Origin of the sequence: Burkholderia sp. AU18528, from assembly GCF_002223215.2 — a bacterium.
Classification (GTDB): Bacteria; Pseudomonadota; Gammaproteobacteria; order Burkholderiales; family Burkholderiaceae; genus Burkholderia; species Burkholderia semiarida.
Genome location: NZ_NKFC02000009.1, coordinates 230687 through 287014, shown reverse-complemented (window position 1 = coordinate 287014; position 56328 = coordinate 230687). Strand labels below are relative to the sequence as shown.

The 56328-nt window shown below is 69.2% G+C and carries 55 protein-coding genes (2 of these 55 only partly in view); 15 read left to right on the top strand and 40 right to left on the bottom strand.

All coding sequences use genetic code 11. From position 1 onward, the window contains the following. Positions 1 to 1280, top strand: partial view of an Nramp family divalent metal transporter gene (locus CFB52_RS31960; RefSeq protein ID WP_060310436.1) — the 3' portion only. 13 nt of this gene lie to the left of the window's left edge; only the last 1280 of its 1293 coding nucleotides appear in the window; its start codon lies off the left edge, out of view; the stop codon is at positions 1278 to 1280. Between the two features lie 86 nt (positions 1281 to 1366). Here the strand turns inward: CFB52_RS31960 and CFB52_RS31955 are convergent, their stop codons facing one another. The 7 genes from CFB52_RS31955 to CFB52_RS31925 all read right to left on the bottom strand — a co-directional run bounded on the left by CFB52_RS31955 (position 1367) and on the right by CFB52_RS31925 (position 6092). Then, entirely contained in the window at positions 1367 to 1978 is a 612-nt protein-coding gene (locus tag CFB52_RS31955; RefSeq protein WP_059575023.1) for a DUF892 family protein, read from the bottom strand. A gap of 59 nt (positions 1979 to 2037) precedes the next feature. Beyond that, positions 2038 to 2652, bottom strand: coding sequence for a DUF4142 domain-containing protein (locus tag CFB52_RS31950; protein WP_060310438.1), 615 nt, complete (start codon positions 2650 to 2652; stop codon positions 2038 to 2040). A gap of 34 nt (positions 2653 to 2686) precedes the next feature. Beyond that, positions 2687 to 3544, bottom strand: a complete 858-nt coding sequence (locus CFB52_RS31945; protein ID WP_099318427.1) for an SDR family oxidoreductase — start codon at positions 3542 to 3544, stop codon at positions 2687 to 2689. Between the two features lie 128 nt (positions 3545 to 3672). Further along, positions 3673 to 4239 carry a hypothetical protein gene (locus CFB52_RS31940; protein ID WP_099318426.1) on the bottom strand — a complete coding sequence of 189 codons (567 nt, stop codon included), beginning with the start codon at positions 4237 to 4239 and terminating at the stop codon, positions 3673 to 3675. 61 nt (positions 4240 to 4300) lie between these two features. Continuing rightward, the gene (locus CFB52_RS31935; protein ID WP_034209262.1) at positions 4301 to 4600 is read right to left on the bottom strand and encodes a DUF2795 domain-containing protein; all 300 of its coding nucleotides are present in this window, start codon (positions 4598 to 4600) and stop codon (positions 4301 to 4303) included. A 28-nt stretch (positions 4601 to 4628) separates the two neighbouring features. Continuing rightward, positions 4629 to 5657, bottom strand: a complete 1029-nt coding sequence (locus tag CFB52_RS31930) for an SDR family oxidoreductase (protein ID WP_060310440.1) — start codon at positions 5655 to 5657, stop codon at positions 4629 to 4631. Positions 5658 to 5687: 30 nt separating this feature from the next. Next, entirely contained in the window at positions 5688 to 6092 is a 405-nt protein-coding gene (locus CFB52_RS31925; RefSeq protein WP_059575206.1) for a BON domain-containing protein, read from the bottom strand. 244 nt (positions 6093 to 6336) lie between these two features. Between CFB52_RS31925 and CFB52_RS31915 the strand changes: the two genes are divergently transcribed. Next, positions 6337 to 7656 (top strand): glycosyltransferase family 1 protein, encoded by a 1320-nt coding sequence (locus tag CFB52_RS31915; protein WP_060310441.1) that lies wholly within the window; start codon positions 6337 to 6339, stop codon positions 7654 to 7656. Further along, positions 7656 to 8702: a UDP-glucuronic acid decarboxylase family protein gene (locus CFB52_RS31910; protein ID WP_059575017.1), complete on the top strand. Its 1047-nt coding sequence runs from the start codon at positions 7656 to 7658 to the stop codon at positions 8700 to 8702. The genes CFB52_RS31915 and CFB52_RS31910 overlap by 1 nt, the downstream gene beginning before the upstream one ends. Positions 8703 to 8733: 31 nt before the next feature. Here CFB52_RS31910 and CFB52_RS31905 read toward each other — a convergent pair whose 3' ends face one another. Further along, positions 8734 to 11040, bottom strand: a complete 2307-nt coding sequence (locus tag CFB52_RS31905) for an ATP-binding protein (protein WP_099318425.1) — start codon at positions 11038 to 11040, stop codon at positions 8734 to 8736. A gap of 131 nt (positions 11041 to 11171) precedes the next feature. On the opposite strand from CFB52_RS31905, the gene CFB52_RS31900 reads away from it, so the two are divergent. Further along, positions 11172 to 11873, top strand: coding sequence for a PIG-L family deacetylase (locus CFB52_RS31900; RefSeq protein WP_099318424.1), 702 nt, complete (start codon positions 11172 to 11174; stop codon positions 11871 to 11873). Then, positions 11852 to 12775, top strand: coding sequence for a glycosyltransferase family 2 protein (locus CFB52_RS31895; protein WP_099318423.1), 924 nt, complete (start codon positions 11852 to 11854; stop codon positions 12773 to 12775). Before CFB52_RS31900 ends, CFB52_RS31895 begins: the two co-directional genes overlap by 22 nt. Before the next feature lie 29 nt (positions 12776 to 12804). Here CFB52_RS31895 and CFB52_RS31890 read toward each other — a convergent pair whose 3' ends face one another. Next, positions 12805 to 14172, bottom strand: a complete 1368-nt coding sequence (locus CFB52_RS31890; protein ID WP_059575013.1) for a sigma-54 dependent transcriptional regulator — start codon at positions 14170 to 14172, stop codon at positions 12805 to 12807. A gap of 344 nt (positions 14173 to 14516) precedes the next feature. On the opposite strand from CFB52_RS31890, the gene CFB52_RS31885 reads away from it, so the two are divergent. Beyond that, complete coding sequence (locus tag CFB52_RS31885) at positions 14517 to 15566, top strand: sigma-54-dependent Fis family transcriptional regulator (protein WP_099318422.1); 1050 nt, start codon at positions 14517 to 14519, stop codon at positions 15564 to 15566. A 37-nt stretch (positions 15567 to 15603) separates the two neighbouring features. Here CFB52_RS31885 and CFB52_RS31880 read toward each other — a convergent pair whose 3' ends face one another. The 11 genes from CFB52_RS31880 to CFB52_RS31830 form a co-directional block, all read right to left on the bottom strand. Then, a complete protein-coding gene (locus CFB52_RS31880; RefSeq protein WP_059575008.1) occupies positions 15604 to 16554 on the bottom strand; it encodes a glycosyltransferase family 4 protein in 951 nt (316 codons plus the stop codon). Then, a complete protein-coding gene (locus CFB52_RS31875) occupies positions 16544 to 17632 on the bottom strand; it encodes a glycosyltransferase family 9 protein (protein ID WP_099318421.1) in 1089 nt (362 codons plus the stop codon). Before CFB52_RS31875 ends, CFB52_RS31880 begins: the two co-directional genes overlap by 11 nt. Positions 17633 to 17689: 57 nt before the next feature. After that, positions 17690 to 18691, bottom strand: a complete 1002-nt coding sequence (locus tag CFB52_RS31870) for a glycosyltransferase family 2 protein (protein ID WP_099318420.1) — start codon at positions 18689 to 18691, stop codon at positions 17690 to 17692. Beyond that, positions 18688 to 20433, bottom strand: coding sequence for a carbamoyltransferase C-terminal domain-containing protein (locus tag CFB52_RS31865; protein WP_099318419.1), 1746 nt, complete (start codon positions 20431 to 20433; stop codon positions 18688 to 18690). Before CFB52_RS31865 ends, CFB52_RS31870 begins: the two co-directional genes overlap by 4 nt. 3 nt (positions 20434 to 20436) lie before the next feature. Further along, entirely contained in the window at positions 20437 to 21639 is a 1203-nt protein-coding gene (locus tag CFB52_RS31860; RefSeq protein WP_060011143.1) for a glycosyltransferase family 9 protein, read from the bottom strand. Next, entirely contained in the window at positions 21636 to 22247 is a 612-nt protein-coding gene (locus tag CFB52_RS31855) for an HAD-IIIA family hydrolase (RefSeq protein ID WP_059575000.1), read from the bottom strand. The genes CFB52_RS31860 and CFB52_RS31855 overlap by 4 nt, the downstream gene beginning before the upstream one ends. Next, positions 22238 to 22987, bottom strand: coding sequence for an SDR family oxidoreductase (locus CFB52_RS31850; RefSeq protein WP_059575202.1), 750 nt, complete (start codon positions 22985 to 22987; stop codon positions 22238 to 22240). The genes CFB52_RS31855 and CFB52_RS31850 overlap by 10 nt, the downstream gene beginning before the upstream one ends. A 225-nt stretch (positions 22988 to 23212) precedes the next feature. After that, entirely contained in the window at positions 23213 to 23743 is a 531-nt protein-coding gene (locus CFB52_RS31845) for a hypothetical protein (RefSeq protein ID WP_060967411.1), read from the bottom strand. Continuing rightward, a complete protein-coding gene (locus tag CFB52_RS31840; protein ID WP_257220847.1) occupies positions 23682 to 26486 on the bottom strand; it encodes an ABC transporter transmembrane domain-containing protein in 2805 nt (934 codons plus the stop codon). Before CFB52_RS31840 ends, CFB52_RS31845 begins: the two co-directional genes overlap by 62 nt. 47 nt (positions 26487 to 26533) lie before the next feature. Beyond that, positions 26534 to 27334 (bottom strand): BON domain-containing protein, encoded by an 801-nt coding sequence (locus CFB52_RS31835; RefSeq protein ID WP_099318418.1) that lies wholly within the window; start codon positions 27332 to 27334, stop codon positions 26534 to 26536. Positions 27335 to 27518: 184 nt separating this feature from the next. Beyond that, complete coding sequence (locus CFB52_RS31830) at positions 27519 to 27872, bottom strand: chemotaxis protein (protein ID WP_099318597.1); 354 nt, start codon at positions 27870 to 27872, stop codon at positions 27519 to 27521. A gap of 278 nt (positions 27873 to 28150) precedes the next feature. Here CFB52_RS31830 and CFB52_RS31825 point away from each other — a divergent pair, with 278 nt between their 5' ends. Further along, on the top strand, positions 28151 to 29743 hold the full coding sequence (locus CFB52_RS31825; protein WP_099318417.1) for an ATP-binding protein: 1593 nt from the start codon (positions 28151 to 28153) through the stop codon (positions 29741 to 29743). A 13-nt stretch (positions 29744 to 29756) separates the two neighbouring features. On the opposite strand, the gene CFB52_RS31820 is transcribed toward CFB52_RS31825, so the two are convergent. The 4 genes from CFB52_RS31820 to CFB52_RS31805 form a co-directional block, all read right to left on the bottom strand. Further along, a complete protein-coding gene (locus tag CFB52_RS31820) occupies positions 29757 to 30080 on the bottom strand; it encodes a four-helix bundle copper-binding protein (protein ID WP_179231823.1) in 324 nt (107 codons plus the stop codon). Positions 30081 to 30124: 44 nt separating this feature from the next. Beyond that, on the bottom strand, positions 30125 to 31330 hold the full coding sequence (locus tag CFB52_RS31815) for a zinc-dependent alcohol dehydrogenase (protein ID WP_059574991.1): 1206 nt from the start codon (positions 31328 to 31330) through the stop codon (positions 30125 to 30127). Positions 31331 to 31473: 143 nt separating this feature from the next. Beyond that, the gene (locus tag CFB52_RS31810) at positions 31474 to 31944 is read right to left on the bottom strand and encodes a hypothetical protein (protein ID WP_099318596.1); all 471 of its coding nucleotides are present in this window, start codon (positions 31942 to 31944) and stop codon (positions 31474 to 31476) included. 30 nt (positions 31945 to 31974) lie between these two features. Continuing rightward, the gene (locus CFB52_RS31805; RefSeq protein WP_089466118.1) at positions 31975 to 32613 is read right to left on the bottom strand and encodes a MarC family protein; all 639 of its coding nucleotides are present in this window, start codon (positions 32611 to 32613) and stop codon (positions 31975 to 31977) included. Positions 32614 to 32735: 122 nt separating this feature from the next. On the opposite strand from CFB52_RS31805, the gene CFB52_RS31800 reads away from it, so the two are divergent. Beyond that, the gene (locus CFB52_RS31800; RefSeq protein ID WP_006481288.1) at positions 32736 to 32954 is read left to right on the top strand and encodes a DUF6566 family protein; all 219 of its coding nucleotides are present in this window, start codon (positions 32736 to 32738) and stop codon (positions 32952 to 32954) included. A gap of 49 nt (positions 32955 to 33003) precedes the next feature. Here CFB52_RS31800 and CFB52_RS31795 read toward each other — a convergent pair whose 3' ends face one another. From CFB52_RS31795 to CFB52_RS34890, 7 genes are all read right to left on the bottom strand, one after another. Then, positions 33004 to 33381, bottom strand: coding sequence for a DUF5594 family protein (locus CFB52_RS31795; RefSeq protein ID WP_099318416.1), 378 nt, complete (start codon positions 33379 to 33381; stop codon positions 33004 to 33006). 42 nt (positions 33382 to 33423) lie between these two features. Then, on the bottom strand, positions 33424 to 34953 hold the full coding sequence (locus tag CFB52_RS31790) for an FAD-dependent oxidoreductase (RefSeq protein WP_099318415.1): 1530 nt from the start codon (positions 34951 to 34953) through the stop codon (positions 33424 to 33426). A 208-nt stretch (positions 34954 to 35161) separates the two neighbouring features. Continuing rightward, a complete protein-coding gene (locus tag CFB52_RS31785) occupies positions 35162 to 36586 on the bottom strand; it encodes a PLP-dependent aminotransferase family protein (protein WP_099318414.1) in 1425 nt (474 codons plus the stop codon). Positions 36587 to 36885: 299 nt separating this feature from the next. After that, complete coding sequence (locus CFB52_RS31780; protein WP_006481293.1) at positions 36886 to 37134, bottom strand: hypothetical protein; 249 nt, start codon at positions 37132 to 37134, stop codon at positions 36886 to 36888. A 34-nt stretch (positions 37135 to 37168) separates the two neighbouring features. After that, positions 37169 to 37624: a DUF1269 domain-containing protein gene (locus tag CFB52_RS31775; protein ID WP_060009250.1), complete on the bottom strand. Its 456-nt coding sequence runs from the start codon at positions 37622 to 37624 to the stop codon at positions 37169 to 37171. Positions 37625 to 37720: 96 nt separating this feature from the next. Continuing rightward, positions 37721 to 38173 carry a phosphate-starvation-inducible protein PsiE gene (locus CFB52_RS31770; RefSeq protein WP_059575194.1) on the bottom strand — a complete coding sequence of 151 codons (453 nt, stop codon included), beginning with the start codon at positions 38171 to 38173 and terminating at the stop codon, positions 37721 to 37723. Positions 38174 to 38178: 5 nt separating this feature from the next. Beyond that, entirely contained in the window at positions 38179 to 38316 is a 138-nt protein-coding gene (locus CFB52_RS34890) for a hypothetical protein (RefSeq protein ID WP_180278295.1), read from the bottom strand. Between the two features lie 407 nt (positions 38317 to 38723). Here CFB52_RS34890 and CFB52_RS31760 point away from each other — a divergent pair, with 407 nt between their 5' ends. The 5 genes from CFB52_RS31760 to CFB52_RS31740 all read left to right on the top strand — a co-directional run bounded on the left by CFB52_RS31760 (position 38724) and on the right by CFB52_RS31740 (position 46844). Beyond that, positions 38724 to 39803, top strand: a complete 1080-nt coding sequence (locus tag CFB52_RS31760) for a Dyp-type peroxidase (protein WP_099318413.1) — start codon at positions 38724 to 38726, stop codon at positions 39801 to 39803. Then, a complete protein-coding gene (locus CFB52_RS31755; protein ID WP_099318412.1) occupies positions 39796 to 40611 on the top strand; it encodes a family 1 encapsulin nanocompartment shell protein in 816 nt (271 codons plus the stop codon). The genes CFB52_RS31760 and CFB52_RS31755 overlap by 8 nt, the downstream gene beginning before the upstream one ends. Before the next feature lie 104 nt (positions 40612 to 40715). Then, positions 40716 to 40985, top strand: a complete 270-nt coding sequence (locus tag CFB52_RS31750) for a hypothetical protein (protein ID WP_089466238.1) — start codon at positions 40716 to 40718, stop codon at positions 40983 to 40985. 615 nt (positions 40986 to 41600) lie between these two features. After that, a complete protein-coding gene (locus tag CFB52_RS31745; RefSeq protein WP_099318411.1) occupies positions 41601 to 44441 on the top strand; it encodes an ATP-dependent Clp protease ATP-binding subunit in 2841 nt (946 codons plus the stop codon). 123 nt (positions 44442 to 44564) lie between these two features. Next, entirely contained in the window at positions 44565 to 46844 is a 2280-nt protein-coding gene (locus CFB52_RS31740; protein WP_099318410.1) for an FdhF/YdeP family oxidoreductase, read from the top strand. Positions 46845 to 46978: 134 nt separating this feature from the next. On the opposite strand, the gene CFB52_RS31735 is transcribed toward CFB52_RS31740, so the two are convergent. Further along, positions 46979 to 48400 (bottom strand): cytosine permease, encoded by a 1422-nt coding sequence (locus CFB52_RS31735; RefSeq protein ID WP_059642907.1) that lies wholly within the window; start codon positions 48398 to 48400, stop codon positions 46979 to 46981. A 341-nt stretch (positions 48401 to 48741) separates the two neighbouring features. Here CFB52_RS31735 and CFB52_RS31730 point away from each other — a divergent pair, with 341 nt between their 5' ends. Beyond that, entirely contained in the window at positions 48742 to 49665 is a 924-nt protein-coding gene (locus CFB52_RS31730; protein WP_059574969.1) for a LysR substrate-binding domain-containing protein, read from the top strand. A gap of 79 nt (positions 49666 to 49744) precedes the next feature. On the opposite strand, the gene argE is transcribed toward CFB52_RS31730, so the two are convergent. The 8 genes from argE to CFB52_RS31690 all read right to left on the bottom strand — a co-directional run bounded on the left by argE (position 49745) and on the right by CFB52_RS31690 (position 55922). Beyond that, a complete protein-coding gene (gene argE, locus CFB52_RS31725) occupies positions 49745 to 50908 on the bottom strand; it encodes an acetylornithine deacetylase (RefSeq protein WP_099318409.1) in 1164 nt (387 codons plus the stop codon). After that, positions 50901 to 51578 (bottom strand): DUF1028 domain-containing protein, encoded by a 678-nt coding sequence (locus CFB52_RS31720; protein WP_059642824.1) that lies wholly within the window; start codon positions 51576 to 51578, stop codon positions 50901 to 50903. The genes argE and CFB52_RS31720 overlap by 8 nt, the downstream gene beginning before the upstream one ends. Continuing rightward, the gene (locus CFB52_RS31715; RefSeq protein WP_059574963.1) at positions 51575 to 52024 is read right to left on the bottom strand and encodes a RidA family protein; all 450 of its coding nucleotides are present in this window, start codon (positions 52022 to 52024) and stop codon (positions 51575 to 51577) included. Before CFB52_RS31715 ends, CFB52_RS31720 begins: the two co-directional genes overlap by 4 nt. 75 nt (positions 52025 to 52099) lie before the next feature. Continuing rightward, complete coding sequence (locus tag CFB52_RS31710; protein WP_060310464.1) at positions 52100 to 53422, bottom strand: NAD(P)/FAD-dependent oxidoreductase; 1323 nt, start codon at positions 53420 to 53422, stop codon at positions 52100 to 52102. A gap of 241 nt (positions 53423 to 53663) precedes the next feature. Then, positions 53664 to 54110 carry a hypothetical protein gene (locus tag CFB52_RS31705; protein WP_060967396.1) on the bottom strand — a complete coding sequence of 149 codons (447 nt, stop codon included), beginning with the start codon at positions 54108 to 54110 and terminating at the stop codon, positions 53664 to 53666. Between the two features lie 205 nt (positions 54111 to 54315). Further along, the gene (locus CFB52_RS31700; RefSeq protein ID WP_257220845.1) at positions 54316 to 54921 is read right to left on the bottom strand and encodes a hypothetical protein; all 606 of its coding nucleotides are present in this window, start codon (positions 54919 to 54921) and stop codon (positions 54316 to 54318) included. A 35-nt stretch (positions 54922 to 54956) separates the two neighbouring features. After that, positions 54957 to 55250 carry a RebB family R body protein gene (locus tag CFB52_RS31695; protein ID WP_059574955.1) on the bottom strand — a complete coding sequence of 98 codons (294 nt, stop codon included), beginning with the start codon at positions 55248 to 55250 and terminating at the stop codon, positions 54957 to 54959. 114 nt (positions 55251 to 55364) lie between these two features. After that, positions 55365 to 55922, bottom strand: coding sequence for an RNA polymerase sigma factor (locus CFB52_RS31690; protein ID WP_059574953.1), 558 nt, complete (start codon positions 55920 to 55922; stop codon positions 55365 to 55367). Positions 55923 to 56166: 244 nt separating this feature from the next. Here CFB52_RS31690 and CFB52_RS31685 point away from each other — a divergent pair, with 244 nt between their 5' ends. After that, positions 56167 to 56328, top strand: the 5' end (the start) of a protein-coding gene (locus CFB52_RS31685) for a Crp/Fnr family transcriptional regulator (protein WP_257220844.1). The gene runs 681 nt beyond the window's last position; 162 of the gene's 843 nt are visible here — the first part of the coding sequence; the start codon lies at positions 56167 to 56169; its stop codon lies off the right edge, out of view.

Here is a 56328-nt window from a genome sequence, read left to right as displayed (position 1 = left end):
ACGAAGACGCGCGGCCGGCGGCCGAAGCGCCGCCGCCCGCCGCGAAGCCGTGGTATAGGCGGCTCGGCCCCGGCCTGCTCGCGGGCGCATCGGACGCCGATCCGAGCAACGTCGCCGTCTACGCGCAGGCCGGCAGCCAGTTCGGTTTCAACATGCTGTGGATGATCGTTGTCACGCTGCCGATGATGGTCGCGGTGCAGCTCGCGTCGGCATTCATCGGCCGGCGCAATCGCGAAGGGCTCGTGGCCGGCATCCGCGAGCACTTTTCCGATCGCGTCGCGAAGACGCTGATCGTGATGGTCGTGATCGTCAACGTCGTGAACGTCGGCGCCGATCTCGCGGCGATGGGCGATGCGACGGCGCTCGTCGTCGGCGGCCGCAGCTATTGGTATGCGCCGCTCTACGGGATCGCGTCGCTCGCGTTGCAGGTGCTGCTGTCGTACGAACGCTACGCGCGCTGGCTGAAATGGATGACGCTCGGCCTGATCGCGTACGTACTCGAACTCGGCTTCGTGCACATCGACTGGGCCGGCCTGCTGCATGCGATCGTGCTGCCGCAGATCGCGTTCACGCATGCGTATGCGACCACCGCGGTCGCCGTGCTCGGCACGACGCTGAGCCCGTACCTGTTCGTGTGGCAAGCCGCGCTCGAAGTCGAGGAAACCACGGCCGAGCAACAGGACGGCGAGCGCAGCACGCGCCGCGAGACCGAGCGGCGCATTACGTTCGATACGTGGACCGGCATGATCGTCACCAACGCGGTGTCGTTCTGCATCATGGTGATCGGCTCGGCCGTCTTCTTCGCGCGCGGCCGGCACGACATCGGCAGCACCGCGCAGGCCGCGGAGGCATTGCGGCCGATCGCCGGCGAAGCCGCGTTTCTCGTATTCGCGTTCGGCATCGTCGGCTGCGGGCTGCTCGCGATTCCCGCGTTCGCGGGCAGCGCCGCCTACGGGTGCGCGGAAGCGTGGCGGTTCCGCGAAGGGCTGAACGAGCCCGTGAAGCGCGCGCCCGCGTTCTACACGGTGCTGGCGCTGTGCGTGATCGTCGGCATCGCGATCTGCTTCGGCCCGATCGACCCGATCCGCGCGTTGTACTGGAGCGCGGTGCTCAACGGCATCGCGGCGGTGCCGATGCTCGTGCTGGTGATGCTGCTGTCGCGCAAGCGCGATGCGGCTGGCCAGCCCGGCAGCGGGCCGGTGTCGAAACTGTTCGGCTGGCTGGCGGTCGTGCTGATGGCGGCGGCGGTGGCCACGATGATCGTCGATCTGCTGACGTGATCGACGGAACGGAGATGAACGAGGTTGCGTGCGCAACCTTCTCGACCAGCAAGCGGGCGGCCGCGCCGCCCGCTTGGCCCGCGATATTACATCATCTTGCCGCGCGAGCGCTCGGCACGCGCCGCATCGGCGGCGGACTCCACTTTCTTCACTTCCTCCGGCGGCGGGAGCACCGCCTTGAAGCCCATCGACTCGATCCACATCTCGCGCGCCCAGCCACGCGTGTGATACAGGTGATGATCCTCGTCGGCCTCGACTTCATCGTGCGCGGCCTTCAACACCTTCGCAGCGTTACTGTCGGGCAGTTGATCTGCCGCGTAGCCGATCAGCTCCCAGTTCAGGTGGTCCTTGGTTTCGGCCAGCACCACGCATTCGGCCGCGACGACCTGCGCGACCGCCGGGTCGGCCTGCTTCTTCGCCTGCTCGATCACCTGCACCAGCGACTTGCCGGTCGCCGCCACCGCGGCGCGCCCCGGCGACTGCGTATCCGGGTCGAGGCCGAGCGTTTCGAATACCTTGCGCAGCACCTCCTGGTGATGCAGCGTCTCCCGATGGTACTTCTCCCATTCCTTGTGCAGGTCCTCGTCGGTCGCGCACTGGAGCGCGGCCTCGTAGATCTGCGCGCCGCCAAGCTCGGTCTCGTATGCCTGGCAGAGCAGTTCGAGGATACCTTCGTGCTTCGATTGCCGTTGGGCCATGACTGCTTCTCCGAAAAAGCGGGCCGCACGTGCGGCCCAGGGGTGGAACCGGGCGCGCGTTATTGCGCGCCCACCTTGCGTGCGACCGTTTCCGCCATGCTCAGGTGATGCTTGAGCGTCGGCAGCGTGGATTTCGCGAACGCGCGCAGTTGCGCGTCCTTGCCGTCGCGCGCTTCGTCTTCGAACAACGCGACCGCCTTCTTGTGCGCATCGGGGCCGGCCGCCGCGAGATAGGCGGTGTCGAAGTCGTGCCCGCGCTTGCCGCGCAGCGCCTCCACGTCGGGGTCCGAGATCGTGTCGACCTGCGGCTTCATGCCCTTGCGCGCAGCGATCTCACTGAGCTTCGCGTTCGCCTTGCCGTGGTCCGCGACCATCCGTTTCGCGAATGCCCGCACGTCGGCCGACTGCGCCTGCTTCAGCGCGAGCTGGCTGGCCTGCACTTCCGCCTTGCCGGCCATCGCGGCCTTGTCGACGAATTCCGCGTCGGCGCCCTTCGGCGCTTTCGCGATGCCGGGGTCGCCCGCGGCGCCCGCGCCCGACGACGGATTGATCACGCCGCCCGGCACATGCGAATTCGACGCGGGCGGCTCGCTCGGCATCTGCGCGCGGGCGAGCGCCGACACCGCGAGCACGCCGGCGGCGAGCGCCGCGATCGTCCAGTTGGGTTGTCTCATCTGCTTTCTCCTGGTACTTGCGTGGAAACGGCCATCAGCCGCCGACGATCGAGCCGCCGTTCGGGTGCAGCGTCTGCCCGGTCATGTAGCTCGCGCCTTCCGACGCGAGCAGCACGTAGCAGCCGATCAGTTCGTCCGGCTGGCCCGGCCGCTTGAGCGGCACGTTCGAGCCGAATTTCTCGACCTGCTCGGGCGTGAACGTCGACGGAATCAGCGGCGTCCAGATCGGCCCCGGCGCGACCGCGTTCACGCGGATGTCGCGCTCGGCCAGCTCGATCGACAGCGAGCGCGTGAACGCGACGATCGCGCCCTTGGTCGCCGAGTAGTCGGGCAGCTTCGGACTGCCGTGATACGCGGTGACCGACGCCGTGTTGACGATGCGGCCGCCCTGCTTCATGTGCGGCAGCGCGGCCTGCGTGCAGAAGAACATGCCGTACACGTTCGTGCGGAACGTGCGTTCGAGCTGTTCCTCCGACACGTCCTCGATGCCGGGCTGCGGATGCTGCTCGCCTGCGTTGTTGACGAGCACGTCGAGCCGGCCGAGCCGCTCGACCGTGCGCGCCACCGCGTCGCGCGCCTGCCGGCGATCGCCGACGTCGCATGCGATCGCCTCGCAACGCCGTCCGGCCTGCTCGATCAGCGTCTTCGTGTGCGCGGCATCGTCGGATTCCTTCAGGTAGACGATCGCGACGTCCGCGCCCTCCTTCGCGAAACCGATCGCCACGGCGCGGCCGATCCCGCTGTCGCCGCCCGTCACCAGCGCGACCTTGCCCGCGAGCTTGCCGCTGCCGACGTAGTCGGCCGCCTCGTCGCGCGGCTTCGGGTGCATGTCGCGCTCGGTGCCCGGCTGATGCGACTGTTTCTGCGGCGGTGGAGTCTGTGCGGTGGTCATGTGTTCCTCCTTGAACGAATGCCGTCGATGCTGCGCAAGCGGCGTGCCACGCGCGGCGCACGCCGGCCCCCGCGCGCCGGCCGGGTTTCGACGGTGTGCTTTGCAAGCGCTTGGAAAAAAGGGCGTATTCAGCGCGGCACGTCGGATGGCGCTTCGTCGGGCCGGCGCACCGGATCGAAATCGCGCCATTCGCCGTTCTGCCAGTCGCCCTCGACGCGCTCGATCGACTTCGCGCCGGTCGCGCGCAGCACGTCTTCGGCGGCCGTCGCAGTGTCGGGCGTCACGCGCGCGGCGAGGATCACGCCGGTTTGGCTCTGCGCGAGCGTGCCTTTGCCTTCGGCCTGCTCGCCGCGCATCCGGCCGAGCGCGCCGCCGAACGCACCGAGATAGGCGCCGGCCAGCGCGCCGGCGGCCGGCACGAACCAGTAGCGCAGGCCGACCGCATACACGATCAATCCGGCGACGACGCCGATCAGCAGCCCGCGAATCGCGCCGATCATCGCGCCGCGCCCGCCCGGTTTTGCCGCCGTGTCGGCATACACGTCGCCGCCGATCGGGAAGCGCGCGTGCTGGCCGCCGGGGTTCAGGAAGAAGATCGACACGTCGTCGGGCCCGAACGCGCGCTCGTAGAGGTGACGCGCCCCACCTTCCGCTTCATCGAACGTCGTGAAACGGCCTGCGACGATCATCGCCATGGTCGTGCTCCTCGTGATGGGTGCGCCGCGCGCTCGCGCACGCGGCGCGACGGGGCGGCGCTTACATCAGCCGCCCGAGTTCCTTCGATACCGATGCGGGCGTGTCGTACTCGCGCTCCGGGATCTTGCGCAGCATGTCGAGCACCTCGCGGTCCGCATGCGCGCGTTCCGCGCACTGCACGACGTCCGACTTGCTCGCCGGGTAGTCCATGCCCTTGAGCGCCTTCTGCACGTCGACGGGGCTCGGCGGCTTGCCGTGGCCCGTCTGATGGCCGCCCTTGTCGTGGTCCTGCTGCGTGCGCTCGCCTTCGTGCGCACGCGAGTGGCTGTATTCGTGGCCCGTATGTTGTCGGGATGTCATGAAAGCCTCCTTGGAAAATGAACGAAAATCACGCGGACGGACGGCGTGTGCGCGCGAACGCGGCAAACATCAGCGCCGCCGCGCCGAGCGCGACCGCGCCGGCAACCTTCGGCCGCTGCACCACCGTGTTGTACGCACAGCTGCGCAGCACGGGGCCTTCCATGCCTTCGCGCTCGTGCAGCGCATGGCGCGAGTCGTACAGCGCGTTGTCGTCGCGCGGCCGCGCGGGCCGCACCGTGCGCTGGCCGCGCGAGAACAGCGTGGCCGCGACGCGATCGAACAGGCGCGGCGCGTGGTACGCGCTCGCCGACGTGAACTTCGCGGCGCCGCCGACGAACAGCGTGCGGCGCGGATGCGCGGCCGCGAACAGGATCGCGTCGGCCACCAGGTCGGGGTCGTAGATCGGCGGCGGCAGCTTCGCCTCGACGTTCATGTAGTTCTTCGCGTGCATCACGAACATCGTGTCGATCGCGGCCGGCTTGATCAGCGTGACGGAAACCGGCAGGTGGTCGGCCTCCATCTCGAGTCGCAGCGAATCGGTGAAGCCCTTCACCGCGTGCTTCGATGCGACGTACGCGCTTTGCAGCGGCACCGGCGCGTCGGATGCCTCGCTGCCCATGTTGATGATCGCGCCGCCGTGGAAATCGCTCTTGCGCCGGAAATGGTCAGCCGCGACGAGCGAGCCGTGCACGACGCCCCAGTAGTTGGTGTCGAACAGCCGGCGCTGATCCTCGAGCGGCACCTGGGCCGCCGTCCCGAAGATCGACACACCGGCATTGTTGACCCAGGTGTCGAAGCCGCCGTACGTATCGGCCGCCGTCGCGGCCGCGCGCTGCAGATCCTCGATGTTGCCGACGTCGCCGGCGACCGGCACCGCGAGGCCGCCGTGCTGGCGGATTTCCTCGCACAGCGTGTTCAGCGCGTCCTCGTTGCGTGCGAACAGCACGAGCTTCGCGCCCCGCCGCGCCGCCTTGCGCGCGGTGACGAGACCGATGCCGCTCGTCGCGCCGGTAATCACGATCGTCTGTTCGCCGACCGGTTTGAGCATGCAGTTCATCGCTGGACTCCTGTGACGGTCGACGCGCGGTTATTTGGGCCGGATGGTCAACTGGTCGCGCACGTCCTGCACGCCGTCGACCTGCTTCACGACGCCGACGGCCTGCGTGCGCTGCTGTTCGTCGGGCACGCTGCCGGTGAGCGTCACGGTGCCGTGCCGGGTCTTCACGTGGATGTCGCCGGCCGACAGGCCGCTCGTGCCGACGAGCTCGGCCTTCGCCTTGGTCGTGATCGTCGCGTCGCGGATTTTCGTGCCGGTGCTCGAACGCGACGACGACGTCGACGACGATGCGGCGCCGTCGTCGCCGGCGGCGACCGCGTTCGGCGCGACGACCATGCACGCGGTGGCCGCGGCGATCGCGACCGCCATGCCGGTGCGCAGCGCGCGTTGACGGCGGATTCGCGGAGAGCGGGCTGGTAGCGGGGATACCTTCATCGTGACCTCCTTTTCGTCAAGCCGGACGCGCCGGCAGGTGAACGGGAGCCGCGCAAGTCGCGTGCCGCGCCGCGTGCGCCGCATGCATGCACGCCAGCGCGATCAGACGCCCTTTCATCCAACGCGTTGTAATTTTTTCGGCACACGGGGAAGCGGTTTTCCCCGCAATGCAGCGGGCATGCCGATTGCCGAGGGACGGGTAACGGCGGCCCGTGTGCGCGGCCCCGATATCGGGAGCAAGACCATGCAAAGAATCGCGTTGATCAGTGAACATGCATCGCCGCTGGGGGTGATCGGCGGCGTCGATGCCGGCGGCCAGAACATCTATGTCGCGAACGTCGCGAAGCAGCTCGCGGAGCGCGGCCTCGACGTCGACGTCTACACGCGCTGCGACAATCCGCACTTGCCGGAAGTCGTGCCGATCGGCCCGCGCATGCGCGTGATCCACGTGCCGGCCGGGCCGCCGACCGACGTGCCCAAGGAGCGGCTGCTGCCGTACATGGGCGCGTTCGCGCAGTACATGATCGCGCGCATGCGGCGCGAGCCCGACCCCGTCGACGTGATGCACGCGAACTTCTTCATGTCCGGCGACGCCGCGCTGCGCGTGAAAAAGGCGCTCGGCATCCCGCTCGTCATGACGTTCCATGCGCTCGGCCGCGTGCGGCGGCTGCACCAGGGCACGGCCGACGGCTTCCCCGACGCGCGCTTCGCGATCGAGGACACGCTCGCGCGCCGCTCGGACCGCCTGATCGCCGAATGCCCGCAGGACGCGCTCGACCTGACGACGCACTATCGCGCCGACACCGCACGTATCGAGATCGTGCCGTGCGGCTTCGACGCGCGGGAATTCCGGCCGGTGCCGCGCGTCGATGCGCGCGCACGCCTCGGTTGGCCGCAGGACGCATTCGTCATACTGCAACTGGGCCGCCTCGTGCCGCGCAAGGGCATCGATACCGTGATCGACGCGCTCGCGCGCATGCCGCGCGATCCGCAACGGCCGACGCACCTGTACGTGGTCGGCGGCAGCCAGCCCACGCCCGACCTCGCGCGCGACCCGGAACTCGCGCGGCTCGCCGCGCTCGCGCACGCACTCGGCATCGCGAACCGCGTGACCTTCGTCGGCCGGCGCGATCGCGACGCGCTGCACCTGTACTACAGCGCGGCCGACGTGTTCGTGACGACGCCGTGGTACGAGCCGTTCGGCATCACGCCGGTCGAGGCGATGGCGTGCGCGACGCCGGTGATCGGCAGCGACGTCGGCGGCATCCGCACGACCGTCGACGACGGCGCCACCGGCTATCTCGTGCCGCCTCGCGACCCGGCCGCGCTCGCCGCGCGCCTCGTGCAACTGCGCGCGCAACCGGACCTGTGCGCGGCGCTCGGCCGCGCCGGCTACCTGCGCGCGCACCGCTTCTACACCTGGCAAGGCGTCGCCGACCGGCTCGTCGACATCTACCGCGACGTCGCCCGCGCGCAGCGCGCCGGCACGTCGGCGGTCACCGGCCGGCGCACGCCGGTCGGCACCACGCAAGGCGTGCTCGCACACCGCAAGGAGAATACGTAATGAAGGGCTACGATCGAAAACGCGTCCTCGTCACCGGCGGCGCCGGCTTTCTCGGTTCGCATCTGTGCGAGCGCCTCGTGACGGAGGGCCACGACGTGCTGTGCGTCGACAATTTCTACACGGGCACGAAGGACAACATCGCGCACCTGCTCGATGCGCCGAACTTCGAGCTGATGCGGCACGACGTGACGTTTCCGCTCTACGTCGAAGTGGACGAGATCTACAACCTCGCATGCCCGGCGTCGCCCGTTCACTACCAACGCGACCCCGTGCAGACGACGAAGACCAGCGTGCACGGCGCGATCAACCTGCTCGGCCTCGCCAAACGCGTGAAGGCGCGCATCCTGCAGGCATCGACGAGCGAAGTGTACGGCGACCCCGACGTGCATCCGCAGGACGAGCACTATTGCGGCCGCGTCAATCCGACCGGCATCCGCGCGTGCTACGACGAAGGCAAGCGCTGCGCGGAGACGCTGTTCGCGGACTATCACCGCCAGTACGGCGTCGACGTGCGGATCGCGCGGATCTTCAATACGTATGGCCCGCGCATGCATCCGGCCGACGGGCGCGTCGTGTCGAACTTCGTCACGCAGGCGCTCGCGGAACAGCCGTTGACCGTCTACGGCGACGGCAAGCAGACGCGCTCGTTCTGCTACGTGGACGACATGATCGACGCGTTGATCCGGCTGATGGACGAAGCGGGCGACGCGAGCGAGCCGGTCAACCTCGGCAGCGACGTCGAGATCGCGATGATCGACGTCGCGCGGGAAGTCGTGCGGATCGTCGGCGCGACCGTGCCGATCGAGTTCCGACCGCTGCCGGCCGACGATCCGCGCCAGCGGCGGCCGAATCTCGCCGCCGCGCAGAAGCGGCTTGGCTGGCGCGCGACGACGACGCTTGCGAACGGGCTCGCGCACACCGCGCGGTACTTCATTCAACGCCAGGTCACGCACCACACGCCCGGCGATCTCGTGCGCAGCACGCGGATCGCGTCGCATCTGCTCGCGCAGGTCCATACGCAGAACCGGCCGGCACCGACCACCTGACGGGCGGCCGGCCGCCGCTGGACGAAACGCGTCAGCCGTCGCGCTTCGTCACGTGCGCGATCTTGCGCGCCAGTTCGCGCACGTCGACCGGCTTGCACAGGTAGCCGTCGAAGCCGGCCTCCAGCGCGCGGCGCTCGTCGGCGAGGCCCGCGTGGGCGGTGACGGCCAGCACGCGCACGTCGGGCGGCCCGCCGTCGCCGTTCAGCGCGCCGCGCCGCAACGCTTCCAGCAGCCAGAAGCCGTCGCCGTCGGGCATCGCGAGATCGGACAGCACGACGGTCGGGCGCATGTCGGCCGCCATCGCGAGCGCCTCGCGTCCCGACGACGCGATCGCGACGGCCGCGCCGAGCGTGGTCAGCGCGGCCGTGAGGCTCGCGCGCGTGGTCGCGTCGTCGTCGACGATCAGGATGCGCTGCGTATCGAGCGTGAGCGCGTCGCGGCGGCCGCTCGCCTGCACGATGCCCCACGCCATCGCGCCGGCCGGCTGCCACCCGGCCGGCAGCGTCACCGTAAACGTCGTGCCGCGATCGCGGCCCGCGCTCGCGACGGTCACGCGGCCGCCGTGCAGCTCCGCGATGTGCCGCACGATCGACAGGCCGAGACCGAGCCCCCGCCGCGGCGACGCGGGCGAATCGTCCGCGCGGCGGAACATGTCGAACACGTATGGCACGAACTCCGTCGCGATGCCCTGCCCGGTATCGGTGACGGTCAGCACCGCATGCGCATCGTCGCGCGCGAGCCGGACCGTCACGCTGCCGCCGGCCGGCGTGAACTTCATCGCATTCGAGATGAGATTCGACAGCATCTGCCGCAACCGCTCGGCGTCGCCCGACACGATGCACGCGGAGGCGTCGCAGTCGAATTCGAGCATGATGCCGGCCGACGACGCCGCGGTCTGGAACGTGCCGACCTGATCGGAGAACAGCCGCACGACGTCGACCGGCGTCGCATCGAGCCGCAGTTTGCCGGTCGCGAGCGACGACGCGTCGAGGATGTCGCCGACCATCCGCGTGAGCGAACGCGCGCTGCGGTCGATCGCGTCGATCGCCTGATGCTGCAACGCGTGGTCGTCGGTGTTGCGCAGCACCTCGATCCACCCGTAGATCACGTTCAGCGGCGTACGCAATTCGTGCGACACCGTGGCCAGCAGTTCGTCCTTCAGACGATTCGACGTGTCGGCCTGGTCGAGCGCATCGCGGGCGCCTTGCAGCGAGCGCTGCGCCCGCAGGTCGCGGCGGCGCTGCGCACCGGTTTCGCGCAGTGTCAGCGACAGCGCGACGCAGGCCCGCGCGTCGCCCTGCACCGGGCACGCCGATACCGTCGCCCGAAACCGCCGCCCGTCGCGCCGCACGCACAGCAGTTCGACCGGCCCGACCGGCTCCCGCATCGCGTCGAACGTCTCGGCGAGCGGATTGAGCCGCAACCAGCGCCGTGCGATCAGCGTGTCGAGCCGGCGGCCGCGCGCGTCGGCCTCGTCGTAACCGAAGATCCGCTGCGCGGCCGGGTTCCAGCTCGCGATGCGGCCGTCGGCGTCGATCCCGACGATCGCATCCGGCGACGCCTCGACGACCGCCTGCTGGAGCCGCGATGCGTCCATGCGCGCGCGCTCCGCGCCGGCATCGCGCAGCAGCAGCACCGCGCCGTCGAGGTTGCCGTCCGCATCGCCGATCGGCGACGCGACCGCGACGATCGGCACCGGATCGTGGTCGCCGGCCCGCAGCCAGTGCCGGTCGGACGTCGCCTCGGCCCCGCCGAGCGCGCGATCGAGCGGCGTGGTCTGCACGCGGCGCCCTTCGTGATCGACGATCCGCAATACATCGCGCACCGGTCGCCCGATCGCCTCGTCCGGCTCGCAGCCGACGAGTTCGGCCGCGGCCGCGTTCAAATAGGTGAGCCGCCCCGTCGGATCGGTCGCGATCACGCCGTGCGGCACCGCGCGCAGCACGGCTTCGAGCCGCCGGCGCGCGGCGGCCTCGCGTCGGCGCGCGCGATCGCTCGTGACGCGCGTGCGATGCAGCATCGACGCGACCGCGCATACCAGCGCCCCGATCAGCATGAACGTGCCGAGCTGCACGAGCCGGTCGGGCAGCGGCGCCGTATAGGCAGCCGGATCGGACAGGAACAGCGTCCACACGAGCAGCCCGCTGACCACCGTCGACACGATGCCGAACAGGAACGACGTCACCCACGCGGCGCCGGCGAGCAGCGGGTAATACAACACGAACGGCAGATTCACGCCGCCGAAGCGGATCGCGAGCGTCTGCAGCACGGTCGCGATCGCGACCAGCATCACGGCGGTCGCGTAATTTCCGGCCTGCGGCCGTGCAATTTCGGTCATCGGACACGCTCCTGCGGGGACAGTCGGCGGCGGCCGGCGCGGATGCCGCCGGCAGGCACGGCGCATGCTGGCCCGCATGCTGGCCGATTCGCACCGGCGGCCCGGCCGCTCACGATGGAGATCTTCACGCCATGCCCGACCCGACACGCTGGCTCGTCGTCTCGCCGCATCTCGACGATGCCGTCTTCAGTTGCGGGCAACTGCTCGCGCACGCGCCCGGCTCGATCGTCGTGACCGTCTTCGCGGGGATGCCGCCACCCGGCACGCCCGCGCCGCCGTGGGACCGCCGCGCGGGGTTTCGCCACGCCGACGAAGCGATGCGCGCGCGCCGCGACGAAGACCGCCGCGCGCTCGCGCTGCTCGACGCCCGCCCCGTGTGGCTCGACTTCCTCGACGATCAGTACGGCATACCGACTACGTCGATCGCGATCGCGACACGCGTGGCCGCGACGATCGACGCCCACCCGGGCTTCGGCGTGCTCGCGCCGGCCGGCCTGTTCCACCGCGATCATCTGCAGGTGCACGAAGCCATGCTGCGCCTGCTGCGCGACGACGATGCGTCGCGCGTCTGGCGCTTCTACGAGGACGCGCCCTACCGCCGCATCGACGGGCTGATGGCCCACCGCGTGGCCGGCTGGCGCGAGCACGGCTGGCTCGCGCATCCGGTCGCCGCGCCGGCCGGCAGCGGGACGGACGGCGCCGCCGCGAAAGCCGCCGCCGCCGCCGTCGACGCCTATGCCAGCCAGGTCACGCTGCTCGAGCCTCATATGCGTGCCGCTCTCCGCGAACCCGAAACGATCTGGCGGCTCGAATGCGACGTCACGTCCGCGTAACGCCCGCGCGCGTCGCGCTGCCGCCGCGCGAGCCGCGCGTGACCGCGATCGTGCTGACCTGCCGGCGCGCGGCCGAACTCGCGCGCACGCTCGACCACCTTTCCGCGCTGCCCGACCGGCCGGCGATCGTGGTCGTCGACAACGCGGCGGACGCCGAGACGGCCACGCTGATCCGCGAGCGCTACCCGCATGTCGCGCTCGTGCACGCGCCCGGCAATCTCGGCGCCGCCGGCCGCAATCTCGGCGTCGCCGCGGCCCGCACGCGCCACGTCGCGTTCTGCGACGACGACACGTGGTGGGCGCCCGGCTCGATCGCCGAAGCCGCGAATCTGCTCGACGCGTATCCGCACGTCGCGGCCGTCACCGCACGCGTGCTGGTCGGCCCCGACGAGCGCGAGGACCCGACCTGCCGGCTGATGGCCGACAGCCCGCTCGACGCGCCGGTCGCGCTGCCCGGCCGCCCGATCCTCGGGCTGCTGGCCGGTGCGACCGCATTCCGGCGCGACGCGTTCGTGCGCGCCGGCGGCTACCATCCGCGCTACTTCCTCGGCGGCGAGGAAGCGCTGCTCGCGCTCGACCTGTATCGCGCCGGCCACTGGCTCGTGTATGCGCCGGGCCTGACCGTCCATCACCATCCGTCGACGCGGCGCGACCGGACGATGCGCGCGCACACCGCCGCCCGCAACGCGGTGTGGACCGCGTGGCTCAGATGGCCGGCCGCCGCCGCGTGGCTGCATACGGCGCGCATGCTGCCGCTGCTGCGCCGCGAACGTGCGGTCGTGCGCACGTTCGCCGGGCTGCCGTGGATCCTGCGCGAACGACGCACGATCCCGCCGCGGATCGAACACATGCGCCGTCTGCTCGAGCGCGATACGCGCCGCGAGACCGGAACGGGCACATGAGCGGGAACATGAACGCGATCGTAGCGGCATCAGGAATCGGGTTTTTCCGCTTCGTCTTCCAGTTGCGCGAGCCGGTTGTAGATCGTCTTCAGGCTGACGTCGAGCACTTCGGCCGCCTGCGCCTTCACGCCGCCGCATTGGGCGATCGTGCCGAGGATCAGCTTGCGGTCGACTTCCTCGAGCGGCGTGCCGAACGGCACCGTCACGCGATCCTCGTGCGAATCGACCATGCTCGACAGCTCGTCCATGATCGGCGGCGGCAGCGTGTCGATCACGTCGGCATCGGTGAAGATGCTCGCGCGCTGCACGAAGTTGCGCAGCTCGCGCACGTTGCCCGGCCATTCGTAGGTCTTCAGCGCTTCGCGCGCGGCCGGCGAGAAGCGCAGGTTGCGGCCGCTCTCCTCGTTGTAGCGCTGCAGGAACGCATCGGCGAGCATCGGGATGTCGTCGCCGCGTTCGCGCAGCGACGGCAGCGGGATCGGGAACACGTTGATCCGGTGAAACAGGTCGGGCCGCAGCTTGCCGTCCGCCATCGCGGCTTCCGGGTCGCGGTTCGTCGCGGCGACGATGCGCACGTCGACGTCGATCTCGCGCGTCGAGCCGAGCCGCGTGACGCGCCCGGTTTCCAGCACGCGCAGCAGCTTGACCTGCGATTCGAGCGGCATCTCGGTGATTTCGTCGAGAAACAGCGTGCCGCCGTCGGCGCGTTCGAAGAAGCCCTTGTGCTGGCGTTCGGCGCCGGTGAAGCTGCCGCGGTCGTGGCCGAACATCTCGCTCTCGACGAGGTTCGCGGCGATCGCGCCGCAATTCACCGCGAGGAACGGCCCGCGGCGGCGCAGGCTCAGGTCGTGCACCGTCTGCGCGGCGAGTTCCTTGCCGGTGCCCGATTCGCCGGTGAGCAGCACCGACGCTTCGGTGCGCGCGACGCGGCCGATCGCATCGTAGACGGCCTGCATCGCGGGCGAGCTACCGAGCATGCGGCCGAAGCGGCCGAGGCGCTGCAGTTCCGAGCGCAGCTCCGCGATTTCCTCGTGCAGCGCGGTCGTGCGCGGCACGCGCGCGAAGATGCTGTTCAGCCGCTGCATGTTGAGCGGCTTCACCAGATAGTCGCTCGCGCCGCGCCGCAATGCGTCGATCGCGGTTTCGAGGCTCGCGTGGCCGGTGGTCAGCACCATTTCGCAATGCCCGCGCTTGGGCAATGCGTCGAACAGATCCATCCCGTTGCCATCGGGCAGCACGAGGTCGCACAGCACGAGATCGGGGGTATGCGTCGAGACGAGCGTGCGCGCTTCTTCAAGCGTCGCGGCCGTATCGCACGAGAGCTGCTGCGTGCGTGCGAGCGTGGCGAGCATCGTTCGCGTATCGGCGTCGTCTTCGACGATCAGGACGTAAGGCATCGAGGCTCCTTGTAATGCGGGCCGGCGCGTACATCGGCCGGCGCCGCGACACGTGCAGCGCAATGCGCGTCACAGAGCCCACGACGGCATCCTCCACGCTGCACACGAATCGCAGACAAGCTGTCCTGCAATGAAAACGCGTGCTTAGCAGTATAGAAGAACGGTGTCTCGCATTCGTCGCCCATCGAATAAATCTATCCGCCGACGCAAGCCGCATTGCCAGATTCAATGTCGGCGAATCGGCATAAAAGGTATTCTGAGTACCTGAAAGACGACGTGTGCCACGTCGTTTCTACCTGGCCACGACACATTCGGTCAAAACTTCCCAATCCGGTTACTACTCCATGTCGAAATCCGACGATGACGGCACGCGACTGTTCGGTCGTTCGCGAACAATTCAGGATCTGCTGCTGAAAGTGTCGCGCGTCGCCGCCACCCGCGTGAGTGTGCTGGTGGTCGGCGAAAGCGGCGCGGGCAAGGATATCGTCGCCCGGCTCATTCACGACATGAGCCCGCGCCGTCGCGGCCCGTTCGTGCCCGTCAATTGCGGCGCGATTCCGAAGGACATCGCGGAGTCGCAGTTGTTCGGTCACGAGAAAGGCAGCTTCACGGGCGCCGTCGCGCAGCACGTGGGCATGTTCGAAGCCGCGCGCGGCGGCACGCTGTTTCTCGACGAGATCGCCGAGATGCCGCTCGAATTGCAGGTCAAGCTGCTGCGCACGCTCGAAACCAACACGATCGTGCGCGTGGGCGGTCACGAGCCGATTCCGCTCGACGTGCGGATCGTCGCGGCCACGCATCACGATCCGGTCGAAGCGATGCGCAGCGGCAGGCTGCGCGAGGACCTGTTCTACCGGATCGCGCCGATCGCGTTGCACGTGCCCGCGCTACGGCAGCGCGAGGACGACGTCGGCGACATCGCGGTGCAGATCGTCGAACGGCTGAACGCGCGGCACCGCACGCGAAAGCGGCTGTCCACCCAGGCGATGAAGGCGCTGCGCACCTACACGTGGCCCGGCAACGTGCGCGAACTGCGCAACGCACTCGAGCGCGCGTTCATCCTCGCCGACGAGCAGATCGAACTGCAGTTGCCGCGCCGTCCGCCGCCGCGCGAGGAAGTGCGCCACAACGCGATGACGCTGCATATCGGCACGACGCTCGCGCACACGCAGCAGCGCTTCATCGTCGCGTCGCTGCGGCATTTCAACGGCGACAAGCCGCGCACCGCGAAGGCGCTCGGCATCAGCCTGAAAACGCTGTACAACCGGCTCGCGCTGCTGTCCGAAAGCGAGCGCAACGCGGCAAGCGGCAACGCGCCGCCGGCCGGGAATGCATCGAACGGCGGCGGCGCCCCCGCTGGGCCGCCTGCGTCGCCGTCCGCGACGACGCCGTGAGCGCGGCGGGGCACGCCGCCGCCGTCGCGTCGGCGCGTCACGCCGTCATGTCGCGCAGCGCGGCGTCCCAGTCGCGTGCAAAGCGTTCGATGCCGAATCGCTCGCACGCGTCGCGCCTGGCCGCCGCGCCCCACTCGCGCGCCAGGTCCGGATCGCGGATCAGCATGCGCATCGCGTCGATCAGCACGCCCGGCCGCGTATCGGCCACGCCGTTGCTGCCGGTCCTCACGAGTTGTGCCATCTCCGTCGTCGCGAGTGCGACGATCGGCAGCCCGATCATCATCGCCTCGATCACCGCGAGCCCGAGGCTCGTGTAGCGGATCGGATTGAAGAAGAACCGGTAGTGCGACAGGAACTGCGGCAGCGCGGGGTTCGGCACCTCGCCGATCCCGCCGAGTTCGGCCGACCCCATCCCGACGAGGTCGATCGGCACACTGTGCCGCACGACCTCGAACAGATCCGCGCCGAGGCGCCGGCCGCGCCGCGCGAGATTGTTCACGACGGCCACGCCCTTCGGCAGCGTGCCGCGATACTCGATGCCTTCGGGCACCAGCACGCCATGCTCGATCACGCGCGTCGGCGTCACGCCGTTGTCCCACATCAGCGCGTTGAACGGCGTCACGTGCACCAGCAACACGTTCGGGTCCTGCACCGGATGCAGCGTGTCGGTCGGATGCTCGCGCGGCGGATCGTGCTCGACGAACAGCGTCGGCAGCGCACGTTGCGCTTCGCTCAGCAGCCGCAGGCGGTCGTGCTGGTAATGCTTCACGTGCTGGTACAGCACGCAGTCGAATTCGGTGTCGCGCACGCACTCGGCCGGCACCTCGTGCACGTTGTCGCCCCACGGCAGGTGCCCGACCCGGCCCGCATAGCCGGGCGGATGCTGCGGCTTCGTCACGATGTAGAAATCGTGCGGCGCCTGCGACAGGTAATACAGATAGTTGCCATGCACGTGCCAGGTCAGCACGCGCAACCGCTTAACAGACATGACGCTTCTCCTCCGCGAGCAGTTCGCCCGCCCGCTCGATCACGTCGCCGACGCCGATCGCCGTCGCGCACTCGTGCCCGTACGGACAGGTATCGAACATGCACGGCCGGCATGCCGGGTAGTTCGCGAGTACGCGATGGCGTTCGGCGTCGAGCGGCGCCCAGCGGGCCGTATCGCTGCCGCACGCGACGACGATGCTCGGCGTGCCGAGCGCCGCCGCCACGTGCGACACGCCCGTGTCGTTGCACAACAGCAGCCGCGCGCGGGCGATCAGCGCGGCGAGCGCGCCGAGCGGCGTGCGGCCGCACAGGTTCACGCACGGCCGCCCGAGATGCTCGGCGAATGCGGCGGCCAGCGCCAGTTCCGCGCGCGTGCCGGTCAGCACGATCTGCCAGCCGTCGTCGGCGAGCTGCCGCGCTGCCAGCGCGAAGCGCTCGACCGGCCAGCGGCGCGACGCCATCCGCGCGCCGGGATGGACGATCACGTAGCGGCCGGGATCCAGCCCATGTTCGTCGCAGAGCACGTGCCACAGCGCGTAGTCGAGCCCGCCGAGCGGGAATTCGAGGAAGTCGCCCCAGTCCGCGTAGCCGAGCTTGCGCGTGAGCGCCAGGTAGCGCGTCACTTCCGGCTCGTCGTCGCGCCACACGAGCGCGCAGTCGAGCGCGGCCGTGCCGCCGTCGGCCGGCACGAAGCCGGCCGTGCGCGCCGCGCCGAGCGACGCGACGATCGCGTTCGTGTGCGCGCCGCTGCCGTGCAACTGGATCGCGAGATCGAAGTCGCGCGCGCGGCATTCGGCGATGAATGCCTCGCGCGTGGCCGCGTCGGGTTCGGGCTGCTCGCCGAGCCCCGGTGCGCCGGGGAACGCGATGAAGCTGTCGATGTAGTCCGAAAAGCGCGACGCGAATTCACGCGCCCACGGCAGGCCGATCAGCGTGATGCGCGCATCGGGTTCGCCGCGCCGCAACGCCCGCAGCGCGGGCACCGCGCACAGCATGTCGCCGAGCTGCAGCGCGCGGAACACCGCGATCCGTTTCGGGCCGCGCGGGCCGTCGGAATCGAGGTCTGGATCGAGCTTCATCACGATCTGCTCCGGGAAACCCCGCCATGGATGGCGGGAAGGAAAGGTAGGAGGACGTCAAAGAAAAAGCACACGGAAGTGAAGCGCGCCGCGCATGCGCCAGTACAGCGACACGGGCGGAATCGCGATGGAGGTGACGATCATCTCGGCCACATGCGACGGCGTGAGCTGCGTGCCGCGCAATCGCTTCGCGCAGAACCCGGCGGTAATCGCAGCCCACACCGCCGCGCACACGATGGCCGGCGCCGGCCAGCCGGCCGCGAAACAGCCGAGCGCGCCGAGCGCGGCGAGCACGGCCGCGTAGTAATGCCACGGCGGCACGGGCCGGATATGGCGCCGGTAGGTCGCGCGATGCTTCTTGTACAGCAGCGCATCGAAGTACACCTTCGACTGCGCGCCGATGCTCGATCCCCAGCGCGCGGGACGCACCGGATGCACGATGCGCGCGGCATCGGCCTCGACGATCGGCCCCGCGTGCTCGCGCAGCGCGAACATCAGGTCGGCGTCCTCGCGCCACGCGCGCGTGAAGCGTTCGTCGAAGCCGCCGACGCGTTCGAGCGCCGCGCGCCGCACGAAGCAGTTCGCGGTCGCGAATTCCGCGTGGGCGAGCCCCGCTGCGTCGCGTTCGTAGTCGGTCGGGCACGGCCGCAACGGCACGTCGATCCGGCCGGCCGCGGCCGCTGCCGACGGCGCGGCCAGCAGCGCGGCCGCGCCGTTGCGCAGCCAGGCCGGATCGGGAATCGTGTCGTCGTCGGTGAACGCGATCAGCGCGCCGTCCGCGCTGCGCCACCCGACGTTGCGCGCGCCGGCCGGCCCCTGCGTGTCGGGCGCCGTCATGTAGCGGATGGCAGGCACGTCGGTCACGCGCGCGCGGCACGCATCGACCACGGCGCGCGCGCTGCCGGCCGGATCGTCGTCCACCACGACGATCTCGTAGGTGGCCGGATCGAACGCCTGCACGCACAGCGCATCGAGGCAGCGTTCGAGCAGATCGGGCCGCCGGTAGGTCGGCACGACGACCGACACGATCGGCGCCACGTGCGTGTCGCGCATGTTCATCTCGGCTTCTCCAGCAGGAACGGGCCGATCACGAGCGCGTCGAGCGGCGAGGTCCAGAAGCATTCGATCGCGTCGCGCGGCGAGCACACGATCGGTTCGCCGCGCGTGTTGAACGACGTGTTGACGAGCACCGGCACGCCGGTGAGCGCGTCGAACTCGGTCAGCAGTGCATGCAGCAGCGGATGCTGGGTTTCATCGACGGTCTGCACGCGCGCGGTGCCGTCGATGTGGCGCACCGCCGGAATCTTGTCGGCGCGCTCGGGCAGGACGTCGTACACGAACAGCATGAACGGCGCGCGCAGCGGCGTGCGCCGGCCGCCGCTGAACCAGTGATGCGCGCGATCCTCGAGCACGACCGGCGCGACCGGCCGGAAATCCTCGCGATCCTTGATCCGATTCAGCTTGCGCTGCATGTCCGGGTCGATCGGCGACGCGAGGATCGACCGTGCGCCGAGCGCGCGCGGGCCGAACTCCATGCGCCCCTGGAACCAGCCGATCACGCGGTTCGCCGCGAGCAGCGCGGCCGTCTGCGCGGCGACGTCGGCGAGCCGGCGGTACGGCAACTGTGCCTCCTTCAGGAACGCCTCGATCGCGTCGTCGTCGTAGGCCGGGCCGAGATACGCGTGATCCATGCGCCATTCGCCGCGCGCGCCGCGCATCCGGAAGTCGGTCCACAGCGCGGCGCCGAGCGCCGTGCCCGCGTCGCCGGCGGCCGGCTGCACCCACACGTCGTCGAACGGGCCGCGATCGCGGATCCGCGCGTTCATCACGCAGTTCAGCGCGACGCCGCCCGCCATCGCGAGCTGCCGCTCGCCGGTCTCGGCGGCCAGCCAGTCGACCGCCCGCAGCGTCGTCTCCTCGAGCACCAGTTGCAGCGCATGCGCGATGTCGCAGTGATGCGGCTCGATCGGGCCGCCGCGCTCGCGCGGCGCACCGAACAGCGCGGCCAGGTCCGCGTCGACCACTTCATAGCGCCCTTCGCCGCGATACTGCACGAGCTTGCGCATCTCGTCGGCGAACACCGGCTTGCCGTACGACGCGAGCGCCATCACCTTGTATTCGTCGGACGAGTGCAGGAAGCCGAGATAGCGCGTCACGCGCTCGTACAGCAGCCCGAGCGAATGCGGCAGGTTCACCTGCCCGAGCCGCCGGTACGAGCGGCCGTCGAACACGCCGTAGCTCGTCGTCGCGCGCTCGCCGCGCCCGTCCATCGTCATCACCGCGCAGCGCTCGAACGGCGCCGCGAGAAACGCGCTCGCCTCGTGCGCGAGATGGTGCTCGATGAAATGCCAGCGGAACGGCCCGTCGTGCGTGACGCCGCGAAAACGCCGCTGCAGATGATGCGGCGCGCCGCCCGCGAGCTGGCGCGGCGCGTTGACGATCGACGACAGGAACAGCGGATGCCACGGCGACGCGCCGTCCTCGCGCGGCGCATGCGCGGACGGCGACAGCGGCAGGGTCAGCGCCGGCGCGGTGCCTTCGCGATCGAGTTCGAACCACGGGTCGTACGAATACGCGACGTGGTCGACATCCGCGAGCGTGATGCCGGCTTCCGCGAGGCAATAGTCGATCGCGTGGAAAGGCAGCTCCCAGGTCGAGAACGGCACCGGGCGCTTCGCGTGCTTCACGTGCGTGAAGCGTTCGTCCTCGGCCGCCGCGATCACGACGCCGTCGCGCACGATGCACGCGGCGCTGTCGTGGAAGGCGGCGTTGATGCCGAGCGTATGGATCGGGTCTGGCATGCGTCAGTTCCTCGTGATGACGTGCGCGAACGGAATCACGTTCGATGCGTGCGCCGCGGCCGGCTCTTCGCCGTGCACGGCAGCCCGCGCGGCCGCGCGTTGCGCATGGCGCGCGCTGCCGCGCAGCAGCGCATGCACGGCCGCGACCACGTCGTCGACGCTCACGCCGCGCAGGCACGGATGGCCGGGCTGGTCGCACACGCTGCGGTAGCAGTTGCGGCACGGCACATCGACGTTCAGCACACGGTGCGGCACACGCCACGGCGTGTGCTGCGGGTTGGTCAGCGCGTACAGGTCGACCACCGGCGTGCCGAGCGCGGCCGCGAGATGCACGGGGCCGCTGTTGTTCGACAGCAGCAGGTCGGCCGTCTCGATCAGCGCGCCCAGTTCGCCGAGCGGCAACGCGCCGGCGAGCGGCACGGCGCGCGGCCCCGCCCGTTCGCACACCGTGTCGACCAGCGCACGTTCGTCCGCGCTGCCCGTCACCGCGATGCCGTCGAACAGCGGCGCGACGGCGGCCGCCGCTTCACCGAACCGCTCGGCCGGCCAGCGCCGCGACGCCGCGCTCGCGCCCGGATGGACGACCAGCCAGCGCGCGCGCCCGGCATCCGGCTCGCGCGCGCCGCCGACGCGCTGCAACGCGGCCTGCAAGCGCGCGTGCACCGCATGCCGCGCCGCGTCGCCGGGCGCGAACGCCATCCGCCAGTCCGACGTCTTCGCGCCGACGGCGCGCACCAGCGCGAGCTGGCGCGCGACCTCGTGGCGCACGTGCGATTCCGGCTCGGTTTCCGGCACGCGATCGGTCAGCAATTCGTAGGGGTTTTCGCGGCAATGCGCGAGCCGCAGCGGAATACCGGCGAGCCAGCACATCATCGCGGCGGGCAACGGGTTCTGGCTGTACACGGTGAAGATCACGGCGGCGTCGAAGCGGCCGGCCAGCAGCCGGTCGATCATGTCGAGATCGGCCACCGGATCGCCGCGCACGTCGGGATGCTTGACCCACGGTGCGTCGTAGCTCCACACGTCGTCGACCATCGGCAGATGCCTGGCGAGCGCGGCGCCCGTGCGCGACGTCAGCAGCGTCAGCCGGCGGTCGCTGCCGCTTTCCTTCAGCGCACGCAACGCGGGCGTGGTCATCAGTACGTCGCCGATGCTGTCGAGCCGCACGCACAGGATGCGGCGGGCGCGGCTCCAGGCCGTGTTCATTGCCGCACCCACGCGCCGTGCCGGCGCACGGCTTCGCGCACGACGATGTCGGCGGCCAGGTCGACGCGATCGACGACGTGGTGCGGTGTGCGCGCCGCGTCGACACGCCATTCCGTCTCGTGGCCGCGGTCGACGAGGATCGTACCGCAGCGCGCGGTGCGGCCGGCTTCGACATCGTCGAGAATGTCGCCGATCATCCAGCTCCATTCCGGCACGGCGTCGAGCGCGGCCAGCGCGCGGCGCAGCATGCCCGGGCGCGGCTTGCGGCAGATGCACTCGACGCTATAGCGCGGCACGCTGCCCTGCGGGTGATGCGGGCAGTAAAAAAAATCCGCCAGCGTCGCGCCGTTCGCTTCGAACAGTTCGGCGAGACGCTGGCGGACCGCGCCAAGCTCGTTTTCGGTAAAGCGGCCGAGCGCGACGCCCGACTGGTTCGACACGACCGCCAGCGGCATGCCGGTCGCGCCGAGCGTGCGCAGCGCGCGCGCCGCGCCCGGCGCGAGACGCATGCGCGCGGGATCGACGTTGTACGGCACGTCGTCGAGCAGCGTGCCGTCCTTGTCGAGCAGCACCGCGCCGGGCAGCCGCCGTTCGCGCTTCAGGGCCATGACGTCTCCTTCATCGGCAGCACCATCAGCTCCGGCACCACGGTGCCCGGCGGCTGCGTCAGCACGAAGCGCACGGCGGCCGCGACGTGCTCGGGCGGCTGCAGCGTGTCCTCGTCGATGTCCGGAAAGCGGTCGAGCAGGAACGGCGTGCGCATCCCGCCCGCGACGATCGCCGACACGCACACGCCGCTCGGCCGCAGTTCCGCATGCAGCGCGTGCGAGAGCCCGAGCAGCCCCCACTTCGTCGCGTGATACGCGGACGCGTTCGGCCACGCCCGCTTCGACGCGGTCGACGCGATGTTGACGATGTGCCCGTTGCCGCGCGCCTTCATCATCGGCACGGCCGCATGGCACATCAGGTACGGGCCGAACAGGTTCGTCATCAGCACCTGCTGCCATGCGTCGACGCTCACGTCGTCGATCGGCGCGGTCACGTCGATCGCCGCGTTGTTCACGATCACGTCGAGATCGCCGAGCGACTCGCGCGCATCGTGCATCACCTGCAGCACCGATGCCTCGTCGCGCACGTCGAGCGGCCGGCCTACCGCGTGCCCGCCGTGCCGTTCGAGCCGCTGCGCGACGGCCGCCGCGCGGTCGCCGTCGAGATCGGCGACGACCACATGCGCGCCGTGCCGCGCCAACTCCTCGCAAATGGCTTCGCCGAGGCCGCGGCCGCCCCCGGTCACGAGTGCGGTCCGGCCGGCGAGCGGCGGTCTGGCTGGATCGTGAGTCGCGTTCACCTGCACCTCCTGTCGATGTCGGAAAACAATCCGGCTGACGGCGACACTTGTCGCGACAACCGTCCGTGCATGAGGTACAGCGAAAACCGTGCCGGCCTGCGCACGCATGCGCCACATCGGGCTACTGCATGCGCGCGCTGGCTTTTTTATAACCGGCTGTAAAAACGGGTCCGGGCAGCCGCGCGTGGGCGGCCCGATCTGGGCGGCCCCACCTGGGCGGCCCCCTCAGATCGCGAGCGCGTCGGGCGTCGCCTGCGCGCGGTGCTTCGCGAGCGCGCGCAGGCAGTGCGCGATACAGCCCGCGAACGCCTCGTCGAACCACGGCTGCGCGCCCGACACGCCCACCACGATGCCGCCGAGCGCGACGCCGCCCCACAGGTTCGTGTCGCCCGCGCGCAGCCGGTACGGCTCCAGCGCCTGCACGACATGCCCGTCGCGGCCCGTTTCCCAGGACAGCCGCGCCTTGGCGCGCGCGTAGGCGCGGTAGTCGGCGTCCCAGTCCTTCGGGTCGGGCAGCGAAAACTCATACAGGATCGCGTCCTCGAACGCCGCGTCGCGCGGCCCGAGCGCCGGGTCCATGATCACGATGTGCAGGCAGCCGCTGTCGCCGACGAAATCGCTTTGCAGCGCGGCGGACAAGGTCGGCAACAGCAGCTCGACGGCCGCCACCGCGGCCTGGCGGTCGGCGAACGCACTACCGCCGCGACGCGCCGCGTTCGGGGCTTCGGGTGTCGTCGGATTCAGAAGGTTCGGCATGGATTTCTCCGGAGGAAAACGCGAGCGCACGCAACGCCGCGATCAGGTCGGCCGCTACCGCGGGCTTGGTCAGGTACGCGTGGAAACCGGCTTCGACCGCGCGCGCGCGGTCGTGATCGCGCGCATGGCCGGACAAGGCAAGCGCCTCGAGCGGCGCGCGGCCGTCGCGATCGCGTGCGGCGTCGAGCTGACGCACGCGCGCCATCACCGTGTAGCCGTCCTCCTCGTCGTCGCCGAGGTCGATGTCGCAGACGAGCAGCGCCGGCCAGTCGGCGCGGCGCGCGCGCCACAGGTCGTCCAGCAACGCCTGGCCCGACGCATACGCGCGCACGTCGGCGCCGGCCACCTTCAGCAGCGCGCCGAGCGCGTCGCGCGCCTCGTCGTGGTCGTCCACGCACGCGATGCGCAGGCCGTCGAGCGGCTTCGCCGCGCCCGGCGCACCGGCGCCCGCACGCGGCACGGCGTCGCCGGGTTGCATCGACGCCGGCGCCACCGCGCAGATCGGCAGCGACAGATGCAGCTTCACGCCGATGTCGTCGCGTTCGCGCACGACGTAGCCGCCGGCCTCCTCGATCGCATCCTGCAATCGTTCGAGATCGATCAGCGACAGCTCGGTTGCGTCGACGCCCGCGCATGCGATCGTGATCCGCGCTTCCGGATCGTGGCGCCCCGTGCGCACCTCGAGTTGCCCGCCGCGGCTCGCGTCGACCGCACCGCGGCACAGTTCCCACACGAAGCGCCGCAGCGCGGCCGGATCGGCCTCGACGACGAGATCCTCGTCCGACAGATGGCGGAACACCGGCACGCCGCGCTGCGCGGCCGCCTCCGCCAGCGAATCGAGCACCTGCGACACGAGCGGATTGATGCGCACCGGCTGCCGCGCGAACTTCGCCTCCGTGCGTTCGAGCTCACGCTGCTTCGCCTGCAGCGACCACATCTGCGCATACACGCCGCCGCTTTCGAGCAGTTCGTCGTGGGTGCCGTGCTCGACGAGCCGGCCGTGCTCCATCACGAGGATGCGATCGGCATCGACGATCGTCGACAGCCGGTGCGCGATGATGAGGCTCGTGCGATGCCGCGCGACGCGCATCAGCTCCTGCTGGATCGCGCGCTCCGAGCGCGTGTCGAGCGCCGACGTCGCCTCGTCGAACACGACGATCGGCGGCGCCTTCAGCAACGCGCGCGCGATCGCGACCCGCTGCCGCTCGCCGCCCGACAGCCGCACGCCGCGCTCGCCGACACGCGTGTCGTACGCATCGGGCAGCCGCTCGATGAACGCGTCGAGCTGCGCGCCGCGCGCGGCCGCGATCACTTCGCCACGGGTCGCGTCGCGCTTGCCGTACGCGATGTTGTACGCGAGCGTGTCGTTGAACAGGATGGTGTCCTGCGGGACGATGCCGAGCGCATCGCGCAGGCTGCGCTCGGTGACGAGCCGCAAGTCCTGGCCGTCGATGCGGATCGTGCCCGCATCGGGCTGATACAGCCGGAACAGCAGCCGCGCGAGCGTCGATTTGCCCGAGCCGCTGCCGCCGACCACGGCGACCGTCTGCCCGGGCTCGATGCGGAACGACACGTCGGACAGGATCTGCCGGCTCGGCTCATAGCCGAAATCGACGTGCTCGAACTCGATCGCGCCGCCGCGCACCACGAGCGGCTGCGCGCCGGGCGCATCGCCGTCCTCGCCCGGCTTGCCGCGCGCGTCGAGCAGCCCGAACAGCCGCTCGATGTTCGTCATCGCGTCGTTCGCCTCCCGGAACACGAAGCCGAGCGCATTCAGCGGCAGGCTGATCTGGATGATGTACGCGTTGATCAGCACGAGATCGCCGACCGTCAGCGCACCGCGCGCGACCTGCTGGCCCGCGAGCAGCATCACGGCCGCGATCCCCGCGCCGATGCACGCGCTCTGCCCGATATGCAGCGTCGACAGCGCGTACTGGTTGTCCACGCCGGCTTCGCGCCACGCGTCGAGCACGCGGTCGAGCCGGTCGCGCTCGACGTCCTCGCGCGCGAAGTACTTGACCGTGTCGACGTTCAGCAGGCTGTCGACCACGCGGGAATTCGACTCGGCTTCCAGCGCATTCACGCGCCGCTGGTAACGCATGCGGCGGCGCGTGAATACGACCGTATACGCGGCATAGACGGCGAACGTGACGAAAATGATCGCGGTAAAGCCGCCGCCGTACTTGCTGATCACGATCACGAGCACCGAGCCGATCTCGATGGCCGTCGGCACGACCGTAAACACCGCGACGCCGAGCAGATAACCGATGCCGGCCGTGCCTTTCTCGAGATCGCGCACGACGGCGCCCGTCTCGCGCCGCGCATGAAAGCGCGCGCCGAGCCGGTGCAGGTGGCCGAACGTGCGCACGGTAAACGACGCGACCGTATGCTGCGTGACCTGCACGAACGTCATGTCGCGCACTTCGTTCAGCGCGTTCGACGCGAAGCGCACCACCGCGTAGGCGAACAGCAGCAGCACCGGCCACGCGACGGGCTGGGCGGCCGCGCGGCCGAAACCGTCCACGATGTCCTTGAGCAGCAGCGGCACCGAGACGGCCGCCGCTTTCGCGAGCACCAGCAGGACGACCGCCGCCACCACGCGCGCACGGTACCGCCAGATCGCGCGCCAGAGTTCGACGGCGATCCTGAGCCTCAAGCCACGCTCGTCCCGGCGCTGCCGGCGCTCGCGGCCCGCGGCCGCATCACGGTCCTTGATTGGCGTCTCGTCGATTCCGGTCGTCATGCAGGCAGTGCTCGCGGTCGGGGGCGCGCCGTTTCACGCACGGGCAGTCAGTGGCGCGGTTCGCGCTCCCGGCCGCCGACGACGGTGCCGGGCTCGGGATCACGCGCGGCGGGCTGCGTGGGCGTGACGGTCCGCTGGTGCGGATGCAGCACCATGCCCGTATCGTGTTCGCCGTCGCGGCGCACGCGCACGCGATTCTCGACGTCGCGCACGCCGAGGCAGCCGTCGGCCAGATCCTCGATGCCGTGCTTCATCCAGCGTACCGGCACCGTGCCGTCCAGCTCGACGCGACCGTCGGTCACCTGCACGGTGACGTCGCTCACGTCGATCTCCAGCGCATGCGCGAGCCGCTCGCATACGTCCTCGCGAATCCGCTCGTCCGAGCGCGTGTAGCCTTTCGGCCCGCGGCGACGGCGCAGCGCATCGCGTTCGGCATCCCCGCCGAAACGCGACAGATCGGGGGCGCCGCCGTAGCTCGGGTCGCCGCCATCGCGCTCGCCGCCATAACGGCCTTCACGGCCCTCCACGCGGCGGCCCGGTTGGCCGTAGCCGCGCTCGGCGTCCCGCGCCGGCGGGCGCGCGCCGCCCTGCCGGTCCGCGTCGGCCGCGCCGCGCCGCTGCTCGGCCGGCCGCGCCGCGCGCTCGGTCCATTCGCTGCCCCAGTCTTCCGGGCCCACGTCCTCGCTCGCGAAGCGGCGGTAAGCCGATTCGTCGTCCTCTTCCGGCCATCGTGCCGGATCGTCCGGGATGCCGCGCTCGCCAGCGCCCCGGTACGCGCGCTCGTCGCGCGCGTGCCAGTCGGGCGGGCCGCCACGCTCGCCGTACCGTCCGGGATATCGTCGTTGCATCGTGTCTCTCCTTGATCGCCTGCGCCGCGCACGGCGCCAAGCCGCGTCGCCGCGCGCGTCGGTCGGGGCGACGCAAATCGCGTGCCGGCGTGGTTGCCGGACCGCGATGGTTGCGCGTCGCAGCGCGGGGACACCGTCATGCGCCCCAATCTGCAACGCGATTGCAGTTTTTGCGCGCCGGGCGTCACGGCACGTCGTCCGGGTCGTCCGATTCGTCGATGCGGCCGGGCTCGCCCAACCGCTCGGTGCGGTCCGGCTCGATGTCGGCGCCTTCCTCGAGCGTCGAGTCGCCGTCCGCCGACGCACGCTCGCCGGTGCCCGCGCGGTCCGTGTCGGTGTCGAGCGACGCGTCGCCGCGTTCGAGCGCGTGGTCGTCCAGCGGCGAATCGACGTCGAACGGATGGCGCCGCGCGCCCGCCGTGTCGCTGCCGCTGTCGGACGAGTCGCTCGGGCCGAGCGCGCGGCCGTCGCGGCCGCGGCTGGCGTTGTCGTCATCCGGGCCGGCCGGTTCGTTGTCGGGATTCAGCGTGCTGTTCATGTCGGCCTCCTTGCCTGGCTTGCCGCCGGGCGACCGGCCGGTTGGCCGCCGCCCGGCAGGCGTACTGCCCCGGTCGTGCAATCGGCATGCCGCGCCGGCCGCTGGCGCCCCGTCGTCGCCGGCACGCTGCACGGCACGGCCGATGCGCACCCATTGATCAGCTGAATCGAGTTCCTTTATTCTTTCGGACGTGCCAATCGATCCGTATGGCCGCCACGGGCTTGCCCGGCGGCGGTCGGGCGGCGTGCGGCCCACCGCGTTTCCGACCTGCTGCCCCGATGAAGAAAGACGACGCCGATCTTCACCCGCATCCACCGCCCGCCAGCTCGCCCGGCGCGCGGGACCTGCTGCATCGCTTCGCCGAATTCCGGTTCCAGACCGTGGTGGAGTCGATCACCGACTACGCGGTGTTCATGCTCGACCCGCACGGCAACGTCGCGACCTGGAACGCCGGTGCTGAGCGCATCAAGGGCTACCGTGCCGCCGAGATCGTCGGCCACCATTTCTCGCGTTTCTACCCGGCCGACGCGGTCGCGGCGGGCCGGCCGGCGCACGGGCTCGCGCGGGCCGCCGCGCAGGGCCACTTCGAGGACGAAGGCTGGCGCGTGCGCAAGGACGGCACGCAGTTCTGGGCGAGCGTGACGATCACGCCGGTGTACGACGCGACGCATGCGCTGTGCGGCTTCATCAAGATCACGCGCGACATGACCGAGCGCAAGCGGCTCGAGGAGCTCGAAGCGTCGACGCACCGGCTCAGCGTGTTCATCGCGATGCTCGCGCACGAGCTGCGCAATCATCTCGCGCCGCTGCGCAATTCGGTCGGCGTGCTGCAGAGCCTGCCCGATCCGCCGCCCATGCTCGCGCAGTGTCGCGATGCCGTACACCGCCAGGTCGGGCAACTGACGCGGCTCGTCGACGATCTGCTCGACGTCGGGCGCATCACGGCCGGCAAGGTCGAACTCGACGATCGCCCCACGACCGTGCGGGACATCGTGTGCCGCGGCGTCGAGAGCGTCCAGCCGAAACTGGCCGCGCGCGGACAGTGGATTCGCGTCGACCTGCCGGACGATTCCGTGGTGCTGCACGGCGACGACGCACGGCTCGTCCAGGTGTTGCACAACCTGCTCGACAACGCGTCGAAATTCTCGCCGCACGGCGGCCGCATCGACGTCGTCGCGCGTATCGAAGGGCCGTCGGTCGCGATCCGCGTCGTCGATCACGGCGTGGGCATCGCCCCCGGCGCGCTCGAAACGATTTTCGATCTATTCGAACAGGAAGGCGCGACGGGCCGCTCCCCGTCCGGCGGTTTCGGGCTCGGTCTCGCGATCTGCCGGTCGTTCGTCGAACTGCACGGCGGGCGGATCGTCGCGGAGAGCGACGGCCCCGGCCACGGCGCGACGTTCACGGTATGGCTGCCGATCGCGCAGGTGGCCCGCGGCGGGCACGCCGCCGCGCCCGGGCCTGCCGCGCCCGCGCAGCCGGCCGTCGAGCCGCTGCGCATCGTCGTCGTCGACGACAACCGCGACTCGGCCGACACGCTCGCGGTGCTGCTGCAACTGAAAGGGCACGCGCCGCGCGTCGCATACAACGGGAACGAAGCGCTCGCGCTCGCCCGCGACTATGCACCGCACCTGATGATTCTCGACCTGACGATGCCGGACGTCGACGGCTTCACGCTGCTGCGCGAACTGCGCGCGATCGACGCGCTGCGCGACACGACCTGCGTCGCGCTGTCCGGCCATGCGCGCGCATCCGATCTCGAGCGTACCGAAAGCGCGGGCTTCGACGACCATCTCGTGAAGCCCGTCGAGATGGCCGTCCTCGACGCGCTGCTGCAGCGCGTCGCGCGCGAGGTTCAGGGCACGCCGTAGCGCCTGTTCACGCTCAGGCCATCGCGCGGCACATCGCCGCGCACGCCTCGCATGCGAGCGCACAGCGGCGGCAATGCTCGTGCGCATGCCGCGAACACTCGGCCGCACACAGATCGCACGCGTGCGCGCACAGCGCGCAAATGCGCGGGGCGAGCCCGCTGCGGCGCGCCATCGCGCCCGACGCAAAGCGGCACAGCTGCGCGCATTCGATGTCGAGCGCGATGCACGTGGCCAACGCGTGCACGTCGCGCTCCGCGAGGCAGGCGGCGGAACAGGTGTCGCATGCGTGCGCGCAGGCGTCGCACGCGGCCATGCAGTTGTCGTACTGATCGTTCATAGCAGTGCTCCCGGTTTCGGTTTGCATCGTTTCGGTTCCTGTCGTCACGGCGTCAGCTTCACCTTCATCCAGCCCGGCTCGCGCACGTCGAACGCGCGATACGCATCGATCGCGTTCGTCAGCGGCTCGCTGCGCGTGAGCACCGACAGCGGGTCGAACGCACCGCTGCGCACGAGTTCGACGAGCGGCGGCGTGACCGTCCGGTGATTGCAGTTGCCCATCTTGATCGTGAGGTTGCGGTTCATCGCCTCGCCGATCGGAAACACGCGTGCGGCCGGCGGATACACGCCGATCACCGAGACCGTGCCGGCCTTCGCGACCGCGCGCACCGCCCATTGCAGCACCTGCGACGGCCCGTCGCCCGGCACCCAGTTGCGGCCGTCCGGCTTGCGGTGCGGCGCGACCGCGTCGACTTCCGCATCGAACGCGCGCGCGGCGTCGCGATCGGCCGCGGCCGGCCCGTGCGTCGCGCGCATCGCGTCGACGCCCACCGCGTCGATCACGCGATCGACGCCGATCCCGCCCGTCAGCCGCAATATCGTGTCCACCGGATCGTCCTCGGAAAAATCGACGATCTCGGCGCCCTGCGCGCATGCCATCTCGAGCCGCGACGCGATGCGGTCGACCGCGATCACGCGGCCCGCGCCCATCAGCTTCGCGCTCGCGATCGCGAACTGGCCGACCGGCCCCGCGCCGAACACGGCGACCGTATCGCCCGGCTTCACTTCCGCGAGCTGCGCGCCGAAATAGCCGGTCGGGAAAATGTCCGACATCAGGATCGCGCGATCGTCGTCGATCGCATCGGGCAGCCGGATCAGGCTCGCGTGCGCAAGCGGCGTGCGCGCATATTCGGCCTGCAGCCCGTCGAACGGGCCCGTATCGGCCGGCCCGCCGAAGAACGCGGTGCCCGCGCGCGGCCCGCCCGGGTTCGCGACGTCGCACTGCGCGGTGTAGCCCGCGCGGCAGTACGCGCAACTGCCGCACGCGATCGTCGACGGAATCAGCACGCGATCGCCGCGCCGCAGGTTGCGCACGTCGCGCCCGACCGCCTCGACGATGCCGACACCTTCATGGCCGAGAATCGTGCCCGGCTTCATTCCGCCGAGCGTGCCGCGCACCATGTGCAGATCGGTGCCGCAGATCGCGCTGGCCGTCAGGCGTACGACCGCGTCGGTCGCCTCGGAGACTTCCGGATCGGGCACCGTGTCGATGCGAATGTCGCCGATGCCGTGAAATACGACTGCTTTCATGTCAGGCCCTCCTTGTCGAAAGCGGTAACGGTGAATGTGACCGTCGAGCCGATCGAGCAAGGGGTGCGCCTGTGCAGCGCGTGCGGCGCCGTGATGCGCGGAGCGGAAGCGCTTCGGTTTCGGGGAGGGATCGCGCCTGCGCGTCAGTCCGTCGGTGGGCTGTTGCCGCTGTTGACGTCACGCGCGTTCGAGATCGCTTCGACGAGCTTCAGTTCGTCGTCGATCGACAGCGTCGTGTCGGTCACGTCGCCGCCCAGCGGCGCGAGCGCCGCGCTCAGCGCGTCGATGTCGAGCTGCGTCGCGGCCAGCCCGAGCAACACGGTGCCGGGGCGCGCCTTGCGCGCGACGCGGTCGGTCAGCGCATCGTCCACCGGCCGCTCGCGCCACGCGTCGAGCGACGATTCGATGTGCGCGACCACGCTGTCGAGCAGCGATCCGGACGACACGCGGCCCGCGTCGATTGCGTGCGTGCGCAACTGTCCGTCGGTCGAGCACTCGACGATCACGACACCCGACAGCGCGACGACGTGCCGGTCGCGCAACGTGCCGAGTTCGGCCAACGCGCGACGGGCCGCGTCGAGATCGGGATAGGACAACACGATCAGCGTGTTCATCGGCGACTCCATGCAATCGGATGGGCGTGCTCAGTGCGGCAGCCCGAACGCGGCCTTCAGGCTCGCGACGACCATCTGCATCGCGATGGCCGCGAGAATCATCCCCATCAGGCGCTGCGTGACGGCCGTCACGCGCGGCGACAGGTAATGGCCGATCACCGGCGCCGACAGCAGCGACGCGGCCAGCAGCACGAGAAACGCGCCGAGCCCGAGCGCGAACGCGAGTTCCTGCCCGGTCGCGACGGCACCGTGCCCGAGCACGATCATCGTCGCGATCGTGCCGGGGCCCACCAGCAACGGGATCGTCAACGGGTAGATCGCGACGCTTTCGGCGGCCGTCGGATCGGCGCCTTCGTCGCTGCCCGGCGCATGCTGGCGGCTCGGCGCACCATGCAGCATCGACAGCGCGATCAGCAGCACCAGCAGCCCGCCCGCGAGGCGGAAATCGTCGATCGTCAAACCGAACACGCGCAGGATCGCGCCGCCCGCGACGGCCGACACGATGCAGCCGACCGTCACGCCGATCGCGGCCGTGAGCGCGACCTTGCGGCGCACGCCGTCCGCCGCGCCTTCGGTCAGCGACAGGAACACCGGGATGTTCGCGATCGGGTTCATGATCGCGAACAGCGCCGCGAACACCTTGACGGAAAAGGTCAGGTCGAAGGCCACAGGGTCGCTCCCGTCTCGCGCGGCAAGTGAAACGCCCACGCCGGTTCGTTTTCGATGCGCGGCGCACGCCATGCTGATACGATCCACGCACGACGTTCAATCACGACGGAGGGCCCCGATCGATGCAAGCCACCGACACTTTCATGGGTCACGAGATTCGCGTCGACGCGACGCGCAACGCGAACGGCGCGTGGGTTGCGCAGGTGCGGATCTTCCGCGACGGCGCGCCCGTCGATCTGCCCGCGCCCGAACTCGTCACGCCCGAATGGCTGACATGCGACGAAGCGCTGCGCGGCGGTATCGACCAGGGGCGCGTGATAATCAGGACGCGCGACCGGTAACCGCACTCGGCTCATCCGCGCAGCGTCGGCCGGCATCGCACGATGCAGGTCACGCATCGAAATCGAGGTCGCCGATCAGGATCTCGCGATCGCGCTGCGTCCGGGTGCTGAAATCGACCGGCAACTCCATCTGCCAGCGCTCGATCGTGACCGGCAGCGCCGCGAGATAGCGATCGAAGTGGCTGTGGTCGGGCTCGGCCAGCAGACCGGCGATCGCGTCGTCGCGCCACGCGAGCCGCGCGTTCAGCCGGTTCGGCAGGCCGACCGTCGACGTGAGGCCGATCACGTCGACACAGGTCGGGCTGCCCTGCCCGTCGTGCGGCACGACGTCGACCTTCACTTCGCCGGGTTGATACAGGCCACGCAGGCGCGTCGCGATGCGCGGCGCAAACTCGGTTTCGAAACGGGCACGAACGTCGGGGTTCATTTCGCCTCCATTCAAGGTTCGGTGTGTATCGTCATGCTGCTTTCATGCGGAAGCCATCTGCCGCTCGAACGCTGCTTCGGCCTTCAGGTTGTCGAGATCGCGGGCGATCGTCGCGACCGCGAGCCGCGTGTTGCCGCGCCAGTACGCGATCGAGCAGTCGTGCGCGCCGAGGTCGCCGTCGATCTCGACGCGATCCCATTGCGCCGCATGCCCGACATAGCGGATCGTCACGTCGTAATGCTGGCTCCAGAAAAACGGCACCGCGTCGAACGGCCGCTGCTGGCCGAGCATGTTGCGCGCGGCGACGATGCCTTGCCGCTCGGCGACGACCCAGTGCTCGACGCGAATCCGCTCGCCCGTCAGCGGATCGGGCCAGCGCGCGATATCGCCGGCCGCGTAGATGCCAGGCGCGCTCGTCTGCAGGAAGCGGTCGACCGTGACGCCGCGTTCGACGGCGAGCCCGGCGTCCTGCGCGAGTTCGACGTTCGGATGCACGCCGATGCCGACCAGTACGACGTCGGCCGGCAGCACGTCGCCGCTCGACAGCGTCACGCTGTCCGGCCCGATCCGCGCGGGCGTCGCGCCGAGATGGAATACGACGCCGTGCGCTTCGTGCAGCGCCTTGATCGTGTCGCCGAGCGCATCGCCGAGCACGCGGCCCATCGGATGCGGATCGGGCGCGACCACATGCACGTCGAGCCCGCGCGTGCGAAACGCGGCGGCCGCTTCGAGCCCGATGAAGCTCGCGCCGACCACCACGCAGCGGCGCGCCGTTTTCAGCCTGGCGATCAGCGCGTCGCAATCGGCGCGCGAGCGCAACGTACACACGTGCGGCAGATGGGCGCCGGGCACGTTCAGCCGGTTCGGTTCGGCGCCCGTGGCAAGCAGCAGCGCGCCGTACTCGATACGGCTGCCGTCGGCGAGCTCGACCGCGCGTTGCGCCGGATCGATGCGCGCGACCCGCGTGTTGCAGCGCACGTCGATGCGCTGGTCGGTATAGAACGACGGCGCGCGCAACGGCAGCCAGTCGGCCTGCGCCGTGCCCGCGAGGTAATCCTTCGACAGATTCGGCCGGTCGTACGGCGGATCGGCATCGGCGCTCAGCAGCGTAATCGCATGCGGATAGCCTTCCTGCCGCAGCGTCACGGCCGCCGCGATCGCAGCGGCGCCGCTGCCGACGATCACGACCGACGCGGGCAGCCCGCTCGTCTTCAACGCAGGCGGCACGGCGGCCGGCCGCGCATCGAGTACGACCGCGCGGCCATCGCGCCGCTCGACGCGCCAGCACGGCAGCCCGTCGAGCGCCGGCGCGCGCTCCATCTCGCCGGTGCGCAGGCAGAACGCCGCGTGATGCCGCGGACAGCGAATCGTGTCGCCGACCAGCAGGCCCTTGGCCAGCGGGCCGCCATAGTGCGGGCATTGCGCGCCCACCGCGAACAGTTCGTCGCCGCGGCGCACGAGCAGCACCGCCGCGTCGCCGACATGGCCCTCGATCATCGCGCCGTCAGCGAGATCGTCGAGCGCGATCCCTTGGGTGAGATCCGGCGAGGACGCAGCATCGCTTCCAGTCATGACGTGGCTCCCGAAAAGTCAGGTGACGATCCCATTATCGGCATTCGTCCTGAAAAGAAACAGGTACAGACGCCCCGCAGCGCACGCAAACGCGGACTGTAGCTTGCACGCGCTCCATGACCGGCGTGGAACGTGGTCGACGTTGCGGCGCAACACGCCGGCCGCGCTGCCACGGGGCGCGCAAGCCGCGCCGCACGCCGCGGCGCGCTCAGTCGATGCACGATGCGACTAGCTTGCCGACGACGACAACCGCCTGCTCGATCTCCTGCGACCACGGGCTGCTGTAGTTCAACCGGATGAAGTTCCGGTAGTTGTCCGTGATCGAGAACATGTAGCCGGGCCCGATCGTGATCCCCTGCTCCAGCGCGAGCTGGTACAGCCGCATCGCATCGACCTGCGCGGGCAGCTCGACCCACAGCACGTACCCGCCCGCCGGGCTCGAAATGCGCGTGCCCTCCGGGAAGAATCGCGACACCATCGCGCGCATCAGGTTCGCCTGCTGCGCATACGCCTTGCGAATCCGCCGCAGGTGATGCTCGTAGCCGTCGCGTTCGAGAAACTCCGCGATCGCCAGTTGCGGCAACGACGGCGTCGCGAGCGTATTCAGGAACTTCAGCTTCTCGACCTGTTCGCGATAGCGACCCGGCAGTGCCCAGCCGATCCGGTACGCCGCTGTCAGGCTCTTCGAGAACGACGAACAGTGCAGCACGATGCCATGGCGGTCGAACGACTTCAGCATGCTCGGATGCGTGTTGCCGAAATACAGTTCGTTGTACACGCCGTTCTCGATGATCGGCAGGTCGGCCTTCGTTGCGAATTCGACCAGTTCGCGTTTTCGCTCGTCCGGCATCTGAAAGCCCAGCGGGTTCTGGAAATTCGGCATCACCATGCACGCGGCGATCGGCTGCGACTTCGCGATCGCGGCCAGCGCCGCGATGTCGATCCCGTATTCCGGATGCGTCGCCACCTCGATCGCCTTCATCCCCATCCGCTCGATCGCGTGCAGCATCGCGTAGAACGTCGGCGACTCCACCGCGATCGTGTCGCCCGGCTTCGCCACCGCCTGCAGGCACAGGTTGATTGCCTCCGTCGCGCCGACCGTCACGATGATCTCGTTCGGGTCCACCGACATCCCGTTTTCCAGGTAGCGGCGGGCGATCTGCCGGATCAGCCGCGGATGGCCGGGCGGCAACCCGTCGGTCACGCCCCACAGCGACTTGTCGCGACCGGCCGCGTACGCGTAGCGGTTCAGCTTCTCGAACGGAAACAGGCTCGGGTCCGGATACGGCGAGCCGAGCGGCACCGCGTCGTCCGTGCCGATCGAGCGCAGCGTCGACAGCACGAGCCGGCTCACGTCGACCGACGACGAGATCGCGATCGGCTTCGACGGCCGCAGCTCGCGCACCGGCGCATGGCCGTCGTCGCGGCGCAGGTTCACGAAATAGCCGGACTGCGGACGGCTTTCGAGCAGCCCGCGGCTTTCCAGCAGCAGATACGCGTGCAGCACGGTCGTGATGCTGATCCGGTGCTGCTGGCTCGCCTGCCGCACCGACGGCACGCGATCGCCGTGCCGATATACCCCTTGCCGAATGAGTCGCTCTACGTCGTTCGCAAATTTCTCGTAGAGCTTCATCCGCCTCGCCCCGCGAGCGATGAACCGGCTTGCGCGGCATGGACGGCACGGCCGCGCCGACGCACGAAGCCGGATAGCCGTCGCCGGGTGCGGGTGTCCCGGCTGGAACCTCGTCCGTTACCGAAGTTGAAGGCGAATAGCAATGCGAATCTCATGAAGACAAGGTTCGGCATCCTACTGCGTCATTTCGGCGAATGTAAGTGACAGTTTGGCGGGGAAACGGCAATTCCGGCCGGCGTGGTGAACAGATGCGAATGCGACGGCGCGGCCCGCCCATGAATGCGCGGGCCCGCTCGCCCTTACGCGTCGTCGACGTTGTCCGCGTAGTGGTCGATCGCGACCTTGCACTCGTCGAACACCACCGTCAGCAGCGCGACGTCGTTCGACTCGAGCCACTTGCGGATCTGCAGGAACTGGCCGGTGCCGAGATCGGCGAGGCGGCCCGGATCGTCGGTCGTCACGTCGACGCTCGCGATCGCGCGGTTGCCGGGCAGCGGCGACAGCGTCGCCGCGATGTCGAAGCGCCGGTACGATTGATCGATGCGCATGCGGTTCTCCCGAATCGGTTCGAAAGGTGCGCGCTCAGCCGAGCGCCTGGCGAAAGACCTTGCCGCCGAATCCTGTCACGACGTTGTCGACCGAGAACGGCGTGTCCTCCTTCGCTTCGAGAATGACCGCGACGCTGCCGGGCACGAGCCGCGCCGCGACCGTCTCGACGAACGTGCCGTCGAGCAGCGCGTTGCCGGCCGCCTGCGCGAGCACGCCGGCGCCCGCGCCGGCCGCCATGCCGGTCACCACGCCGAGCGGCCCGGCGAGCAGGCCGAGCAACCCACCCGCGAGCGCGCCGATTACGCCGCCCTTGAACGGCCGCGATTCGGCGTCGAGCACCGCGAGCTTGCCGTTCGCGTCCTTCTCGACGACGACGCCATTCTCGATGTGGAATCCTTCGTTCTTCTCCGACAGCGCGTCGAAATCGTGCGCGGCCTGGCGGGCCGTCTCGACGCTGCCGAACACGGCGACGATCAATTGTCTGGTCATGCAACACCTCGCTTGATTGAATGAGGGCCGAGCCGCCGCGCCGTGTACGGCGCGTCGGTCTTCGCGTCGGGCTTCGCTTCGAACGCCGCCCGCGCGTTACCGGCCGGCATGCACGTCGTCCTCGACATCGTCGACGTCCGCCGGAAAGCGATGCTGGCCGAAGCTCAGGATCAGCACGCCGACCGCGAGCAGCACGATCCCGAAGGTCGTCATCAGCATCCGCTCGGGGCTGTCGGTCGCGCCGCGCAGGATCAGGTCGCGCGCGAGCGACGTCATCGCGATGAACAGCGGGAACCGCACCGGCAACCGGCCGAGCCGCAGGTAGCGCAAGTCCATCGCGAGCACTTCCAGATACAGGAACATCAGCAGCAGGTCGGTCAGCGACACCTCGCCCGCGAGCACGACCTTCCACGCCTCCTGCGCCATCGCGAACGCGGTCGCGAGCCCGATCACGACCAGCCCGGCCAACTCGGCCGCATGAAGAAAATGGCCGAAGCGGCGGCGGATGCGTTCGGCGGCCGTATCGGCGGATGCAGTGGATGTATTCAACGCGCTCACAGTGTCGTAGGTGCCGCGATCGACGCGCCGTCGCCGTGGCAAGGGATCTCGGGGAACGGAAAGCCCGCGCCGGACGGCCCACCGTGCTCGACGATTGCACCGAAAATACGCATCGCTTCCAAAAGGTTCATCATGATGACCGTCGCCGGGCGGAGCGAACCGAATCTACTGCATGCGCCACGCCCGCTCAAGAGCACAGCGTCGCCGGCTTCAGGAGTACAGCTGCACGCGCGCCGCACCCAATCGGACCTCGATCAACCCATTCGAATGACAGATCGTCGATACGTGTTCCAAAGACCCGCCGAAGCTGCTAGATTGCAGGCTCGACGACGTTACGCGGTGCAGGCAGTCACGCGCCGGGCGAACGCGCGGCCCCCACGTCTGCCTCCCCTTCGCGCCGGGGGGCCGGCCGCCGCAGCGGCCCGTTGCGCGATGCCCGCGCAACGTCCTTCATCCGCACGTCACAAAGAGATCAGTCGCATGACACAGTCCAACCGTTCGCCTTCGCGCGCCGCGGCTGCCGCGGCCCGTCCGTCCCGACATGACTGACCGGCAGGCCGCGATGCAAACCAACCGCCCCCCGCTTTCCCAGGCCGTCCACAGCCCGATCACGCGCAGCGCGATCTTTCTCGTGGCGACGATCAATCCCGGCGCCGATCACGCCGACACGATCCGTTCATGGTGCGGCAACATCGCCGCGCTCGTGCGCTCGGTCGGCAAGCGCGTGCCGGGCGGCAACCTCACGTGCGTATGCGGCTTCGGCTCCGATGCATGGGATGCGCTGTTCGGCGAGCCGCGCCCCGCGTCGCTGCATCCGTTCCGCGAATTCGGCGCGGGCCAGCGCGTCGCCATCGCGACGCCCGGCGACATCCTGCTGCACATCCGCGCCGAAGCGATGGACCTGTGCTTCGAGCTCGCGACGCAACTGCTCGGCGCGCTCGGCAGCGCGGTCACGGTCGTCGACGAGGTGCACGGCTTCCGCAATTTCGACCAGCGCGCGATGATCGGCTTCGTCGACGGCACCGAGAACCCGGAAGGCCGCGAAGCGGTCGACTTCACGGTGATCGGTGACGAGGACGCCGAATTCGCGGGCGGCAGCTACGTGCTCGTGCAGAAGTACCTGCACGACATGGCCGGCTGGAACGCGCTCGCGGTCGAGACGCAGGAGCGCATCATCGGCCGCACCAAACTGTCCGACATCGAGCTCGCGCCGGACGTGAAGCCGTCGTGCTCGCACAGCTCGCTGACCACGCTCGACGAGGGCGGCCAGGAAGTGAAGATCCTGCGCGACAACATGCCGTTCGGGCGCCCGGGCGCCGGCGAATTCGGCACCTATTTCATCGGCTATGCGCGCTCGCCGGCGCCGATCGAGCAGATGCTCGAGAACATGTTCGTCGGCCGCCCGCCCGGCAACTACGACCGCCTGCTCGACTACAGCCGCGCGGTCACCGGCTCGCTGTTCTTCGTGCCGTCGGCCGACCTGCTCGAAGCGCTCGCCGACCGTCCGGCGCCGGCCGCCGACGCCGCCCAACCGGAATCCACGCCGCCCGCGCTTTCCGTACCGCAGCGCGACGGCTCGCTGAACATCGGCTCGCTGAAAGGAACCCCGACCTATGAATAACCTGCACCGCGAACTCGCCCCGATCTCGTCGTCCGCGTGGGAACAAATCGAGGAGGAAGTGGCGCGCACCTTCAAACGCTCGGTGGCCGGCCGCCGTGTCGTCGACGTCGACGGCCCCGCGGGCCCCGAGCTGTCGGCGGTCGGCACCGGGCACCTGCTCGACGTCGCCGCGCCGCGCGAGCTCGTGAACGCGCGGCTGCGCGAAGCGCGCACGATCGTCGAGCTGACGGTGCCGTTCGAGCTGAGCCGCGACGCGATCGACAGCGTCGAGCGCGGCGCGCGTGACGCCGACTGGCAGCCGGCGAAGGAAGCCGCGCAGCGGCTCGCATTCGCCGAGGACGGCGCAATCTTCGACGGCTACCGCGCGGCCGGCATCGTCGGCGTCCGCGAAGGCACGTCGAACCGCCGGCTCACGCTGCCGGCGGATGTCGCCGCGTACCCGGACGCGATCAGCGACGCGCTGGAAGCGCTGCGCCTCGCCGGGGTGGACGGCCCGTACTCGGTCGTGCTCGGGTCGGACGCGTACACCGCGCTCAGCGAAGCGCGCGACCAGGGCTATCCGGTCCTCGGCCATATCAAGCGCATCGTCAGCGGCGAGATCATCTGGGCGCCGGCGATCAGCGGCGGCTGCGTGCTGTCCACGCGCGGCGGCGATTACGAGCTGCATCTCGGCGAAGACGTGTCGATCGGCTACACAAGCCACACCGACAAGAGCGTCCGCCTGTACCTGCGCGAAACGTTCACGTTCCTGATGCTGACGAGCGAGGCATCGGTGGCCGTGGCGCCGCAGGGCAACGCGGCCGCCTGAGCGCGGTTGCCGGCGCGCGGTGCCCGCCCGGGCGCCGCACGCGACGGCCGCCCCGCCGGCCGCAGGTTCGTCGCCGATCCAGCCCATCTTGCATGGAGAATGTCGTGAGCGAATCAAATGACGCATTACAGACGCTGCAGGCGTCCGTCGCGACCCTGAAGCAGACGGTCGACGCCAACGCGAGCCGCCAGGCCGGCGACACCGCCGTGCTGTTTACCGTCGTGTCGCTGATGCTGGCCGAGCTGCCGCCCGACACACGCAACCTGATCGAGGATTCGTTCTCCGTCTGGGCCAATGGTCTGCCGAATGCGGCACTGTCCGCCGACGTGAAACAGATCGCACGGCAACGGCTCGCGATGAACCTGTCGGACTGATCGCGGCTCACCATGGTTGCGCGATGCCCGGCGTCTACCGTGCAACCCGCTCTCGCCTTCTCCGACCCCACGGCGCGCATCGGCTGCGGTGCGGGCGCGGTCGGACGTCACCGGTTCGCACCCGCGCCGCGTGTTGCATTGCGTGTTGCGCCCCGTTTCGCGCCCCGTTTGCCGGCGGCCGGCACCATGCGCGCCGATGTCGCACCGCGTGCCGTTCGCACGCCGTCGGTTCCCGCCCCCTTCCACCGCCAGCCGCACACGCCGCGCACGCCCGCGCCGCCGCGCGCTTGCCCGTCTGTACTCCTTGCCGCCGAATCGCGCGCCCATGTGAGGGTGCAATTCGCGGCCGGCCCGGCCAGGAACTGTGTCTTGGATGGCCCACGCCGATTCGTTATTTTGAACGCAGTCGAAGCGATGCCGCGGGCTCCTCGCGGCACTCGCGCTTCCCGCCCCGACCGCGACCGTGCGCCACGCCGGCGCGCGCCATGCGACCGCACGGGTGCGGCGCGCGCGCCGCCGCGGTGCGCGCCGTGCACGTGCGGTCGGGACGCGCGAGCGCCGCACCGCATCGGGCCGCACCTTCGACCCACCTTCACCGACAGGAGCCAGACCACCATGCCCGCACTTTGCGATATCTGCCACGCGCGGCCGGCCGTTGCGCGCGCAACCGTGATGCAGGACGGCGAGCGCAAGACGATCTCGATCTGCGATTACCATTTCCGTCAACTGATGCGGCATCAGAGCATGCTGAATCCGTTCGATTCGCTGCTGGGCGGAGGCGGACCGTCGTCGCTGTTCGGCGGGCTCGGCGACGAATCGCCGCTCGCCGCCGAGATTCCGCGCGAATCGGTCGACCCGACCGACGCGTTCAGCGAACAGACGCTCGAACTGCTGCAGCGCGCGGCCGAGAAGGCGCATGAATTGCGCCGCAGCGAACTCGATTCCGAGCATCTGCTGTACGCGCTCGCGGACACCGACGTCTGCGCCGCGCTGCTGAAGGAACTGAAGCTGTCGCCGGACGACATCAAGTCGTACATCGACGCGCATGCACACACCGGCACGGCCGCCCCCGATGCGCCGCTCGACAAGCTGTCGATCTCGCCGCGCGTGAAGAAGGCCGTGCAGTATGCGTTCCAGGCGTCGCGCGATCTCGGCCACTCGTATATCGGCCCCGAGCACCTGCTGATCGGGCTCGCGGCGGTGCCGGACAGTGTCGCCGGCACGTTGCTGAAGAAATACGGCGTGACGCCCGAGGCGCTGCGCCAGAAGGTCGTGAAGGTGGTCGGCAAGGGCGCCGAGGACGGCCGCGTCGATGCGCCGACCGGCACGCCGAACCTCGACAAGTTCGGCCGCGACCTCACCGCGATCGCGCGCCAGGGCAAGCTCGATCCGGTGCTCGGCCGCGCGCAGGAAATCGAGAGCACGATCGAGGTGCTCGCCCGCCGCAAGAAGAACAACCCGGTGCTGATCGGCGAGCCGGGCGTCGGCAAGACCGCGATCGTCGAAGGCCTCGCGCAGCGCATCGTCAACGGCGACGTACCCGAAGTGCTGCGCGACAAGCGGCTCGTCGAAGTCAACATCAACTCGATGGTGGCCGGCGCGAAGTATCGCGGCGAATTCGAGGAACGCGCGAAGCAGCTGATCGACGAGGTGACCGCGAAGCAGGACGAACTGATCCTGTTCATCGACGAGCTGCACACGATCGTCGGCGCGGGCCAGGGCGGCGGCGAAGGCGGCCTCGACATCGCGAACGTGCTGAAGCCCGCGCTCGCACGCGGCGAGCTGAGCCTGATCGGCGCGACGACGCTCAACGAATACCAGAAGTACATCGAGAAGGACGCCGCGCTCGAACGCCGTTTCCAGCCGGTGTTCGTGCCGGAGCCGAGCGTCGAGCAGACGATCGTGATCCTGCGCGGGCTGCGCGACAGCCTCGAGGCGCACCACCAGGTGACGTTCGCCGACGACGCGTTCGTCGCGGCCGCCGAGTTCGCCGACCGCTACATCACGTCGCGCTTCCTGCCCGACAAGGCGATCGACCTGATCGACCAGGCCGCCGCGCGCGTGCGGATCGGCGCGACGTCGCGCCCGGTCGACATTCAGGAAGGCGAAGCGCAGATCGCGCAACTGAAGCGCGAGCAGGATTATGCGACGTCGCGCAAGCGCTTCGACGAAGCGAAACAGTTCGAAGAGCAGATCAACGCGAAGCAGAAGGCCGTCGACGAGATGATGGAGGCGTGGCAGCGCAAGACCGGCTCGGAAACGCTCGAAGTGACCGTCGAATCGGTGGCCGAGGTCGTGTCGCGGCTGACCGGCATCCCCGTGTCCGAGCTCACGCAGGAAGAACGCCAGAAGCTGATGAAGATGGAAGAGCAGCTGCGCGAGCGCGTGGTCGGCCAGAGCGATGCGGTGGTCGCCGTCAGCGATGCCGTGCGGCTGTCGCGCGCGGGGCTCGGCCAGACGCACCGGCCGATCGCGACGTTCCTGTTCCTCGGGCCGACGGGCGTCGGCAAGACCGAACTCGCGAAGGCGCTGGCCGAGACCGTGTTCGGCGACGAGCAGGCGATCATCCGCATCGACATGTCCGAATACATGGAGCGGCATGCGGTCGCGCGGCTGATCGGCGCGCCGCCCGGCTACGTCGGCTACGACGAAGGCGGCCAGCTCACCGAGCGCGTGCGGCGCCGCCCGTACAGCGTGATCCTGCTCGACGAGATCGAGAAGGCGCATCCGGACGTCTACAACGTGCTGCTGCAGGTGTTCGACGACGGGCGTCTCACCGACGGCAAGGGCCGCGTGGTCGATTTCAGCAACACGATCATCATCGCGACCAGCAACCTCGGCGCGGCGATCATCATGGACAACCTCACGCAGCCGGAAGCCGCGCGCAAGACCGACAAGGCGATCCGCGACGAACTGATGCAGGTGCTCAAAGGGCATTTCCGCCCCGAGTTCCTGAACCGGATCGACGAGGTGATCGTGTTCCACGCGCTGTCGAAGGAGAACATCCGCGCGATCGTGCAGATCCAGCTCGACCGCGTGGTGCGCACGGCCGCCGCGCAGGACATCACGCTCGTGATGGGCGACTCGCTCGTCGCGCACCTGACCGAAGCCGGCTACCAGCCGGAGTTCGGCGCGCGCGAACTGAAGCGCCAGATCCGCCAGACGATCGAGACACGGCTCGCGAAGGAGATCCTCGCCGACCGGCTGAAGTCGGGCGACAAGTGCGAGGTCGACTACGACAAGGACAGCGACGAAGTGACGTTCAACAAGCTCGCCGCGCCTGAAGCGAAGGAGGCGAAAGACGCGAAGGACGCCGACGGCAAGGCCAAGCCGAACGGCAAGACCGCCAAGGCGGCAGCAGACGCGAAGCCGCAAGACACGCCCGCGGACGCCCCACCGCCTGCCGCGAAGCCGTCGGGCAAGAAGTCGTCCGGCGCGAAGAAGGACGCGCACTAAAAAACGCATGCCCCGCCACCCGGGGCACGCATGATCGGCTCCGTCCGCCGGACGGAGCCGCCCCACGCCGCGACACGGCGCAACCGAGCCACCCGCATCGGGCCCGGCTATTGGAGATTCACCATGACAAATCGACGCGAAGTGCCAGGCATCAGGAAATACGACGGGCCCGCCGGCGGTTGGGGCGCGCTTCGCGCGACAGCCGATGCGGTGCGCACGCAGATGGAAACCATCGAGGCGCCGATCGTGCTGATGCGGACCAACCAGCCCGACGGCTTCGACTGTCCCGGTTGTGCGTGGCCGGACAAGGAGCACAAGTCGACGTTCCAGTTCTGCGAGAACGGCGCGAAGGCCGTCACGTGGGAAGCGACGACCAAGCGCGTGACGCCCGAGTTCTTCGCGGCGAACACCGTGTCGTCGCTGCTGCGCATGTCGGACTACGAACTGGAGAACATGGGCCGGCTCACGCATCCGCTCGCCTACGACCGCGCGACCGACACGTTCCGCGCGATCGAATGGGACGATGCATTCGCGCGCATCGGCGAAGTGCTGCGCGCGCTGCCGCCCGAGCAGGTCGAGTTCTACACGTCCGGCCGCGCGTCGAACGAAGCCGCGTACCTGTACCAGCTGTTCGCGCGCGAGCTCGGCACCAACAACTTCCCCGATTGCTCGAACATGTGTCACGAGCCGACCAGCGTCGGCCTGCCGCAGTCGATCGGCATCGGCAAGGGCACCGTGTCGCTGGAGGATTTCGACCACTGCGAGCTGATCATCTCGATCGGTCACAATCCCGGCACGAACCATCCGCGAATGATGGGCACGCTGCACGAGTGCGCGCGCCGCAACGTACCGATCATCGTGTTCAACCCGCTGCGCGAGCGCGCGCTCGAGCGCTTCGCCGATCCGCAGGACATGATCGAGATGGCGTCGTTCGGCTCGACGCGGATCGCGTCGACGTACTACCAGGTCGATGCGGGCGGCGACGCGGCCGCGCTGAAGGGCATCATGAAGGCGCTGCTGAAGCTCGAAGCCGAGCAAGGCGGCGTGCTCGACCGCGACTTCATCGCGCAGCACACCAACGGCTTCGATGCATTCTCGGCCGACCTCGAAGCGACGTCGTGGGACGACATCGAGCGCGCGAGCGGCCTGAGCCAGGCGCAGCTCGAACAGGTCGCGCTCGCGTACGCGAAGTCGAACGCGACGATCATCACGTACGGGATGGGCGTCACGCAGCACAACAAGGGCACGGCCACCGTGCGCCTGATCGCCGACCTGCTGCTGATGCGCGGCAACATCGGCAAGCCGGGCGCCGGCGTGTGCCCGCTGCGCGGCCATTCGAACGTGCAGGGCAACCGCACCGTCGGCATCACCGAGAAGCCGTCGGCCGAATTCCTGAAGAAGATCGAGGACGTGTGCGGCTTCACGCCGCCCGCGCAGCACGGGCACGATGCCGTGCAGGCCATGCAGGCGATGATCGACGGCACCGCGAAGGCGCTGCTGTGCCTCGGCGGCAACTTCGCGGTCGCGCTGCCCGATCCCGAGCTGTCGTTCCCGGCGATGGCGAAGCTCGACCTGAGCGTGCATCTCGGCACGAAGCTGAACCGTTCGCATCTGCTGGTCGGCAAGGAAACCTTCATCCTGCCGGTGCTCGGCCGCACCGAGTTCGACATGCAGGCCACCGGCCCGCAGTCGATCACGGTCGAGGATTCGATGTCGATGGTCCACGCGTCGGCCGGCAAGCTCAAGCCCGCGTCGGACCAGTTGCGCTCGGAGCCTGCGATCGTCGCCGGCATCGCGCACGCGACGCTGCCGAACAGCAAGGTCGCGTGGCTCGACCTGATCGCCGACTACGACCGCATCCGCGACCTGATCGACAAGACGGTATCCGGCTTCGAGGCGTTCAACGAGCGGATCCGCACGCCGGGCGGCTTCCGCCTGCCGCTGCCGCCCACCGAGCGCGTATGGCCGACGCCGACCGGCAAGGCGATGTTCTCGGTCTACAAGGGCGTGAAGGAGGACGCGGACGTGCTCGGCGCCGAGCAGGTGCTGCGTCTCATCACGCTGCGCAGCCACGATCAGTACAACACGACGATCTACGGTCTCGACGATCGCTATCGCGGCGTGTTCGGCCGGCGTGACGTGCTGTTCATGAACGCGGCCGATCTCGACAAGTACGGGCTCGAGCACGGCGACCTCGTCGACATCGAGACGGTCACCGCGTCGGGCCGCACACTGCGCCTCGAGAAGATCACCGCGATCGAGTACGACATCGCGCCGGGCTCGGTCGGTGCGTACTATCCGGAAGCGAACGTGCTCGTGCCGCTCGACTACATCGACAAGGAAAGCGGCACGCCGTCGTACAAGTCGGTGCCGGTGCGCGTCGCGCGCTCGGCGGTGGTCTGATCCGCGGGCGGGCGGGGTCGCGGCACACGCCGCGCCCTTCGGCCCGCCTGCCGCCCTGCTCCTCGGCCTCGCGGCCGCCGCATCGCTACCGATGCAGCGGCCGTTTCATTCGATCGCGTCGAACGACGCCGCGTTTACCGCGCCGCCGTCGGCGGCAGATGCGCCGCGCCCTGCCGGCGCCGGTACGCGCTGTCGCGCGTCGCGAGCCAGTAGTACAGCGGCGAGGTGAGCAGCAGGCCCACGAGCCACGACAGGTCCGCGCCGCCCAGATGCGCGGGAATCGGGCCCGCATACATCGGCGTGTTCATGAACGGAATCTGCACGACGATGCCGATCGCATACGCGAGCAGCGCCTGGGGGTTGAAGCGGCCGTACACGCCGCCGTCGGCCATGAAGATCGACTGAATATCGTACTTGCCCTTGTGGATCACGTAGAAGTCGATCAGGTTGATCGCCGTCCACGGCACCAGCACCACCAGCAGCGCAAGCACCAGATCGACGAGGTTGCCGACGAAGTTCGTCGACGCGCCGATCGCCGCATAGCAGCACGCGACGAAGATTACAACCGATACCACCGCGCGCGCCTTCGCGGTCGGAATCCACTTGTACGCGAACGTCTGCACCGACGTGATCACCGCGAGCACCGCGCCGTACAGGTTCAGCGCGTTGTGGCTGATCACGCTCAGCAGGAACAGCACGAGCATCAGCGGGCCGAGCGGGCCCGTCGCCTGCTTGACCGCATCCATCGTGTCCGCGCCGGCGGGCACCGCGAGCACCGCGACCGCGCCGAAGATGAACGCGAGCGTCGAGCCGATCGTGCAGCCGAGATAGGTCGCCCAGAACGTCGACGCGACGCCCACGTCCTCCGGCAGATAGCGCGAATAGTCCGACACGTACGGCGCGAACGCGATCTGCCACAGCGCCGACAGCGACACCGTCGCGAGCCAGCCCGCGAAGTCGAAACCGCCGCGCGTGAGGAAATCGGCCGTGCTCACGTGCGACAGGATCATCCAGAAGCCGACGGCGATGCCGATACCGAGCACCCACGTGCCGATGCGGTTCAGGATGTGGATGAACCGGTAACCGACGATCCCGATCAGCCCGGAGCCGACCGCACCGATCACGATGCCGACGGGCACCGGCACCGACGGTGCGATGCCGTGCACCGACTTGCCGGCGAGCACGATGTTCGACGCGAAGAAACCGACATACATCACCGCCGCGATCACCGTGACGAGCAGCGCGCCCCACGAGCCGAACTGTGCGCGGCTCTGGATCATCTGCGGGATGCCCATCTGCGGCCCCTGCGCCGAATGCAGCGCCATCAGCACGCCGCCGACCGCCTGGCCCACGACGATCGCGACGATGCCCCACATCAGGTTCAGGTGGAACAGCTGCACGCCGAGCGCGCCGGTCACGATCGGCAGCGGCGCGATGTTGCCGCCGAACCAGAGCGTGAACAGGTCGCGCACCTTGCCGTGGCGCTCCGTGGGCGGCACGTAGCCGATCGTGTGTTTCTCTATCATCGGGGACGCATTGCGTTCCGCGTTCGTCATGGTGATGCCTCCTGTCGTGCGCGGCGATGCGCGCGGGCCGTTTTCGCCGGTGCGCGCCGGGATGCGCGCCTGCAATCGGGTCCGGATGCGCGATGCGCGGCAGACGGGGGCGGATGACGCCCGCCGGCGTACGCGGCCTCGTCGCGATCCAGGTTGGAGACGATGGTGCGCCACGTGGGTGGGGACCGGAAAATACTAAAAATATTTTCGGGATATACGAAAAAGCTCTGCAGCGGAATGTTCGGCGCCGGACGACTTCGGGTAAGGTGCCAGGGTCTGTTTCCCTATGGAACGCACGTGCGCCCGCGGCGGCACGCCGGGGCCGGGCATCAGAGGTGCTTGTGGCTCACTACACTTTGCGGCAACTGAAATACTTCATCACGACGGTCGAATCCGGCAGCGTCGCCGAGGCGTCGCGCCAGCTCTTCATCGCGCAGCCGTCGATTTCCAGCGCGATCAAGGGGCTCGAGGAAAGCTTCGGCGTGAAGCTGTTCATTCGCCATCACGCGCAGGGCGTGTCGCTGACGCCGAGCGGCACGCGCTTCTACCGGAAAGCGCAGGAACTGCTGCGCATCGCGCACGAGTTCGAACAGAACGCGCTCGCCGACAACGACGTGGTCACCGGGCAGATCGACATCGGCTGCTTCGAGACCGTCGCGCCGCTCTATCTGCCGCAACTGATCGCCGGCTTTCGCGAGCGCTACCCGGGCGTGAACATCCGGCTGCGCGACGGCGACCAGCAGGAACTCGTGCAGGGACTGACGTCGGGCACGTTCGACCTCGCGCTGATGTACGACCACGATCTGGACGGCACGATCGAAACCGAGCCGCTGATGCCGCCACAGCAGCCGTACGTGCTGCTGCCGGAGCACCATCGGTTCGCGGGCCAGACGCACGTGTCGCTGCGCGACCTGTGCGTCGAGCCGATGATCCTGCTCGACGTGCAGCCGAGCCGCACGTACTTCGTCAGTCTGTTTCATGAACTCGGGCTCACGCCGAACATCGTGTTCGGCTCGCCGTCGATCGAGATGGTGCGCGGGATGGTCGGCCAGGGATTCGGCTTCTCGCTGCTCGTCACGCGTCCGCACTCCGAATACACGTACGACGGCCAGCGCGTCGTGACGATCGCGCTCAGCGAAACGGTGAGCCCGTCGGGGCTCGTGAGTGCGCGGCTGAAGCGCGGCCAGCTCACGAAGCAGGCGCAGTCATTCGTCGACTTCTGCCGCGAGCGGCTTGCGCAGATCGTCGCTCGAGCGGCGCGGTAAGCGCCGCGATCGCAAACAGGAACGGGAACAAGCACACGCACGCGCCGCACGATGCGATGCGTGCGTGTCGGCCGCCGGTTCAGCCGGCGCAAGCGAGATATGCGGCGAGGCGCGCCATCATCGCGTCGCATCCGTGCAGTTGTTCGAGCGTGACGAACTCGTCGGGCTTGTGCCCCTGATCCATGCTGCCGGGCCCGCACACGACGGTCGGGATGCCGGCCTGCCCGAACAGGCCGCCCTCGGTGCCGAACGCCACCGTGCCGAACGCGTCGGACCCGCTCAACGTCGCGAGCAGGCGCGCGGCATCGCTGTCCGGCGCGGTCGCCAGCCCCGGATACGCACCGAGCGGCTGCAGCCGGATGTCGGTATCGGGCTGCACCGCGCGCATCTTCGGCAACAGTTCGGATTCCGCATAGTCCTGCAGCGTTCTCGGCACGTCGTGCGCATCGAAATCGGGCAGCGCCCGCACCTCGAAATCGAATTCGCATTCGGCCGGCACGATGTTCAGCGCGCGGCCGCCCTTGATCAGCCCCGTCTGCACGGTCGAGAACGGCGGATCGAAACGGCTGTCGTGCCGGTCGGGCCGCGCGAGCGCCGCGCCGATCTCGCCGAGCCGGCCGATCAGCTTCGCCGCGTAGTCGATTGCGTTGACACCGAGCGGCGCATACGCCGAGTGGCACGCCGCGCCCTTCACGTGGCACCGCATCGCGAGCTTGCCTTTGTGGCCGAGCACCGGCTTGAGCTCGGTCGGCTCGCCGATCACGCATACGCGCGGGCGGTGCGCACGCTTGGCCAACTCGGCGAGCATCGGCCGCACGCCGACGCAACCGATTTCCTCGTCGTACGAGAACGCGAGATGCACCGGTTCACGCGACGGCCGCGCGACGAACGCCGGCACGGCCGCGAGCACCGACGCGATGAAACCCTTCATGTCGGCCGTGCCGCGGCCGTACAGGCGGCCGTCGCGCTCGGTCAGCCGGAACGGCTCGACCGTCCACGCCTGCCCGTCGACCGGCACGACGTCGGTATGGCCTGACAGCGCCACGCCGCCGCGCACGTACGGGCCGATCGTCGCGTACAGGCTCGCCTTTGTGCGGTCCGCGTTGTGGAACAGCTCGCTCGCCACGCCAAAGCCCGCGAGATAGTCGCGGATGAAGCCGATCATCTCGAGGTTCGAATCGCGGCTGACCGTCGCGAACGCGATCAGCCGTTCGAGCAACGCGCGGCTCGACGTGTCATTCATCGCCCGGCACTCCGTAGCTCGGCGCGGCGGTCGGGTCCAGCGCGCGCGTCTGGTAGTCCTGCATCTGCGGCCGATACGCACGCCACAGCGCATCGAGCTGCCCGATCGGGTCGGTATCGGCCCAGTCGACGCGCAGGTCGACGATCGGCCAGACCACGTCGCCGGCCACCTTCAACGCGGCCGAATGCACGGGCCCCGCCTCGCCGCCGGCTACCATCGCCGCGTGCATCGCGGCCAGCAGACGATCGGCGAGCAAGCCGGACGCCTGCTCGAACGCGCGCACCATCGCGCCGATCACGTCGGGCGAAGCCAGCAGGTTGCCGGCCGCCACGCATTGCTCGCCGCGCACCGCGTGGTGCGTGCCGAGCGCTTCCTTACCGGTGAAACACGCCGTTTGCCCCTGCCCGTCGATCACCGTGACCTGCCGGTACTGGCTCCAGCCGTTCGCGCTCAGCGCGCGGTCGAGCGCGGCGGCGGGCGCGAGCTGCTCGTGCTCGATCAGGTCCAGCGTCTGCGGCCCAAGGGCCGGCAGCGTGACGTTCTGCGTCGCGACCGCGCCGACGCCCGCGCGCACCCACGGGCAGCGTGCGCCCACCGCGATGCTCGACGAGCTGATCGCGATACCGAGCTGGCCCGTCTCCGGGCAACGCCCGACGATGGAGAAAGTCATGTCGCCTCCTGTGCGCGGTTCGGCTGCCCGTTGTCGGGAATCACCGCAATCACGTCGATCTCCATCAGCCATTGCGGCTGGCCGAGCGCCGAGACGACGAGCCCCGTCGAGATCGGATAGACGCCCTTCAGCCACTTACCGACTTCCTGGTACACGGGTTCGCGATAACGCGGGTCGATCAGGTAGGTCGTCGTCTTCACGATGTGCGTGAGGTCGCTGCCGGCTTCCTCGAGCAACTGCTTGACGTTCTTCATCGCCTGCTCCGCCTGCGCGCGTGCATCGCCGAGGCCGATCAGGTTGCCGCCGAAATCGGTGCCGACCTGGCCGCGCACGTAGACGGTGTTGCCGGCGCGCACCGCCTGGCACAGGTCGTTGTCGAGCGTCTGGTTCGGGTAGGTATCCTTCGTGTTGAACATGCGGATACGCGTATGGGTAGGCTGGCTCATCGAAGTCCTTCGAGTGTCGGTATGATCGCCCGCCGCGCCGGAAGCGGTCGCGGCGCGGCGGACTGGGTCGGGAGGTCAGTTCGCCGCTTCGGCGAGCGCGTGGGCTTCGGGCCGTGCCGCGTGCGCGGCCGCGCAGTGCTGCGCCGCGTCGTGGTACGCGAGGTACTTGCGCTGCGTGACGATGTGATCGGCGATGTGCTTCGCGTCGTGCCACACGCCCCAGATGAAGCTGGAGCCGCGCCGCGACAGCCACGGCAGGCCAAGGAAATAGATGCCCGGCTCCTTCGACACGCCGCGCTGGTGCTGCGGCTTGCCGTTCGGCGCGAATGCGTCGACGTTCAGCCAGCCGTAGTCGACCGCATAGCCGGTCGCCCACACGATCGACGTGACGCCGGCGGCGGCGAGATCGAGCGAGAGGAGCGGATGCGCGACGCATGCCGGGTCAGGCAGGATGCGGCGGGCTTCCGGTTCTTCCGGCAGGTCGAGGCCGTTGCGGGCCACGTAGGCGTCGGCCGCGTCGAGCAGTGACAGGTAGTTCTCGTCGCCACGCGCGAGATTGATCGCGAGATCGCGTTCGAAAGTGGCCACGCCACCGTCGAAGGCCTTGGTCAGCCCGACCAGCGTCACGCCCTGATTCGCGAGCGCGCGGAAATCGACCGTGTGGCCGCCGCGCGCGCCGCTCACCGCGATCGTCACGTGTTCGCGGCCCGGGGTCGCGACTTCCTTGTCCCATTCGCCGAGCACGCCGAGCCACCAGCAGAAGTCGCGGCCGCGATATGCGCGCGGCGGGCGATCGTGCGGCCCGACCGACAGATAGACCTGCCGGCCCGCGCGCTGTAGTTCGTCGGCGATCTGCACGCCCGACGAGCCGGCACCGACCACCAGCACCGCGCCTTCCGGAAGCTGGCCCGGGTTGCGATAGTCGGCGGAATGGATCTGCACGACGCGCGCGTCGTCCGGTGCGATCGGCGGAATCACCGGGCGCTGGAACGGGCCGGTGGCGACCACCACGCGATTCGCGTCGATCGTGCCGTCGGATGTCTCGACGACGAAGCCGGGCTTGCCGGTGTTGCGCACGACGCTCTTCACTTCGACGCCGGTCCGGATCGGCGCGTTGAATTTGCGCGCATACGCTTCGAAGTAGTCGGCGACCTGGTCTTTCGATGCGAACGCATCGGGCGCGAGGCCGTCGAATTCGAGCCCCGGGAAGCGGTCGTGCCACGCGGGGCCGTTCGCGACCAGCGAATCCCAGCGCCCCGTGCGCCAGCGCTCGGCGATTCGGCTGCGCTCCAGCACGAGATGGGGCACGCCCAGCTTGCCCAGATGCTCGCTCATCGCGATGCCGGCCTGCCCGGCGCCGACGACGAGCGTATCGATTGAAGTTGTTTCGACTGCCACGGCTGTCTCCTTCTGAAGTGCGGCTCGGTGCGACGCGCGTGCTGTCGCGTGAGCTGGAATGGAGACATTCTGCTGGCACGCCGCCGGGGGCGAAATGATGATTTTTGTTGGTGTTGACGAGAAAAAAGCTGGGGACGGCCTGGACGGCCGGCCGTACCGGCGCGCAGCGCCGATACCGTCGAACGACACTGCACCGGCGCCTACCTGCATGGCGGGCGCCGGCTTCAGCCGATCGTTTCGGCTACACGTTGGTCCATGCGCCAGTGCCGTGCTGATACTGCATCACGCCGCCGTGGAGCCGCACCCGCAGGTTGCCGTCCGGCACCTGCACCCATTCGGTCATGTCGAGACTCATCATCAACGCGACGAAGAAATCCTGCAGCTCTTGCGACGTGCTGGCCTGCCAGAGATCGATGCGCCCGAGGCACGCGCGCATGTTGCCCTGCTGCTGCATGATCGTCTCGACCTGTCCGGCAACGTCCGCCGCCGGATCGTAGACATTCGTGCCGTCGGGGCTCACGATCGACAGATGAATGCCGCGCACCAACGTCGGTTGACCCGGCGTTTGCTCGACGAGCGCGATGCAGCTCGTCATCGCGCCGAAATCGATTTCCGTCGCATCTCCCCATTTGCGCTCGCCAACCCCCAGCGGCGCGGGACCGTTTACGTTCTGAATGATGTAGGACATGGGTTTCCTCACATGACTGGACAACACTGCCGGTAGCAGGCCGCGACGTATTCGACGAAGAACGCGCGTCGCGCCTGCCGCTCACATCCCGTCCGGCCCGACGGCCCGGCGGGTCGTGTCGATCGATGCCGGTCGAGCACGCCGCACCGTCGTCGGCGTGCTGGGCGCGGCCTGCGATGGCATCGTCATGCGCCGCTGGCGCGCCCTACGTGCCCTTCTTGTCCAGCAGCGTCTGATACCTCTGCAGGCTCTCGTCGATCTTGTCGAGCGCGACGCTCGCGGCTTCTCCTTCGATCGCCTCCGCGGCGCCGGCGACGATCGCCGCGGTCGCGACGAACAAGTCCGTCAACAGCAGGCCCACCGCATCCATCGCCATGCCTTTCACGTCCTCGTCGATGGTCTTCTGCGCCAGGTCCTTCATCAACACGCTCTTGCCCGCGATCGCCAGCGACGTCGTCGCCTCGAAGTAGTTGGCCGCCGCCTGCGCGACCATGCCGCCCGCCTGCGTGATCATCATGTTCGGGCCGACGGCGATCTGCGTCGTCGCGTAGGACGCCGCCTCCGCGTTGATCGCCTGCACGGTCTGCAGCGCCGACGAGGCGGCCCCGGTGGCCCCCGCGATCTGGTCCGGCGCCTTCAGCGCGTCGGTGAACCTGCGCTGCCGGTTGACCGGCCACGTGCGCGTGCCGGCCGTCGAAGCAGCGGCGTGCGATGCGACATCGGCCGCCGTCGTTGCTTCGGCCGCGGCGGCCGCGCCATCGTCCGGCGCCGGCGTCGCGCCGTCGCCGCGTCCGCCCAAAAGACCTTTCATGTTCATGATTCAGGTATCCCGATAGTCATCGCGTACTAATGCGTGGAACCCGTCTTCGGCGCGCCCGCCTCCGGCTGCGACGCGCCGCCCGAGGCCGGCTTCGGCGACGCTTCGACGGACAGGATCATGGCCACGGCCTTCGACACCACGGCGTTCGAAATCTGGTTCAGCGCGGCCTGCTGCTGCGTCATGTTCTGCGCCGAGATGCCGACGGCCTGGCTGAACATCTGGTAAAGCATGCCCAGCGCCTGGGCCGGCGATCCCGCCACGACGTTGACGTTGGTCTGCGTCACCGCGTCGGTAATCTGCTCATTGACTGTGTCTGCCACGAGGCCTCCTCGGATCTCGGCTCCGGCATGCGGTTGAAGGAACGGGCGGGCCGGCAGGCCATCGACGCCGCGCATGCCGTTAGGAACGCTGCGTGCCGGCATTCGTGAACGCGCTCACGCGAGTTCCTCGCGCAACTTCTTGCGCAGCAGCTCGACGCGCTTTCTGGCGAGCGGCTCGTTGATCCCGAGCGTCGCGGCGATGTGCAGATAGGGCCGGTCCTCCTCGAACTTCAGCGTGAACAGCATCTGCTGCTGCGGGGAAAGCATCGACAGCGCCTGTTCGAGACGCAGCAGCTGTTGCCGCAGCAGCAGTTGCTGCTCCACCGACGGCGCGTGGCCGGCGAGCTCGACCGCGTGATCGTCGTCCCAGCCCGAGTCGAATTCGAGCATGCCGCTTTCGCGCACACGGCGGCGCGCGCCATCGAGGAACGCGTGATTCAGCGCCAGAAAGAGAAAGCCCGTCAGATTCCGCACGCGCTCGGGCGAGCGCTGCAGGTAAATGTGGACCTTGAGCGCGGTATCGGAAAGCAGTTCGTCGGCGCGGTGAATATCACCCTTGCACAACAGGCGCGCACGGCGCCGCAATTTCCCCTGCATTTCCCGCCATGCGCGGTCGAGCTGCTGCGCCGGAGACTCGGGCGCCGAGGCAGCGTGCTGGTTCGAGGTTGTCATCCCGTGTCTTCCTTTTTTTATGGAAAACACAGAATCGATTCGACGCCGGGAATGGCGCTGTTACCCGCGTAACACCGATATAACGATAATCGGGCGCAGTAAATTATCTTGATTATTATGAACGGAAATTTTAATTAGCCGGCATAGCCCGATCCGTCGTTTCAGGTGCGCCGCCGGACCTGACTGAATAACGGCATTGCGATGAACAAGAACGACTACCGCCGCGATGCGTCCGTGCGTCGGCATGCTGCTTCCCGTGTCGGTCGATCAAGCGCGCTTGCCGCCGGAGCGCCGCCCTGTCCGGACTGCTTGCCGATTATTTCAATACTTTCATTATTCATTTTTCACGCAATGCCGAAGGCAGCGTTTTTCGCTAGGTGGCCGCATCGTCAAACAACCTCGCGCG

Excerpts from the sequence above, each read along its gene's own strand:
- CFB52_RS31955 (WP_059575023.1), bottom strand. The coding sequence starts at position 1,978 with ATGGCCCAACGGCAATCGAAGCACGAAGGTATCCTCGAACTGCTCTGC.
- CFB52_RS31950 (WP_060310438.1), bottom strand. The coding sequence starts at position 2,652 with ATGAGACAACCCAACTGGACGATCGCGGCGCTCGCCGCCGGCGTGCTC.
- CFB52_RS31945 (WP_099318427.1), bottom strand. The coding sequence starts at position 3,544 with ATGACCACCGCACAGACTCCACCGCCGCAGAAACAGTCGCATCAGCCG.
- CFB52_RS31940 (WP_099318426.1), bottom strand. The coding sequence starts at position 4,239 with ATGGCGATGATCGTCGCAGGCCGTTTCACGACGTTCGATGAAGCGGAA.
- CFB52_RS31935 (WP_034209262.1), bottom strand. The coding sequence starts at position 4,600 with ATGACATCCCGACAACATACGGGCCACGAATACAGCCACTCGCGTGCG.
- CFB52_RS31930 (WP_060310440.1), bottom strand. The coding sequence starts at position 5,657 with ATGAACTGCATGCTCAAACCGGTCGGCGAACAGACGATCGTGATTACC.
- CFB52_RS31925 (WP_059575206.1), bottom strand. The coding sequence starts at position 6,092 with ATGAAGGTATCCCCGCTACCAGCCCGCTCTCCGCGAATCCGCCGTCAA.
- CFB52_RS31915 (WP_060310441.1), top strand. The coding sequence starts at position 6,337 with ATGCAAAGAATCGCGTTGATCAGTGAACATGCATCGCCGCTGGGGGTG.
- CFB52_RS31910 (WP_059575017.1), top strand. The coding sequence starts at position 7,656 with ATGAAGGGCTACGATCGAAAACGCGTCCTCGTCACCGGCGGCGCCGGC.
- CFB52_RS31905 (WP_099318425.1), bottom strand. The coding sequence starts at position 11,040 with ATGACCGAAATTGCACGGCCGCAGGCCGGAAATTACGCGACCGCCGTG.
- CFB52_RS31900 (WP_099318424.1), top strand. The coding sequence starts at position 11,172 with ATGCCCGACCCGACACGCTGGCTCGTCGTCTCGCCGCATCTCGACGAT.
- CFB52_RS31895 (WP_099318423.1), top strand. The coding sequence starts at position 11,852 with ATGCGACGTCACGTCCGCGTAACGCCCGCGCGCGTCGCGCTGCCGCCG.
- CFB52_RS31890 (WP_059575013.1), bottom strand. The coding sequence starts at position 14,172 with ATGCCTTACGTCCTGATCGTCGAAGACGACGCCGATACGCGAACGATG.
- CFB52_RS31885 (WP_099318422.1), top strand. The coding sequence starts at position 14,517 with ATGTCGAAATCCGACGATGACGGCACGCGACTGTTCGGTCGTTCGCGA.
- CFB52_RS31880 (WP_059575008.1), bottom strand. The coding sequence starts at position 16,554 with ATGTCTGTTAAGCGGTTGCGCGTGCTGACCTGGCACGTGCATGGCAAC.
- CFB52_RS31875 (WP_099318421.1), bottom strand. The coding sequence starts at position 17,632 with ATGAAGCTCGATCCAGACCTCGATTCCGACGGCCCGCGCGGCCCGAAA.
- CFB52_RS31870 (WP_099318420.1), bottom strand. The coding sequence starts at position 18,691 with ATGAACATGCGCGACACGCACGTGGCGCCGATCGTGTCGGTCGTCGTG.
- CFB52_RS31865 (WP_099318419.1), bottom strand. The coding sequence starts at position 20,433 with ATGCCAGACCCGATCCATACGCTCGGCATCAACGCCGCCTTCCACGAC.
- CFB52_RS31860 (WP_060011143.1), bottom strand. The coding sequence starts at position 21,639 with ATGAACACGGCCTGGAGCCGCGCCCGCCGCATCCTGTGCGTGCGGCTC.
- CFB52_RS31855 (WP_059575000.1), bottom strand. The coding sequence starts at position 22,247 with ATGGCCCTGAAGCGCGAACGGCGGCTGCCCGGCGCGGTGCTGCTCGAC.
- CFB52_RS31845 (WP_060967411.1), bottom strand. The coding sequence starts at position 23,743 with ATGCCGAACCTTCTGAATCCGACGACACCCGAAGCCCCGAACGCGGCG.
- CFB52_RS31840 (WP_257220847.1), bottom strand. The coding sequence starts at position 26,486 with ATGACGACCGGAATCGACGAGACGCCAATCAAGGACCGTGATGCGGCC.
- CFB52_RS31835 (WP_099318418.1), bottom strand. The coding sequence starts at position 27,334 with ATGCAACGACGATATCCCGGACGGTACGGCGAGCGTGGCGGCCCGCCC.
- CFB52_RS31830 (WP_099318597.1), bottom strand. The coding sequence starts at position 27,872 with ATGAACAGCACGCTGAATCCCGACAACGAACCGGCCGGCCCGGATGAC.
- CFB52_RS31825 (WP_099318417.1), top strand. The coding sequence starts at position 28,151 with ATGAAGAAAGACGACGCCGATCTTCACCCGCATCCACCGCCCGCCAGC.
- CFB52_RS31820 (WP_179231823.1), bottom strand. The coding sequence starts at position 30,080 with ATGAACGATCAGTACGACAACTGCATGGCCGCGTGCGACGCCTGCGCG.
- CFB52_RS31815 (WP_059574991.1), bottom strand. The coding sequence starts at position 31,330 with ATGAAAGCAGTCGTATTTCACGGCATCGGCGACATTCGCATCGACACG.
- CFB52_RS31810 (WP_099318596.1), bottom strand. The coding sequence starts at position 31,944 with ATGAACACGCTGATCGTGTTGTCCTATCCCGATCTCGACGCGGCCCGT.
- CFB52_RS31800 (WP_006481288.1), top strand. The coding sequence starts at position 32,736 with ATGCAAGCCACCGACACTTTCATGGGTCACGAGATTCGCGTCGACGCG.
- CFB52_RS31795 (WP_099318416.1), bottom strand. The coding sequence starts at position 33,381 with ATGAACCCCGACGTTCGTGCCCGTTTCGAAACCGAGTTTGCGCCGCGC.
- CFB52_RS31790 (WP_099318415.1), bottom strand. The coding sequence starts at position 34,953 with ATGACTGGAAGCGATGCTGCGTCCTCGCCGGATCTCACCCAAGGGATC.
- CFB52_RS31785 (WP_099318414.1), bottom strand. The coding sequence starts at position 36,586 with ATGAAGCTCTACGAGAAATTTGCGAACGACGTAGAGCGACTCATTCGG.
- CFB52_RS31780 (WP_006481293.1), bottom strand. The coding sequence starts at position 37,134 with ATGCGCATCGATCAATCGTACCGGCGCTTCGACATCGCGGCGACGCTG.
- CFB52_RS31775 (WP_060009250.1), bottom strand. The coding sequence starts at position 37,624 with ATGACCAGACAATTGATCGTCGCCGTGTTCGGCAGCGTCGAGACGGCC.
- CFB52_RS34890 (WP_180278295.1), bottom strand. The coding sequence starts at position 38,316 with ATGATGAACCTTTTGGAAGCGATGCGTATTTTCGGTGCAATCGTCGAG.
- CFB52_RS31760 (WP_099318413.1), top strand. The coding sequence starts at position 38,724 with ATGACTGACCGGCAGGCCGCGATGCAAACCAACCGCCCCCCGCTTTCC.
- CFB52_RS31755 (WP_099318412.1), top strand. The coding sequence starts at position 39,796 with ATGAATAACCTGCACCGCGAACTCGCCCCGATCTCGTCGTCCGCGTGG.
- CFB52_RS31745 (WP_099318411.1), top strand. The coding sequence starts at position 41,601 with ATGCCCGCACTTTGCGATATCTGCCACGCGCGGCCGGCCGTTGCGCGC.
- CFB52_RS31740 (WP_099318410.1), top strand. The coding sequence starts at position 44,565 with ATGACAAATCGACGCGAAGTGCCAGGCATCAGGAAATACGACGGGCCC.
- CFB52_RS31735 (WP_059642907.1), bottom strand. The coding sequence starts at position 48,400 with ATGACGAACGCGGAACGCAATGCGTCCCCGATGATAGAGAAACACACG.
- argE (WP_099318409.1), bottom strand. The coding sequence starts at position 50,908 with ATGAATGACACGTCGAGCCGCGCGTTGCTCGAACGGCTGATCGCGTTC.
- CFB52_RS31720 (WP_059642824.1), bottom strand. The coding sequence starts at position 51,578 with ATGACTTTCTCCATCGTCGGGCGTTGCCCGGAGACGGGCCAGCTCGGT.
- CFB52_RS31715 (WP_059574963.1), bottom strand. The coding sequence starts at position 52,024 with ATGAGCCAGCCTACCCATACGCGTATCCGCATGTTCAACACGAAGGAT.
- CFB52_RS31705 (WP_060967396.1), bottom strand. The coding sequence starts at position 54,110 with ATGTCCTACATCATTCAGAACGTAAACGGTCCCGCGCCGCTGGGGGTT.
- CFB52_RS31700 (WP_257220845.1), bottom strand. The coding sequence starts at position 54,921 with ATGAAAGGTCTTTTGGGCGGACGCGGCGACGGCGCGACGCCGGCGCCG.
- CFB52_RS31690 (WP_059574953.1), bottom strand. The coding sequence starts at position 55,922 with ATGACAACCTCGAACCAGCACGCTGCCTCGGCGCCCGAGTCTCCGGCG.